Here is a 56,048-nt window from a genome sequence, read left to right as displayed (position 1 = left end):
CGCCGGGATGCCGAAATCGGCGGCCCGCTCAACAATCTTCTTGGCCACTTCGAAGCGCACATCGGGATCTTCGGAAATACCGGTGTCATCGTTCGAGATCGCAACAACCGGCACGTTGTATTTTTTGACCAGCGGCAGAACCAGTTCCAGACGATCTTCTTCGCCGGTGACCGAGTTCAGCAACGGGCGGCCCTCGGCAGCTTCAAGACCAGCTTCCAGTGCGCCGGGAACGGACGAGTCGACACATAGCGGAACGTCAACCAGACCCTGCACCAGCTCGACGATCTTACGCATCAGTGGCGGTTCGGTCTCGTTCGGGTTGGGGTTCGAGTTGTAGACAACGCCCGCATTGATATCCAGAACGGTCGCACCGGCCGCAACCTGCGCAATGGCGTCCTTTTCAACGGTTGAGAAATCGCCGGCTTCCAGCTCGGCCGCCAGTTTCTTACGGCCCGTCGGATTGATCCGCTCACCGATCACGCAGAACGGTTCGTCAAAGCCCAGAACGGCAGTTTTTGTTTTTGATTCTACGACTGTACGCGTCATGTCCGTTCCTTAGGAGTTTACAGGCTTTGCCGAAGCGCCGCCGTTATTGATGGCCCAGTTGGCGTTGGTCTTGATGCCGCCAAGCGGGAAGAAGTGTACATTGGTGATGTTGAAATCCGGGTTGGCCGCTTTGTGGTTGGCCAGTTCGGTGATCACATCGGTCGGCTCATAAGGCAGCAGCAGCTTCGACACATCCATCGCACGCTTTTGCAGGACCTTCAGCGACGGGCCAACACCGCAGGCGATGGCGAATTTGATTAGGGTCTGCAGCTTGGCCGGACCCGCGATACCAATATGGATCGGAATATCAATACCAGCTTCTTTCAGACTGTCGGCCCATTCGATGATCGGTTTGGCTTCAAACGCAAACTGCGTTGCCAGCGCCATTTCGGCATTCGTGGTTTCGCTGAATTTCTGCTTCCAGCGCAGGGCGTCGTCGACATTCTTCGTCGAGCCGTCGGGGTCGATGTCCTTGTTGCCCTCGGGGTGACCTGCGACGTGCAGGCGCTTGAAACCCGCCTTGTCGAACAAACCGCTTTCCAGCAACTGCATCGAGCTGTCGAAATCGCCGTGCGGGTTGGTAACACCACCGGCCAGCAGCAATGCCTGATCAACGCCCGCCTCGCCCTGATACATGGAAATCCAGTTTTCCAGCGTGGCGGCGTCCTTGATGATCCGCGCAGGGAAGTGCGGCATCACCGGATAACCTTCGTCAGCGATCCGCTTGGCGGTCTTGACCATATCCTCGATCGGAGTGCCTTCGATATGGGCGATGTAAACGCGCGTGCCTTCGGGCAGCAACGCGCGGAAATCTTCGACCTTTTCGACGGTGCGCGGCATCACCTCGATCGAATAGCCTTGCAAAAAGGCTTCGACGGTCGGGTTTACAGGGCCGTTTTCGACCGCATCACGTTTCTTGAAGTTCAGCAAAGCCATTGCGGCCTCCCATAGATGTCTCGGGCTCAAGCCCAACCGTCATTGGAGATCAGGGCTTTGATGCGGTCCTGATCGTATTCCGTTTCCAAACGCGTGGCTTCGGCCTCGGCAATCTCGGACGGGTCGCCGTCGACTGCAAAGGGGGCCGCCTTGCGCCATTCGGCCAGATAGGCATCGCTGTCCTTGGCGTTCACCTTCATGGCCGCGCGGTCGATGGCTTGTTCGAACCGTTCCTCTAATTGCCGCTTAGCGCCACGACGGCCTTTGCCGACGATGACTTGGGCGGGAATATCGCGCCAGTAAACAATGGTGACGTCAGGCATTGCGTTTGATTCCTCCTAACCAGATGGACCGGTTCTAAACGTCTATGTGGGGGCAAGTCGGTCGATTTTCGACACAAGGCGCATTTTCAGCGACGTTTTTGCCCGCGATGGGATACCAGGGTTGTAACGAAGACTGAACCAAACGCGCATATCAAAATTCTCATCACTTTAATGAGCGTCTTGCACGACGCACACGCCCGACCTATGGTCGGGGTAACTCGAAAATCGGAGGGCGTTTAATATGGCGCCCAAGCGTCCCAAAGGTGCGGGCGCGTTCCCGAAGGCGGTCGAAAGCCCCGCGCCGGCAAGACCCGATCCAGATGCGTTATATGCGGCGCTGGATTTGGGGACAAATAGTTGCCGCATGTTGATAGCCCAGCCCAAGGGCAGTGGGTTTCATGTGGTAGACAGTTTTTCCAAATCCGTGCAGTTGGGCGCGGGTTTGGAACGGACCGGACGTTTGTCTCGGTCTTCGATGGCGCGCACCATTCAGGCGCTGCGCATCTGTCAGCAAAAGCTGAAACGCAACAAGGTCAGGCGCATGCGTCTGGTCGCGACCGAGGCGTGCAGGCGTGCCAAAAACTCACGCGAATTTATCCGACAGGTCAAACGCGAAACCGGACTGACGCTTGAGATCATCCAGCCCGAGGAAGAGGCACGCTTGGCCGTGATCTCTTGTGCACCTCTGGTATCCACCAAGACCGAGCAGTTGCTGGTCGTGGATATTGGTGGCGGATCAACCGAACTGGTGTGGATCGACATCTCATCCGTACCGCGCCGGGACCGCCCCGCCGCGATCATGCGGCTGCACCATGGGTTTCACACGACTGACAGCCCCTTCCCTGCGGCAAAAGTCGTCGACTGGATCAGCGTACCCCTGGGTGTTGCAACCCTGCGCGATCAGTTCAACGACGTCGAAGATGACTCCGCTCGCTTTGCCCTGATGAGCTGGTTTTTCGAAGAAAACCTTGCCGATTTCGCACCTTACAAGGACGAGCAAGCCCGCCTCGGGTTCCAGATCGTCGGTACCAGTGGCACGGTTACAACCGTTGCGGCTTCTCACCTTGGACTCAAGCGCTATGACCGGACCAAGGTCGATGGTTTGCGCATGACCAGCGATCAGATTGACAAAGTCATACGAGGGTATCTAGAACTCGGCCCTCAGGGTCGCCGACGTGATCCCCGGATTGGGGATGACCGGCAGGCGCTGATCATGTCCGGCTCGGCCATTTTGCAGGCGCTGTTAAGATGCTGGCCCACCGATCGCCTTTCAGTGGCAGACCGGGGGCTGCGCGAAGGCCTGCTTTATGCGCAGATGAGTGCGGACGGCGTACTGGAAGACGGACCGTTCTGATGGCGAAGACACCAAGTGGCAAAAACAACTCGGGGCGCGGGCAGCGTGACCTGAAGGTCAAGGTAAAGACTGCACGCGGGCGTAAGCTCAGCTCGACCCGTTGGCTCGAGCGGCAGCTGAACGACCCCTATGTGAAACGTGCGCAGGTCGAAGGGTACCGTGGGCGCGCAGCGTTTAAGATATTGGAGCTGGACGAAAAGTACCGGTTCCTCGTGCCGGGTGCACGTGTCGTCGACCTTGGCTGTGCGCCGGGTGGATGGTTGCAAGTCGCGGTCAAACGAGTGAATGCGCTGGGCGAACGTTCCGGCAAACGGATAGGCACAGTTCTGGGTGTCGACCTGCAAGAGGTCGAACCGGTCGCAGGTGCCGAGGCACATGTGCTGGACTTCATGGAAGACGATGCCGACGACAAGGTCAAAGAGTGGCTGGGCGGCAAGGCTGACGTGGTGATGTCGGACATGGCCGCGTCGTCATCTGGGCACAAGCAAACCGACCACATGCGCATCATGGCTCTGTGCGAAACGGCGGCCTATTTCGCCTTTGACGTACTGGAAGAAGGCGGCACGTTTGTTGCCAAGGTTCTGGCCGGTGGCGCCGAAGGCGATCTGCAAAAGCTGCTGAAGCAGAAATTCGACAAGGTTGCGAATGTGAAACCACCCGCGTCGCGTTCGGACAGTTCCGAGAAGTTCGTTGTCGCAACCGGGTTCCGGGGCTAGATCAGTCGTCCAGCGAAATCCGATCCTCTGTCAGCACCTGTTCGCGCAGTGAAGCGGCGGCAATACCTTGTATCAACAACGCTTCGCCGTGATTGATGTATTCCGGTGGTCGGGCCCGCAATTCCTCGATCCGTTGCGACAAAGCCAGTGGCTTTTTCAGCTTGGACGTGTGGACCGGTTTGAGAAACATGTGTCACCTATAAGCTGGGGCAATTCTTGCCTCAGCTTGATCGGTAACTATGAAATTTGCCGGGAAAATGACGGAAACCGGGCCAAGCCGTGCCGTTTCAGCGGCCCAGTTGTTGTTTCAACTGCAAAAGGTTCGGGTCCTCTGGGATGATCCCTAACCCCTGCTCCAGAACATCGCGTGCGGCCTGAGGCCCACGATTGATCTGCGCCAGTTGCACCAGCATTGGCCAGGCTTCGGCGCGTTGCGGGTCCAGCGCAACGACCTCTTGAAACGCCCGCTCGGCAGCTGGAGCATTGCGGAACGTCAGGGCCATACCGCCAAGCACGAGATGCGTTTCAGGAAAATCCAGACGGTTGGAAATCGCCGACTGCCACTCGGACATGCCCTGCCCCGACAATTGCTGTTGTTCCGCAGTCAGGGCCTGCGGCGGAATGTTCAGAAACTCTTTTGCCGCCGAAATGCGGACGTTTCGCAACGGGTCGGACAGCAGCGGCTCAAGCCGTTGGATTTGATCGGGCAAGCTGGCCTGACGCTGCAACGGCGCTGCGTTTGCGCGAACCAGAGCGTCCTCGTCCTCCAAAAGCCCAGCCGTTCTGGCCGCTATATCAACGGACCCAAAAGGTTGAAGCAGATAGGTGGCCGTGGCGCGCACGATACCGGGTTGATCACGGTCGGTCGCAATGTCCAGAAGTTCCTCCGGCCCATCCGCGCGACCCAACGCTGCCGCCTGAAAGGCCGTCCCGAAATGCGGCTTTCGATGCGCGCTGTCGGGGAACCAGCCTTCGATCTGCTGGGCGGCCCATGTCTGATCCTGATCCGAATGGCAATCGGTGCAGGCGTCCTGCCCAAGCCCCAAATCGGGACGAGGAACACGGAAACTGTGATCGCGCCTACCGTCGACACCCATATAGACACGCTCGATCATATGGCAGGACTTGCACTGCGCACCCTCGCTATTCGCTGGGTGATTGTGATGTTCCGGCACATCGTACTCTTTGGCAGCCAGAGTTGGAAACTTGGGATTCGCGGCAGGCGAGTGACACTGCGTACACACCCCGTTTCCATCTGCCCTCAGACTTGCGCTATGCGGCTCGTGACAATCCATGCAACCTACGCCGCGGTCATACATCTTGGATTGCAGGAACGAGCCATAAACATAGACTTCATCCAAAATCTGACCGTCCGGGTGGTACAGCCCGGGACGCAGGACTGCCAGATTATACGCGTCATGATAAGGCGTTCCGGGCAGCGGATTGCCGTCTCCATGCGCCTCACGGCGGGAATGACAGCCGGCACATTGCTGGATCTCAGCCTCGGTCTGCCCTTTACCCCAATCCATCAGGAACCCGGTATCGCCCAGACCCTGCGGCAGACTTTGTCCCCCGACCCAATCGATATGCGCAGAACCCGGGCCATGGCAGCTTTCGCACCCTACCCCGATCTCGGCCTGAACCGAGTCGTATGTTCTGGTTTCAGCGTTGTACTTTTTCTCAAAACCGGTCGCGTGACATTCCGCACACCGCGCATTCCAGTTCTTGTAAGGTCCGGTCCAGTGCAACCCGTCATCAGGGGGTAAATCCTGATCGGGATAGAGGTGAAACCACTGCTTGTTCTCGGTATCCCAAACAACATCGAAACTCTGCAACCGGCCGGGTTCTGTTTCGAACAAGTATTGCTGCAACGGTTCAATGCCGACGACGGAATGTACGCCGTATTCGGTGGTCACCCCGTCCTTTTCCGTGACTTTCGCACTCAACGCGCCTTCGGTGTCGTTGAATTCAACCGACATCCCGTCATGGTCGAATTGCGTTCCGTCAAAATCGGCAACTACAGCCCCGTCTTCAACCTCTGTCCAGGACAGTGCGTGGTGGGATTTGGACCATGCCGCCGCCTCGTCCTTGTGGCATTCGGCACATTGATCCGACCCGACATAGGCCGGAGACTGGCCAAAGGCGGCCACAGGCACAAACAGCCCGACGCACAACGTCAGAAATTTCACTGAGAACCCCGATCCTGATTGTCTTCCAGATCCATCAAAGCGCCGTTGTATTCGGCACCAAGGATCAGAATTGCCGCGCACAGGTACAAAAAGATCAGCGCCGCCATGACGCCCGCCAAACCCGCATACGTGGCGCTGTAGCTGGCGAATTGCGCGATATAGATCGAGAACCCCCACCCGCCGGCCGCCCACAAGGCCAACGTCAGAACAACACCCGGCAGTATTTGCATCAGCCTGTGCCGCCGCGTTGGCAGGATCAGATGCGCCAACAGGACAGTGCCCGCCGGAACCGCGACCGTGAAGGTCCAGCGCAACCTGTCCACCGACAACCAGTCCGAGACATTCACATCAGTCTTCTCGCTCACCAATTGGGTGTATGCAGGCAAAACGACTTCGACCGCTGCAATGCCTAGAATGGCAACACCACCAACAATCACCAGCCCCAGGCACAGCAACCGGGTTTTCCAGAACGGCCAAACGTCGCTGTCGTGATAAGCCTGGTTCATCGCCGCCCGCACCGCCATCACGCCGTTCGAGGCGAAGAAGATCGCCAAAAGACCACCCAGCGTTATAACGCCCGAGCCGGATTCCTGCAGAACGGCCCGCAATTCAGCCACGATCGGCCCCGCGACGTCTTTGGGCCACGCCCCAAACACAAGCTCGATCAGTTCGTCGGTGACATAACCCTGAGACAACGACCCCGCCAAAGCCACAGTGAACAACACAAATGGAAACAAGGCCATCATCAGAGACATGGCGACGTGGCTGCTCATCACGAACCCGTTTTTGTTGTTGAACCGCCCTACGGCCAGCCACAGGGCTTGAAACGGTTTACCAACGAAAGGAATCACACGTGCATTCATGCGCTCAGCCTAACCCGCCTCGGCTTTGCTCTGAAATGGCAAATCCCTTCAGAACGTAAATTATCTGGCCCAAATGTTTGGGCACATTGCAGAATCTCGACCAGCGGTGCAGGATCATCTTCCAGAGCGACCACCAATCGTTGTAACGTGCCACGCGGCATCACAGGCGGGCTAAGCGATGACTTTGGAACCTGATCAGAACACGGGCGGCCCGCGGCTAAGGCTGTCGGTTGTCCGCGATACGACAATTGTTGCCACGCTGATTGTGCTGGGACTTTACGCCGGCTCGGCTTTTTTGATCCCGCTGACCATGGCTTTGTTGATCAACGTTTTGATTATCGCTCTGAGCGACCGGGTTATCTCGATGGCGCGGGTGCCCGTCTGGCTGGCCAACATCGCCGCGGTCACAGTTGTTTTGGCTGGTTTGTTCGTGATCATGTACATCCTCGGCAGCCAGGCGACGCAGTTCGCCCGATCCATCAGCACGTATGAAACCCAATTCGACGGCGCCGTGAACCGGGTCACGGGGCTGGTTGGCAATGACGTCACCACGTTTATCCGTGACAATCTGGTCAGTATCGATATGTCCTATGTCGCGCGTGTGTTGCTCAGCAGTGCAACATCGTTGCTGAACCAGTTTTTCCTGATCAGCCTGTACGTGGCCTTCCTGATGGCCGAGCGTCTGGCCTTTCGCAAAAAGATACAACTGGCTGCGGGCAATCCCGAAACCGGGGCCGAATTCACCACAATTCTGGATGCGATCACATTCAGCCTGCAGCGCTATGTCGGGGTAAAAACCTTCATCAGTCTGGTCACCGCGGGCATCAGTTACTCGGTCTTCAAGGCGCTTGGACTTGAATACGCCGAGACATGGGCCGTGCTGACATTTGCGCTGAACTTCATCCCGTCCATCGGTTCGATCATCGCGGTGATTTTTCCTGCCATGATTGCGCTGGTTCAATATGAAACGATCGGGCCTTTCCTGATCATCGTGCTTGGCTGCGGCACCATCCAGTTTCTGATCGGCAATTTTGTGGACCCCGCCTTGCTGGGCCGGTCGCTGAACATGTCTACGTTTCTGGTGATCCTCGCGCTGACGTTCTGGACAACCGTTTGGGGGCTTATCGGTGCGTTCCTGAGTGTTCCGTTGACTGTCTGCATTCTGATCATCTTCAGCCATATTCCTGCGCTTAGACCGGTGGCTATTCTGATGTCTCTTGATGGCCGCCTTGGTGATGACAACGTGCCTGCACGGACTCAATAACCTGTGCATAGCCCGATTTTCATAGGGTCCGAAATCTATCGCCATTCGACCTATGGATCTAAACACCCGCTGGCCATCCCGCGCGTTTCCACGGTCATGGACCTGTGCCGCGCGCTGGGCTGGATCAATTCGAAAAATTACAGGGTCAGCCCACGCGCAAAACCCGACGCGTTGTACCGCTTTCACACGCCGGACTACATTGATGCGCTGCAGGCTGCGGAAAGAACTCAATGCGTCTCGGATGACGTGCGCACGACCTATGCGCTGGGCACATTGTCCAACCCGATATTCCCCGAGATGTATCGACGACCGGCTACAGCGGCCGGAGGATCGATGCTGGGCGCCGAACTGATCCGCGACGGCGGCATCGTATTTAATCCTGCCGGCGGAACACACCACGGCTTGCCCGACCGTGCCAATGGCTTTTGCTATCTGAACGACCCGGTGCTGGCGATCCTGACACTGTTGCGAATGGGCCTGGACCGGATTGTCTACGTCGATATCGACGCCCATCACTGCGACGGGGTCGAGGCCGCCTTTCAGGGTTCAGACACGGTTCGGATGATCTCCATTCATGAAGCCCGCCGTTGGCCGTTCACCGGCAGGCTTGATGATGACGCGGATGGCGCGGCGTTCAACCTTCCGGTGTCCAGAAACCTCAACGATGATGAATTTGACGCCATTCTCGACCAGCTTATCCTACCTGCCACCGCGGCCTTCAAACCGCAGGCCCTTGTCATTCAATGTGGTGCCGATGCGGTTGCCGAGGATCCGTTGTCTCGACTGGCGCTGTCAAACAACTCTCACTGGAAGGCCGTTGCCGCGCTGAAGGGCATTGCGCCCCGGGTTCTGGTTCTGGGCGGCGGCGGGTATAACCCATGGTCGGTTGGCCGCTTGTGGACCGGTGTTTGGGCCACATTGAATGACTTTGATATCCCCAATGCGCTGGGCGTGGACGCACAGGCCATCCTTAAAGCCCTGAACTGGAGCCGGGCAGCCGGTCGAAACCCTCCGATCCATTGGCTTCAAACCCTGCGTGACACACCAAACAACGGTCCTATCCGGCCAGAACTAAATGAGGACTTGCACCGGCTGACGGCGCGGATTTCACAGTAGATCGGCGACACAAAGGCTGCTAACATTCCGCTGTTACAGGACATTTTCTAATTACCGCACAAAGTAAAAATTCAGTTTCAATAACTGACGCCGATTGGACCCGCCAAATGAATGCACTTAATCAGATAAATGATCTTAAAGCCCGCATGGGACAATCGATCATCGGGCAGACTGACGTGATCGACCGATTGCTGATCGGGATGTTGGCCAACGGAAACTTGCTGATTGAGGGGCTTCCCGGTCTGGCCAAGACCCGCGCGGTCAAGGCAATGGCACGTAACCTAGACGCACGTTTCAGCCGGATTCAGTTCACTCCGGATCTGCTGCCATCCGACGTTACGGGGACCGAGGTGTTTCAGCAGACCGATGACGGTGGCACATTCCGTTTCGAGCCAGGCCCCATCTTCGCCAATATCGTTCTCGCGGACGAAATCAACCGCGCGCCCGCCAAGGTTCAGGCTGCGTTGCTTGAAGCGATGGAGGAACGGCAGGTAACCGTCTCGGGAACCACGCATAAAATGGAACCGCTGTTTATTGTGATGGCGACCCAGAACCCGATTGAACAGGAAGGCACCTATCCCTTGCCCGAAGCGCAGATGGACCGGTTCCTGATGCACGTTCAGATCACTTACCCTCCGGTCGAGGATGAGGTTGAGGTGATCCGCTTGGTTCGCGGGGAAGAGATTTCTGCGGGCAAGGGCGCATCCAAAGATACACCACCAGCAATCCCTCGGGACGCTGTTTTTGCTGCACGGGCCGAAATCGGCCAGATCCACGTATCCGACGCAATGGACCGCTACATGGCCGATCTGGTGCAGGCCACGCGAACGCCCGGCGCGCTCAGTGACGAGCTGGCCAGCTGGATCGACATAGGAGCAAGCCCACGCGCCTCGCTGGCATTGGACAAATGCGGTCGCGCGCATGCCTGGATGAACCAACGCGACTATGTCGACCCCGCCGATATTCGCGCCATCGCACATGATGTATTCCGCCACCGCATCACCCTGAGCTTCGAGGCACAAGGAAGCGCCAAATCGGCGGATGATGTGATTTCGGAAATCCTGCAGCTTGTTGCGCTGCCCTGAAACCAAAGGAACGCCGCGTGTCCCAGACCGCCGCATATCCCGACGACCCACGCATATACGTTGATGCGGACCACCTGTTAAAGCTGGGTCCAAAGTCCCGCGCGATCAGCCTGTTGCCTCGCCAACCTGCCCGTTCGATCCTAAACGGCCGGCATGCCTCACGCTTGCGGGGGCGCGGCCTGAACTTTGAAGAACTGCGAAACTACTTGCCCGGGGATGACATCCGTACCATCGACTGGAAAGTGACCGCGCGCACCGGAGAGCCCCATGTTAGGGTCTATACCGAGGAACGCGACCGCCCCGCCCTTTTGCTTGTGGACCAGCGCGTTTCGATGTTTTTCGGCACGCAAGTCAACATGAAATCGGTCATCGCAGCCGAAGCCGCAGCGATCGCTGCACACCGGGTGCTGGGGCAAGGCGACCGGGTCGGTGGGATCGTCTTTGGCGATACTGATGTGGCCGAGCACCGACCCCAACGCCGACCCGCTGCACTGACGCGGTTCCTGTCATCGGTGGGCGCACTGAATTCAAACCTACGTGCAACGCTGCGGGATGAACCAACCGTGGCGTTGAATGATGTACTGAAACAGGCCGCGCGGATCGCGCATACCAATACTTTGGTGTGTGTCTTTTCCGATTTCGATGGGCTGAACGAGGTGTCAGAGAAACTACTTAGCAGACTTTCTGCCTCGAATGACCTAATATTGTTCAATATTTCTGACCCCAGTTCGCGTGAACTTGCCCCGAACCTTCAGCTTACGGTGTCCGATGGCGACCGTCAGATTGAACTCGACAGCTCGGACCCCGACTTGTCGAACCGAATAAGAACAGCGCTGGAAGATCGACTTGCTCAACTGCAGACGTGGTCGCGCCGCTATGGGTTTCCGGTCGTGCCTCTGACCACGGCGGAGCCGACGCTCGACCAGTTGCTCAAGCTATTTGGTCATCCCGGAGGCCGAAGATGAGCGTCGATGTCGAAGGCAAATCACTGGTTGACCTGCTGGACATGCTGGAACCTGCCCCGGTGCCCGAGCCTATTTCCATGGTGCCCCAAACCTGGGGGTGGAGTGTTTTGGCCTTAATCCTTGCTGGGCTTATCATCCTTAGCGTTTATGCCTTTCTTCGCCACCGACAGTTTAATGCATACCGACGTGAAGCGTTGATCGAATTGGCCGCGTCAGACAATGACGCCGCAAAGATAGCCGAGATACTCCGCCGCACGGCTCTGGCTGCATATCCACGTCGGAAAGTCGCTGCATTGCATGGAGAAGAATGGACAAACTTCCTAAACCAAACCTCTGATAATGTTACCTTTACTGATGGCGCTGGCCGCCAACTTTTGGAAGCACCATACAGAGATGTAAAAGCCGATCCTGATCTGGAAATCCTCGCGCGAAATTGGATCAAGTCCCATAAGCGGGAAAGGACAGCGTGATGTTCTCCTTTGCCGCGCCTTGGGTTTTTCTCCTGCTCCCGTTGCCATTTTTAGTGTATCGGCTTGCCCCACCGTATCGCGAAAAAAGCAGCTCGATCCGCATCCCATTCTTTCGCCATGTCGTACAGGCCGCTGGAGTTGAACCCAAGTCAGGATCCGTCATTCCCCGCCGAGCACGGTTTCAGTCCGCCACAATCGCATTAATCTGGCTTCTCTTGGTAGCAGCCATGGCCCGCCCCGAAAAACTTGGTGAACCATTGGTTATCGAAAAGTCGGCGCGCGACGTGGTGCTTGCCTTGGACATTTCAGGATCAATGGACCAGCGGGACTTCACAACAACGGATGGCGCTCCAAAACAACGGCTGGCCGCGGTTAAGGATGTTCTGCGTCAATTTATTGCCGAACGCCAAGGTGACCGGATGGCTTTGATCATCTTTGGTACTCGGGCCTTTGTTCAAGCCCCTTTCACCGAAGATCTGAACAGTTTAAATGGGTTCCTGGATCAAACTCAAGTTGGTATGGCCGGTCCCAATACTGCGTTGGGGGATGCAATTGGTCTGGGCATACGCACCTTTGACTCCGGCGAGGTCGACCAGCGCCTGATGATCGTTTTAAGCGACGGGGCGGATACGTCCAGCCGCATGACGCCGGTAAACGCCGCAGCAATCGCGGCCGAGAAAGGCGTCGTCATCTACACGATCGGCGTTGGTGATCCAGACGCCTCAGGCGAGGACCGGGTGGATCTGGATACCTTGAAGGACATCGCGGACCGGACGGGCGGCGAGTACTTCTTTGCAGATGACGAAAAGGCATTGGCTGACACATACGCACGCATTGACGAACTCAATCCCCGCGTTGTGGAAACACAAAGCTATAGACCACGTGAAAGCCTTGCACATTACCCGCTTGCGTTGGCATTGCTGACAATGCTCATCACTATGACCGGCCAACATGTCATCCAGCGGCGCCGAGGTGCAGCATGAGCGGCGCGTTGGAAGATTTCCATTTTTTGCGAGCCTCTTGGCTGCTGTTCCTCATCCCTATTGCGATACTCTGGTGGGTGATGCGGCCCAAACCCAATTCGCACTCCCAATCCATAACCGGCATCGCGCCGCACCTTGCCGCCGCCCTGACCCTGGGGGCAGAAAACAAGAAGCGTGTGTATCCGATAGACGTCGCGATGATCGCTGCAATCCTTGTCACCTTAGCCGCGGCCGGACCGACATGGTCACGGGCCCCGAACCCTTTGGTCGCGGACACGGCACCGCTGGTAATAGCACTGAAGGTCACGGCCAGCATGGAGGAACCGGACTTGCCGCCATCCCGTCTGGAACGGGCGAGGTTCAAGGTGACTGACCTGATCAACGCGCGCGTCGGCGCGCAGACCGCATTAATCGCGTATGCTGGAACCCCGCACCGCGTCGCGCCCCTGACCGAAGACGCCAACATCCTGCGCCCTCTTTTGGAGGGTCTCGCGCCTGAGGTCATGCCAAAACCGGGGGACGCCGCGGCTGATGCACTGGCCCTTGCCGAAACGATCCTGAACGACAGTGATACACCCGGCGCAGTCTTGTTCGTTCTGGACGACCTTGACCCGTCTCAACTTGCTGCCTTTGAAAACACGACCGTGCCCGTGTTTTTTTTGACCATGCTGCCGAACGGTCAAAACATCGCTCAATTAAACGATCTGAGGACTGCGACGGTTGTTCCGTTCTCTAACGACGAACGTGATATCAACCGCTTAGAGCGTCAAATTCAATCTGCCTATACCGCAGCGCTGGACGACGATGACCGATTGGACTGGCAGGACAGAGGGTGGATGTTAGCCTGGCCCGCCGCGCTATTGTCGTTGCTTTGGTTCCGGCGTGGTTGGGTGATCCGTTTGTTGTTGCTGACTGTGATTTTTGCAGCTCCATCAGGACCCGCAAAAGCCGATGGTTGGCGAGATTGGTTCCTGACCCCGGATCAACAGGGGCAAATTGCCATGAATCAGAAACGCTATGACGCAGCGTCAGAGCTGTTTGGAGACCCGTACCATAAGGGCTATGCACACCTGAAAGCAGGTCAGTACCCCGAAGCAGCAGCAGTCTTTGCCGAACTGGACACGCCCGAGGCTGCGTTTTCCGAGGGAATGGCGCGCATTCGAAACCGCGAGTATAGGCCAGCCATAGCAGCATTTGAAACGGCCTTGGAGCGTCGGCCAAATTGGCCCGAAGCGCAACACAACTTGGACGTCTCCAAAGCGATCCTCGACTTCGTTGAAACATCCCGAGAGCAGTCGGACACAGGCGAAGAAGCGGGCATCGGCGCTGACGACACAGTCTTTGACAATGAGGCCGGGCGCGGCGAGGACACAACCATTCAGGCCCCCGCCGAGGGCGCGCAGGCGATGTCTGCCGATCAATGGATCAGCACGATTGACACGGACATGCAGGACTTTCTGCGTAATCGCTTCCTGTTGGAAAATCAGGAACAACAGCAATGAGATACCTCATATTCCTCATTCTTTTCCTTCCAACGCAGCTTTTGGCGCAAACTGGCATTCAGCCGCAAGTCACAGTCGAGGCACCCACGGATCCCGTCACTGTCGGACAACCAGCAATCGTACGGATCAAAGTCCTAGTCCCGACGTTCATGCCGTCTCCTCCGGTGTTTCCGTCGCTCGAACAAGAAAACCTGCTTGTGCGCCTGCCTGAGCGTGCTTCTGGCCCAATTAGTGAAACTGTGGATGGCGAGACCTGGTCCGGTGTCCAACGCAGTTATCGTCTGTATCCGCTTCAGGTTGGGACAGTCGAATTCGGCACGCAAGACGTAGTTGTGACCTTTGCAGATCCCGATACGAATGCGCCGACGAAGGCCACCATCGCCCTGCCCGACGTCGCGTTAAATGCCGTGGTACCAGAGGGCGCACGCGATCTGGACCCGCTGATCCTGGCCACGGGATTCACGGTCGACCAGCAGATCGACGGATCAACCGATATGGAAAACGGGGGTGCCATCACCCGACGCCTGACCGCAAAAATTGCCGGCACCACGCCCCTTCTGGTGCCAGAATTGATCCCCGACATGAAGGACCCGCTGCTGAGCGCCTATCCGAAAGAGCCGCGTATTACCGAAAGCGAAGACCGGGGCGTTCTGTCCGGGCAGCGCGTTGATGAGATCGTCTACCTTGCGCAGCAAGGTGGCCAGACCCAACTGCCGTCTGTCACGATCCGGTGGTACAATCTGGATACCAATCAGGTTGAGAACATTGATATCGGTGCAGTTGAACTAACGCTTGCGCCACCGGAGTGGCAGCCACCGGATGCGGATACGATTTTCAGGTTGCTTGCCTTGGCGGCCGGTTTGACACTGGTTCTTTGGGCTTTGGCACGGTTCCTTGGTCCGCGTGTCACAAGTTGGAAACAGGCGCGGCGCGACAGATATCAAATATCTTCGGACTTTGCGCTAGATGCATTGAGGAAAGCCTTGCAAGCGCATGATATCTTAATGTCTTATTCTGCCTTGGAGTTGTGGAAACTGCGCAGCGATACCCCCGACATGGCAATTGGCCTGGAAGAGCAACTGGCTAGGATCGGGGCCGCAAGTTACTCATCCCGCACCGGCTCAAAACCCGAGGCTTGGGCAGCGGCATTGTCCGAACTCAAGGTTATGAAACAGACGGAACACCGCGCTCGGAACCTGCTACCGCCGCTTAATCCGTAGGGTCAGCACTGGCAGGCAGCGATCAACTTGCGCCTATCCTTAAGCCGTACGCGGCCATACCCAAGCTCGATCAATCCCAGCTCTACCAAGTTGTGCAATTTACGGTGTAACGTAGGCAACGACACTGCCACCATTTCGGCCAGTTCATCCTGTGACACGACGATCCACCCATCGAATTTTGAGGCCCCTTCATCTAGGTGCAAAAGGCGCAGAACCAACCGTTTTTCCGCCCCGGTCACTGCCAAATTTGCCATGATGCGCAGCGCAGTTTGCATGTTCTCATGCGATAAAGCATAGAAATCACGAACATATTCGGGGTTGTCACGAACAAGTCGGTCCAGCCGCCGAGACGGAAAAAACAATGCCCGCGTTTTCTGTGTCGCAACAACACTTACCAGTCGGTTGGATTCGGCGAACAACGCAAGATCACCGATCCAGAACCCGCCACCCTGTCTGTGGACAACGAAGTCCTGTCCATCATCCGCAGGTGCAGTGATTTGAACGGAACCCTCTAGAACCGCAAAGACCCCGTTGGCGGGATCTCCATAGTTATACAGCGCCTCACCCTCATCGAAAGATTTTGCGACCCCGCATGCAAGTAAATCCGATTGAAACCTTGCGCCTCGCGCCCCGAACCACCCTGAGGCAAGCAGCATCTGTCGGTCACGTGGGTTTTCAAACATTAGTATTCATCAATCTCATCATATGATAGGTTTCCGAGCATTGTCATAGCCTAAGGTAAGGCTATTCGATTCTCGACGTAATGTGAATTTTTCCTACCGGGAATCAATACGTTGTTGGCGGAAAAGATAATCGCCGCCATCAATTACTTTTAGATCAACGGATCATTAAGATCCGGCCAATTCAGGAGTAGACCATGTCACCACCCCTATTGATTGCAGATAGTTGGCGCGGCACATTGCGCAAATTCGCCGTAGCTTCCGTCGCGGTTGCGCTGGCCCTGCCCGCCTGGGCACAGGATCAAAAGCCCAATATTCTTGTGATCTGGGGCGACGACATCGGACAATCCAATATCTCGGCCTATACGATGGGCCTGATGGGATACCAGACGCCGAACATCGACCGTGTCGCGAAAGAAGGCATGATCTTTACCGACTATTATGGTGAACAATCCTGCACCGCCGGTCGTTCATCTTACATTATGGGCCAGTCTGTTTTCCGTACGGGCCTGTCGAAAGTTGGCCTGCCGGGTGCTGATCTGGGAATGCAGGTCGAAGACCCGACCATTCCGGGATTGCTGAAGGACCACGGCTATGTGACCGGTCAGTTTGGTAAGAACCACCTTGGCGACAAAGATGAGCATTTACCGACAAACCACGGTTTTGATGAGTTTTTCGGAAATCTCTACCACCTGAACGCCGAAGAAGAACCAGAGAATGAAGACTATCCGGGCGATGCGGTTCTGGCCGATGGTCGCACCTTCCGTGAAGCCTATGGCCCGCGGGGCGTGATCAAATCCAAAGCGGACGGAACCATCGAAGACACCGGCCCGCTGACCAAGAAGCGCATGGAGACCGTTGACGATGAAACCGTCGCAGCCGCGATTGACTTCATCAAGCGGGCACACGAGCAAGGTCAGCCTTTCTATGTCTGGTGGAACGGCACGCGTATGCACTTCCGTACCCACGTCAAAGATGAAATGCGCCAACAGGCCAACGAGATCTTTGGTGGCGTTGCTGACGAATACACCGCTGGCATGATCGAACATGACATGCATGTCGGGCAATTGCTGGACCTGCTGGACGAGCTTGGCATCGCGGACAACACCATCGTGCACTATTCGACCGACAATGGTCCGCACATGAACACATGGCCGGATGCTGCTGCGACGCCGTTCTGGGGTGAAAAGAACACCAACTGGGAAGGCGGTTGGCGCGTTCCGTCAATGGTTCGCTGGCCTGGTCAGATCGAAGCGGGCTCGATCACCAATGAGATCGTGCACCACATGGACTGGCTGCCGACATACCTGGCGGTTGCTGGCGACCCGGACATCAAGGAAAAGCTGAAAACTGGCTATAGCTCGTCCGGCATGGGCCGTGACTACAAGGTGCATCTGGATGGATATAACATCCTGCCCATGCTGACCGGCGAAACAACCGAAAGCCCACGCGCCGAGATTTTCTATTTCTCGGATGATGGTGACCTGACGGCTCTGCGCTATGACGACTGGAAGCTGATCTTCCTTGAGCAGAAAGCATGGGCGACCCTGCGTGCATGGATCGAGCCCTGGACCGAGCTGCGTATTCCTCTGATCGTGAACCTGCGTCGTGACCCTTATGAGCGCGCCTATCGCACCTCCAACACATATTATGACTGGTTGTTGGATCGGGCATATTTCCTGGTTCCGGCACAGGAATACGTGGGCAACTTCCTGGCAACCTTCCAGGAATTCCCGCCGCGCCAGAAAGCGGCAAGCTTCAACCTGGATCAGGTCATGGACAAGCTGACGACACCGACAAACAACTAAGTCGTATCTAAAATCCAATCGGGCCGCCCCTTAAAAGGCGGCCCTTTTCATCTTGAAATTGAACGAGAAATTCATGCGACATTTTGTTCTAAGCGCCCTGCTGTCCTGTGTCCCTCTGTCCCTGCTTGCGGACCCTCTGCCCAGTTGGACCGAGACCGAAAGCAAAGACAGGATCATCGAGTTTGTCGCCGCCGTGACCGACCCACAGCGCCCGGAATACGTGACGCCGGCTGAAAGGATCGCCGTTTTCGACAATGACGGCACGCTTTGGGCCGAACAGCCTGTGTATTTTCAACTAATCTTTGCGATGGACCGGCTAGCTCAGATGGCTGAGGATGACCCCTCGATCCTGACTACGCCCGTTTTGCAGGCCGCAGCGACAGGCGATCTGAAGACGGTCGCGGAAGGTGGTCATGATGCTTTGATCGAGGTGTTGAATGCCTCGCACTCAGGTGTCTCAGTGAATGATTTCCAAGCTTCCGTAGCCGACTGGCTGGAAACCGCCCGCCACCCGGAAACCGACCTGCCCTTTGACCAGATGACCTATCAGCCGATGGTCGAGTTGCTGCGGTATCTGCGAGACAAAGGGTTCAAGACCTACATCGTCTCCGGCGGTGGAGTACACTTTATGCGCGTCTTCGCCGAAGACGCTTATGGCATTCCGCCCGAACAGATTCTGGGTACATACATGGACACCACTTATGACAGCGCGGAAGGCGAACCGGTTATCACCAAAGCCGATGGCATCGCTTTTGTGGACGACAAAGAAGGCAAACCGATCAACATCGAGAGGACGATCGGCAGACGCCCGATTCTGGCCGGGGGAAATTCGGATGGCGATTTTGCCATGTTGGAATGGACCACGGCTGGCGATGGGCCACGGTTGGGTGTTTTGATTCACCATACCGATGCAGAACGAGAGTGGGCCTATGACCGGGAAAGCTCAATCGGCAAACTGGTCGATGGATTGGACAAAGGGCCAGACATGGGTTGGGTGATTGTAGATATGGCGCAAGACTGGTCGCGCATCTACACTGGGGCGAACTGAACCACCACGGAGCCCGATAACCCTATGTGGACACTGCTTGTTTCCGCCTTCGTCTTTGCGCTTTATACAACAGCAGTTTTCTTTTCTGTCCGCGCGGCCCAAACCGCGCGGACACCTCAGGGCGCGGTCGGTTGGGTGGTCTTCCTGATCTCGGCCCCGATGTTTGGCGTGCCGCTTTACCTGTTTTTGGGACATCATAGATTTCGGGGTTACCGTATCGCGCGCAAGGAAAGTCAGCGCGTGGTTCAGGGGATCAAGACTTTCGCCGACTACTCAAAACCCGATGCCGACAAATTGCTTATCAACCCCAAACCGTTCGAGGCGCTGGCGCATATGCCCGTGTCGCGCGGCAACGGGGCAGAGCTGTTGGTCGATGGCCAGGCCACCTTCGATGCGATTTTTGAGGCGATTGATGCGGCCAAGACTTACGTCCTGATCCAGTTCTATATCGTTCGGGCCGATGCGCTGGGTCAGAAGCTGAAAGACAAGTTGATCGAAGCAGCCAAACGCGGAGTCAGCGTCCGGTTCATGATGGATGCCGTAGGCAGTTACGCCCTTTCCAATGACTACATCGAAGAGATGCGCGAGGCCGGTATCGCGGTTTCGGATCCAAAAGAACAACGCGGACCAAAATTCCGTTTCCAATTGAACTACCGCAACCACCGCAAAACCGTGGTTATCGACGGCGAAACGGGATTTATCGGCGGTCACAACATCGGGGTCGAGTATCTGGGCGAAGACCCGCATTTCGGACATTGGCGCGACACCCATGTCAGGTTGACCGGCCACATAGTCCGGCAATTGCAGTTGATCTTCATCGAAGACTGGCATTGGGCGCATGAAGAAGATCTGATCGACCAGTTGGATTGGGCCGGGTCCGAGGCGGATCAGGATATCAACGCATTGCTGGTCGCAACAGGCCCGGGCGATGAAACCGAAACCGGGTCGATGATGTTCTTCGCCGCCATCACTGAGGCACGGAACCGGATCTGGATCGCATCGCCGTATTTCGTACCCGACATCGATATCATGACCGCCCTGAAACACGCAGCTTTGCGTGGTGTCGATGTTCGTATTCTTGTGCCCGACGCCATTGATCACCGCCTGCCGTGGCTGGCGGCTTTTGCCTATTTTGATGAAGTTCGCGCCTGTGGTGCACAAGTCCTGCGTTACACGCACGGGTTCATGCATCAAAAAGTCTTCGTTGTGGATGACTCACTGGCCGCAGTGGGCACGACCAATCTGGACAATCGATCATTTCGGTTAAATTTCGAGGCAATGGCCCTGTTCTTTGATCCCCAGACAACCGCCGCAGTCGATGCGATGCTGCAAGACGATTTTGCCAAAAGCTATGAGCTGACGCGCTATCTGGAACAGCAACCCGTGCATATACGTCTCGGCGCTCCGCTGGCGCGACTATTCTCGCCCATCCTTTAGGCCATGAACCTTTCCTGGAACACCCGGGTCATAAGGGCGACCATATAGGCCGTGGACAACCCAAAGGCCAACAGGCCTGTAACTGCAGCAAATGTACCGAAAATCCGCAGGTCTTCGCCCAAGACGATGTCGCCGTAGCCAAGCGTTGTGAACGACACCAGCGAGAAATACAGCGCCGTGTTCCAGTCGGGCAGTACATCGCCGAACACCCAGACGATGGCCCAAATCCAGACCTGAATGGTGTGGGTCGCGACGATAAAGGCCAGCGCGGTTGCAATTGGTCCGGCCGTTGCCAAAATTGCACCTCTGGCTTCCCAACGCTCGATCAGCCTGTTGATGGCTAGCGTGCACATTGTCAGAAGAAAGATTTCGACCAGAAAGCAAAGCCCGAGAAACGTGCTGCCCCAAAGGATCTGCTGTGACAAGGTCATGTTTTCGCATCCTGAATTGTACCGACGACGGATCGCCTCACAATGACCTGCACTTTCGGCTGAGACAACCCGATCACCCATGTTCATAGTGCGGCGAAAGGAACCTATGACGTGTCAGCGCTGGACAGTTGGCGAAACTGTTGCAAATCCTTGTGAAAATGAGGGCGAACATGCTTGTAGTATTCGACAAGGTTCAGAAATCCTATCCCGGTGGTCGGCCGGTCCTGCGCGACGTGTCGTTGTCGCTGGATCGCGGCCAAACGCTAGCCCTGACCGGCGAAAGCGGCAGCGGTAAAAGCACCTTGCTGAACCTTGCTGCTGCATTGGACACTGTGGACAGCGGGGAAATCACACTGGACGGGGTAGCCCTGTCGCAACTGGATGATCCGGGCCGTGCCGCCCTGCGCCGTACGTCCTTGTCGTTGGTGTTTCAGCAATTTAACTTGATCCCATCTTTGACAGCAGGTCAAAACCTGTCGTTTCATGCCCGGTTGGCCGGATGCCACGACCCCGATTGGTGCGCCCATCTGGCCCAGCGGCTGGGCCTTTCCGATCTGCTTGATCGATATCCCGAGAACCTGTCGGGCGGGCAACAACAGCGCGTTGCCATCGGTCGTGCCATGGCCGCACGGCCCAAATTGCTGCTGGCGGATGAACCTACGGGAAACCTGGACGAAACCGCCAGCGCCACCGTTCTTGAACTGATGTTGGCTCTTGTCGCAGATACCGGGGCCGCGCTGCTTTTGGTCACCCATTCGCACGAGATTGCGGCCCGTTTGGATCGGCGTGTGCATCTGTCTGGCGGGCTTATCGCATGACGCTGACCGTCATTCAGGCGCTGGCATCTCATTGGCGGGCACACCGGCTGCAACTGGCGACCCTGCTGATCGGCCTGGCCCTTGCAACCGGTCTTTGGTCTGCGGTGCAGGCCATCAATGCCGAGGCTCGTGCCAGCTATGACCGGGCCGCAGATCAACTGGCGCTAGGTCGGTTTGACGAATTGCACAACCCCTCCGGCCCGATCCCCCTGTCGCGTTACGTCGAGCTGAGGCGCGCGGGCTGGCAGGTTGCAGCGGTACTGGAAGGCCCATTTCGCGTTCAGGGTCAGACCTTACGGGTCCTTGGCGTTGATATGGTGGCCTATCCCGCCCTGCCCGCTGTCACACAGATGGAACAAAGCGGCACGCCACCCAACCCTGCCGATATGTTGACTGCGCCGGGGCGATTGCTGACGGCTCCGGTTTTGGAGCCGCTATTGGCCGGCCAGACCGGTTTGCCTCCGATCCTGATCAGCGATGCCTTACCGCCCGATCTGATCCTGACCGACATTGGTGTGGCCGAGTCGTTACTGAAGAAGCCGGGAGAGATTTCGCACCTGATCATTTTACCGGATCAGCCCGGTTCAATTCCACCGCTGTCGACTATTGCCCCCGAACTGGAGCGGGTCCCGGCACAGGAACAACTGGATACCGCACAACTGACCGACAGTTTTCACCTGAACCTGTCCGCCTTTGGCCTGCTGTCCTTTGCGGTGGGACTGTTCATCGTGCACGGAACCGTGGGCCTGGCCTTTGCCCAACGGCGCGGCATGATCCGGACCGTGCGCGCTTTGGGCGTTTCGATGCGGCGGCTGGTTTGGCTGATCATGGCTGAGCTTTCCGTGCTGGCGATTGTCGGCGGAGTACTCGGTTTGGTGCTTGGCTTTTTCCTCGCAGGCGCGCTGTTGCCGGATGTGGCTGCAAGTTTGCGTGGACTTTACGGCGCACCTGTCAGCGGCCAGATATCATTGCAACCACAATGGGCACTGTCCGGGTTGGCGATGGCCTTGGGTGGCACTTTTCTGGCCAGCGGACACGCCTTGTATCGCCTGTCGCGAATGCCGATTCTAAGCGGCGCAGGCTTACAGGCCTGGCGCAGCGCGGCTTCGGGCAGCTGGGTCGTCGCCCTTGCCGGTGTCGCCGCTATTGTCGGTGGCATTCTGACCCTGTTGTTGTTCGGAGGGTTGGTGGCCGGTTTCGTCATGGTCGCCGGGATGCTGGTCGGGTCCGCGTTGGTATTGCCCTATGCCTTGTCGCGCGTCCTGATCCTGTTTCAGCGTTCAGCGAAAGGGCCGATCGCCCAATGGGTCTGGTCGGACATGCGCGCTCAATTGCCGGGCCTATCTTTGGCGCTGATGGCCTTGTTGCTGGCGCTTGCCGCGAATATCGGTGTGGGCACAATGGTTTCCAGCTTTCGGCTGACCTTTACTGGCTGGCTGGATCAGCGCCTGACATCCGAGCTCTACGTCACGGCCACCACCGATCAGCACGGTCGGAACATCGCGGAATGGCTGAACCCGCAGGTAGATGCCATCCTGCCGATCCGAAGCGTTGAACTGGCGCATTCGTCGGGACCCTTGTTTCTCTATGGTATCATCGACGATCAGACTTATCGTGAGAAATGGCCGCTTATCAGCACCTCGGAACGTGTTTGGGACCGGGTCCACGACGGAACCGCTGTGCTGATCAACGAACAACTTGCCCGCCGGGAAAACCTTTGGCCTGGCGACTCTTTGGCCATCACACCCGCCGACACGATGACCATCGCAGGTGTCTATTCGGACTATGGCAACCCAACCGGTCAGGCCATCGTTTCTATGGCCCAACTTGATCAGATCGCGCCCGGCGCTGAGGCGCGCCGGTTTGGCATTCGTGTCGCGCCTGACAGGACCACAGAGCTGGCCCAGGCCTTGCGCGAGCAGTTTGACCTGCCCCGCCGAGCAGTCGTCCAGCAAGCCGCAATGAAGGCGCAATCCATGCAGGTGTTCGAAAAGACATTCGTTGTGACCTCTGCCTTGAACATCCTGACGCTGGGGGTTGCAGGGTTCGCCATTCTGACCAGTCTGCTGACATTGTGGACCCAGCGCCTGCCCCAGATTGCGCCCATCTGGGCACTTGGCCTGACCCGTGCAGAACTGGCCCGGCTTGAGCTTTTGCGCAGCGTGCTGCTGGCCGCCTTGACCGCCTTGCTGGCTCTGCCGCTGGGGTTGGCTTTGGCGTGGACCTTGCTGACGGTCATCAACGTCGAAGCGTTTGGCTGGAGGCTGCCGATGTACCTGTTCCCTGTCGACTGGGTCTATCTGTTGGGTCTGACCCTGCTTGCGGCAACCGTTGCCGCGGCCCTGCCTGCCGCCCGTTTGCTGCGCCTGCCGCCTGCGGATCTACTGAAGGTGTTTGCCAATGAACGTTAGGATCTGGCTGATCGTCTTGCTGCTGGCCGTGCCGGGCATTGCCCGCGCACAGGGATACGCAGGCCTGGGCGGCTCGGCTGAAGGGTTCACTGTGCCCCAGCCGGAGTATGCGTTTCAATTCCCGCAGGATCATGGCCCCCACCCGGACTACCGGATCGAGTGGTGGTATCTGACAGCAAACCTGAAAGGTGTAGACGGGCGTGATTATGGCATCCAGTGGACGCTGTTTCGGTCGGCCCTGAAACCGCATGAGGTCGAGGGGTGGCAAAGTCCGCAGATATGGATGGGCCATGCTGCGGTGACCACGCCCGACAAACACTATTTCGCGGAGCGACTGTCGCGCGGCGGTATCGGTCAGGCAGGGGTTACGGCAGCGCCATTCGAGGCGTGGATCGACGAATGGCACATGCGCGGGTCAGACCCAAACGTGGTCAGCCTTTCTGCGAACGGCGCGGATTTCGGCTATGACCTAAAGCTCGAAGCCAACGGGCCGTTCGTGTTTCACGGCGAGAACGGATATTCGGTGAAATCCGGCGACGGGCAAGCCAGCTATTACTATTCCCAGCCGTTTTACGAGGTACAAGGCGTTTTGCGGCTGCCAGATGGCGACGTGGCGGTCACCGGACAAGGGTGGCTGGACCGCGAATGGTCATCACAACCTTTGGCCGCAGATCAAAGCGGCTGGGACTGGTTCTCGCTCAGCTTTGACGATGGCGACAAGATGATGGCCTTTCGCCTGCGGGGCGAACGCAGCGATTTCACCGCGGCCACGTGGATCACCGCCGATGGTACGACAACCGCAATTCCCGACGGCTCTGTTGCGTTCGAGCCGCTGACGACCGCGCCCGTTGCTGGCCGCGACGTACCTGTCCGATGGCGTGTCACATTGCCTGACCGGGATCTGGACGTCGAGGTATCAGCGCTGACACCCGACGCGTGGATGGCCACCCGGTTTGAATACTGGGAAGGTCCCGTCCAGATCAGCGGCAGCCATTCCGGACGGGGGTATCTTGAGATGACAGGGTACTGATCCGCCCAGGTTTCTTAGCGCACCACGTAGACGGAGACGTCTGAATGCCGCACGACCCGTGCAGCATTCGGGCCTAACAGATAGTCTTTCAAGTCTGGTTTGTGCGCGCCGATCACGATCAGATCGCTACCAGCACTGTCCGCAGTTTTCAGGATTTCCTGATAGGCAGTACCCGTCGCGACCACGTGGCGGATCTTTTCATTCCGATCCTCCCCCAGTGTGGACACACACATCTCGGCCAGTTTAGTATGTGCCTCTTCCAGCGCCTTGTCGTGAAAATCACTTTCGAAAAAGCCAGACACCCAACTTTCTCCGAAATCCGGCAGGACCGTCACCACATCCAGTTGAGCACCTTCCTGATCGGCCAGCTTCGCAGCTTTCTTTAGGACATGCGTATCAAGATCGCCGTTGCTGATATCGACGGCACAGAGAACAGCGTTTGTCATGCGGTCACCTCTTGTCTTGCGGCACGGCCGCGCTGAAGGAAAGCGATCAGTCCCAGCAAGAGCATTGCCGGAATGTAGATCAACTGCTTCGGTGGCTGGCTGGCTGGCAAGCTGACCGAGGTCAGACGGACGGCCTCATCTCCGTAGTAATCGAAGATATCCAGATCATCCGCGACCGGAGTTCCGAACAGCGGCTCTTCCAGTTTGACCAGCCCGTCTTCTTCAAGCAGCAGCAGACCCATCGCGTCTACGCGCGCTTGGCCTCCTTCTTCGCTGCCAACGGGAACAACCACGGTCGTGTCCGTCATCTCAAGCGTGTCAAAGTCCGGCCCGCTGATGACCATACGCACCTCGGTACCCGGAGGGGTTTCGCCGATGGTTTCCACAAAAGCAGCAGGCTCGACCGAGGTAAACGGTGGCGCGATGCGGTTCATGAAGAAGTCGGGCCTGAACAGCGCGAACGCCACCAGGATCAGCGCGATGCTTTCATAGATGCGGCTGCGGGTCAGGAAGTAACCCATTGTGCCGGCTGTGAAGACGAGAATGGCGATTGTCGCAAATATCGCCACCGTTATCCCCTCGACCCACGTCACATCGATCAATAGCAGGTCGGTGTTGAAGATGAACACGAACGGCAAGGCCACGGTGCGCAGGCTGTAAAAGAACGCGATAAACCCTGTCTTGATTGCGTCACCACCGGATACTGCGGCGGCCGCAAAGCTTGCCAATCCAACCGGCGGGGTCACGTCTGCCATGATCCCAAAGTAAAAGACGAACAGGTGCACCGCGATCAAGGGAACGATAAGACCGCTTTGCGCACCCAGCTCAACAACCACACCCGCCATCAGCGAACTGACCACGATGTAGTTTGCGGTGGTCGGCAGGCCCATGCCCAGGATCAGGCTCAGCAGGCCGACCATAATCAGCATCAGGATCAGGTTGCCGCCAGACAGGAACTCAACCAGGTCGGCCATCACTTGTCCGACACCCGTCAGGGTCACGGTGCCCACTATGACGCCGGCTGTTGCCGTTGCCAGCGCGATACCAATCATGTTCCGCGCGCCGTCGATCATGCCCTGCCAAAGGTCAGCGACGCCATCAATGAACGTGTTGTAGACGTTGCTTTGCCCGCGGAATATCGCCTTGAGCGGCTTCTGCGTCAGCAGGATCACGAACAGCAGCGTCGTGGCCCAGAAAGCCGACAGACCTGGTGACTTCTGCTCGATCATCAAGAAGTAGACCAGCACGATGATCGGCAACAGGTAGTGCAGCCCAGCCTTGTAGATATCGGCAATGACCGGCAGGGTCACTTCTTTGGCGTTTGGATCGTCCGGCTCAAGATCCGGCACCTGAGCGGCCAGATACAGCAGTGCCACGTAGATAGCACAGACAATCAGGCTGAGGACCAGCCCAGCGGATGACGGCACCCAGTTTGTCACCGCTTCGACCGGGAACTGAGAACCGTAGCACAGCCCGGCAAAGACCAGGAAGAAGGACAACATACCGACAACCGTGCGCGCCAGCTTTACGTCGCGGTCGCCCAGCGTAGGCATATTCCGCTTCACGGCCTCAAGGTGCACGATGTAGACCAGCGCGATGTAGGAAATCGCGGCAGGCAGGAAGGCGTGGGTGATCACCTCGACATATGAGATGCCGACATATTCGACCATCAGGAAGGCCGCAGCCCCCATCACGGGCGGCATGATCTGTCCGTTCACGGAGGAGGCAACCTCGACCGATCCGGCCTGTTCACTGCTGAACCCGACGCGCTTCATCAGCGGGATGGTGAATGTACCGGTGGTCACAACGTTGGCGATGGACGAACCCGAGATCAGGCCGGTCGCGGCCGAACCGACAACAGCTGCTTTGGCCGGACCACCACGCAGGTGGCCAAGGGCGCCGAATGCCATCTTGATAAAGTAGTTCCCTGCCCCAGCCTTATCCAGCAAGGCCCCAAACAGCACGAACAGGAAGACGAATTTGGTGGAGACACCTAAGGCAATACCGAACACGCCCTCAGAGGTGATCCACATGTGGCTCATCGCCTTTTTCAGGCTTGCGCCTTTCCAGCGGATAACTTCGGGCACCCAGTCGGATGAACCGAAGAAGACATAAACCAGAAAAATCGTCGCAATGATCGCCATCGCGGGGCCAAGCGCGCGACGCGCGGCCTCGAACAACAACAGCAGACCAACAAGGGCGACCCATTTGTCGGTGTCATCCGCAAGACCGCCTGCATCGACGATCTTGTTGTAAAAGAAATAGCCATACAGCGCGACAAACGCGCCCAGCAGCCCCATGATCCAATCCTGAACCGGGATATAGTTGCGCGGGCTTGATTTCAGCGCCGGATAGGCTGCAAAGGCCAGAAACAACGCAAAGGCCAGGTGAAACTGCCGCGCGTTGTTCACAACGCTGCCGGGCAGCACATAGTTCGCAAGTGGCGAGGCCAGGACGACCTGAAAGATCGACCAGATCGCGGCCACAACGGCCAGGAATATCCCGACATTACCGACCGGATTACGTCCACCCGCATCGGATGAGGCCACAAGATCCTGTAGCTCTTCTTCGGATAGCGGACGATTGGATTGTGTGTCGGAACTCATGAAATGTCTCCCCGTCGCGGCCATTTTTGGCCTTCTGAACCACCCGATTTGTTCGGGTTTTGGTTGCAGGGCGCCCGTTGGGCACCCTACTTTAGGTCTGGCTTACTGAACCCAGCCTTTTTCTTTGTAGTATTTCTCGGCACCCGGATGCAGCGGAGCCGAAAGGCCATCTGCAATCATCTCTTCGGGCTTGAGGTTGGCAAATGCAGGGTGCAGCTTTTTGAAGTCGTCGAAGTTCTCGAAGACCGAGCTGACAACCGCATAAACCGCGTCATCCGACACGTCTGCCGAGGTCACGAACGTCGCGCCCACACCAAAGGTCGAGGTGTCGCCATCCGAACCACGGTACATGCCACCAGGGATTGTCGCAGTACGGTAGAACGAGTTGTCGTCTACCAGCTTGCTGACGGCGTCGCCGCTGACGTTCACCAGAACCGAGTCACAGGCTGTGGTGGCTTCCTGGATCGAACCCGACGGGTGACCAACGGTGTAAACCATCGCGTCGATCTGGTTGTCACACAGAGCCGCCGACTGTTCAGCCGCTTTCAGCTCGGTCGCAAGTTCGAAATCGTCGGTGGTCCAACCCATTTCGCCCAGCAGGACTTCCATCGTGCCACGCTGACCGGAACCGGGGTTGCCGATGTTGACGCGCTTGCCCTTCAGGTCTTCGAAGTTGGTGATGCCGGAATCGGCACGTGCGACAACGGTGAACGGTTCGGGGTGTACCGAGAAGACGGCGCGCAGGTTTTCGAAGGGGCCAGCCTCTTCGAATTTCGAGCTGCCGTTATAGGCGTGGTACTGCCAGTCGGACTGGGCAACACCAAACTCCAGTTCACCTTCGCGAATGGTGTTGATGTTGTAGACCGAACCACCGGTCGACTCGACCGAGCAACGCACGCCGTGCTCTTTGCGGCCTTTGTTCACCAGACGGCAGATCGCGCCACCAGTCGGATAGTACACGCCGGTCACACCGCCGGTACCAATGGTGATAAACTCTTCTGCATAAGCGGCCGGAGCCATAAGAGCTGCGGTAACGACCGCGCCCAGGCTAAGCTTGCTGCTATTTTTCATTTTTGAGAACTCCCAACTCTTATTGTGGATGAGAGACAGTTCAGCGGCCCCCATCCAGGGACCTTGCCGGTACGGCAAGCGAACCCGTCTTGCAACGGGTCAAGCATCTGAAATTTAAAAGTCTCCCAACGCCTTTGACGTTTCATTCAGACACTCCGCTTGTCAACCCCTGCGCGGGGTATGAAGGCCCCGATCCGCAGATGTGAGGAGATTTCCGAAAGTTTCCCCCTTTAACGGGGCGGTTTCGCACAGATCGGCATCACTGGGCCGGATCATGAGAAACTGCGCCAGCTAAATATCCAAAAACACTTTGAAAGTTTGGATTCCGCAACCTAGGCTTGGCCAAACGACCCGATGTTTCATGAATTTACGCGAAAGGGTTCTGGACAGTGGACGGCAAATCACCCAGTCCGATGCTTGTGATCGCCCTAGCCCTTAGTGCGGCCATCGCAATCTGGGGCATTGCTGACCCGCAAGGCCTGGGTCGCATTGCTGCATCGGCGGTTGAGACGCAATTCAACAGCCGCGGCTGGTTCATCATGCTTGAGGTCAGCGGGCTTTTGTTTGTGGTCCTCTTTCTGGCCCTGTCACGATTTGGAGATATCCGCCTTGGCGCTGACACAGCCGAACCAGAGTTTTCAACGACCGCATGGATCGCGATGTTATTCGCCGCAGGAATGGGTGTCGGTCTACTGTTCTATGGCGCAGCCGAGCCGCTGACCCACTACGAAGTGCTGCGTCAATATAATAGCGACGCAGAAGCGGCCAGTTATGCGATGTTCGTGACCTACTTGAACTGGGGGTTCCACGCCTGGGCGATTTACGGAATCGTCGGATTGGTCATCGCCTATTTTGCCTATCGCCGAAATCGCACTTTGTTGCTGAGTGCCCCAGTCACCGACGCACTTGGCGAAGCAGGATGGACAAAAGCGCTGGGGTGGGTTTTCGATCTGCTCTCGATCGTCGCAATTGCCGTCGGTTTGGCGGGCTCTATGGCAATGGGGGTATTTCAGATCCAGACCGGACTGGCAGGCCTGTTGGGTATAGAAACCCCAGGCGTGCTGACGCTGCCCGTTTTTGCCGCGCTTTGTATTGCATTCATCATACCGTTGCGTCGCGATCTGGGAGACGGAATGGCCCTGCTGTCCAACGCAGCAATGCTGATCGCCGTCGGGATGATGGTCTATCTTCTAGTGCTGGGTCCCACATCTTATCTGATGGATGGCATCGTTTCGGGATTCGGACGCTATCTGTTCGGTGTCCTGCCAGCAGGGTTCTCTACGGCTGAGTTCTTCGACGACCTGTTGGTCGACTGGTTCCACGGCTGGACGCTGAACTATATGATCTGGTGGCTGGCTTGGTCACCCTTCGTGGGCATTTTCATCGCCCGGATTTCCCGCGGACGCACGATCCGAGAGTTTCTGATCGGAGTCGTCGTCACCCCTACACTGTTCTCTATCCTGTGGTTCGGCGTTTTTGGCGGCTTGGGTTTTTTCGATGCTTTGCGTCAGGACGGAGCCTTATCAGCCGTCAACGCAGAGAACCTCGACGCAACAACATTTGCGTTGCTTGAGCGCTTCCCGCTGGACGGCATCACAAGAATAGCAACAATCCTGGCCGCGTTCCTGTTCGTGGTCACCAGCGTCGTCAGCGCCGGGTTCACCCTTGCGATGATAGGGACCGGAGGCGACGACAACCCCTCTCCCCGAATTCGTACGATTTGGGGCATTATCCTTGGCGCGTTAGGGATGGCGATGATTTTGGTGGGCGATATCTCTCTGGTTCGGTCCATCATAGCGCTGTCAGCCATCGCTTTCGTGTTTATCGTGCCCGTTCTTGTTGTCTGCCTGTTCAAACGTCTGGCGCAGGAGGACCGATCATGAGTGGCCAACTGATCGACACCGCACTGAACCTAAGCGTTTTCGCCTATATCGGGTTCCTGGCGTGGCTGATCCTGCGACGCAGTAAGTGAGCGCAGAAACTGGGAACAGATTCGCCCTGAACATCCCAAGTCTGTTCGCTTTTTCCTGAGTTTGCTGGGAAACTTGCCCGATGAAACTGCACGCGCAATCCGGAACTCAGATTGTCGCCAAGCTTTCCAACGACCGTCTAAACCCCGACATTTTCGATACCCCGGTCAAAAGTGGCAACATGAATATTCGAAACGTCAGAAAAGAAAAAACAGAGAGCAGGTTTCCCTAACCCTCTGTTTTTACCTTGGTACCCAAGGCCGGACTCGAACCGGCACGTCCGTTAGGACGGGGGATTTTGAATCCCCTGCGTCTACCATTCCGCCACTTGGGCCACGAACACTGGATTAGCGCTCATATTCGGGAAGGTCCAGAGGCAAAAAACAACCGATATTCAGTTTGTTTTCTTCAGGCACGGTTGACGGCCCATCAGGCGCATGGTTTGGCTGACGCAACAAAGGAACGGGATTTTAACATCTGATGTTGCGATCGCTCTATGACTGGACCATTCGTCTGGCCGAACACCCGCACGCGCTTTGGGCTCTAGCCATTGTTGCATTTGTCGAAAGCTCGTTCTTTCCGATTCCCCCGGACGTTCTGATGATTCCCATGATCCTGGCCCGCCCGTCGCGTGCATGGTTGATTGCAACGGTCGCTCTGGTGGCGTCGGTGCTGGGCGGTATGTTGGGATATGCGATCGGCGCGTTCTTCTATGAAAGCATCGGCCAACCCATCCTCGAATCCATGGGTAAGGCGCATGCCATGGAAGAGTTCAACACCAAGTTCAATGACTTCGGATTCTGGGCCGTGTTGGGCGCAGGTATTACCCCTTTCCCGTACAAGGTCATCACCATCATGTCCGGCTGGACGGGCATGCCGCTGGGCACATTCATCGCCACGTCGATTTTGGCCCGCGCGCTCAGGTTCTTTGTTGTTGCCGGGCTGCTTTGGGGTTTTGGTGAACCCATTCGCAACTTCATCGAAAAGCGTCTGGGGCTTATGTTCACTCTGTTTGTCATCCTGCTGTTCGGTGGGTTCTTAGCGGTGAAGTTCTTATGACACGCAAAAAACTGTTGATTCTGATTGCGGCAGGCGGTTCCGCCGCACTGTTGTTAGGCGCATGGGCGTTTCAACACCTGGGCGGTATGGCCCCGTGCAAAATGTGCATCTGGCAACGCTATCCCCACGCCGCGGCTGTTCTAATTGGCGTGTTGGCCTTTGCCTTTCCAGGCATTCGCCCCCTGCCGCTTTTGGGTGCGGTTGCCGCGATGGTGACAGCCGGGATTGGCATGTACCACGCAGGTGTCGAGCAGAAATGGTGGGAAGGTCCAACCAGCTGCACGTCAGGCGATATTGGCGGGTTGTCCGCTGAAGAATTGATGGATCAGATCATGTCCGCGCCACTTGTGCGCTGCGATGATATCCCGTGGGAGATGTTCGGCCTGTCGATGGCCGGGTGGAACGCCCTGCTCTCAGCTGGTCTGGTTTTGGTCTGGCTGGCTGCGTTCCGCGCAAAATAAGCCTTACTACGCGTCCAGTTCGGCATCCCAATACAGAAAGTCGATCCAGCTGTCATGCAGGTGGTTCGGGGGGAACTTGCGCCCGATGTTTCGCAGCGCCTCGGCATCTGGCTGACGCGGCGGTTTGCGCAGCGACATGCCCGCCTGCCGCAGCGACTTCGACCCCTTCCTCAGGTTACAGGGACTGCACGCCGCCACAACGTTCTGCCAACTGGTCACACCCCCGGCAGCCCGCGGTACAACGTGGTCAAAGGTCAGGTTGTCCCGGCTTCCACAATACTGGCAGCGGAATTCGTCCCTTAAAAATAAATTAAAGCGCGTGAAGGCCACGCGCTTTCTGGGTTTTACATAGTCTTTGAGGACAACGACCGACGGTATTCGGATCTCGGTACTTGGGCTTCGGACGACCTCGTCGTACTCGGCCACGATATCCACCCTGTCCAGCCAGGCCGCCTTGATCGCTTCTTGCCAGGGCCACAGGGACAGTGGGTAATAGGATAATGGGCGATAATCGGCGTTCAAAACCAATGCCGGATGGTGCTTTAGGGCACCCGGTTCCCTGACAAATTCGGTCCTGAATTCTCCGTCCATATCGGAATCGCTCCTCACTCTGCTCTGCCCGTTATTGACACCAGAGCGGGGAACACCCGCCCCGGCCTTAACTTAACTATATATCGTGTTAAAACTCTGACAAGCCCTGAGTTTCCACAACATCTCGGGTATTGAGTATGCCGAATCCGTAACAGAGGCGTGACACTTATCCACAGGTTGCGTTCTCTGCCTCTGGCAGGCTATGGCGGGATCATGAGCTGGTTCATACGATTCAACAAACCCTTCGATGTGTTGCCGCAGTTTACTGACCGCGCAAATGCAGAGACGCCGCGCAGCACTTTGTCGGATTTCATCGACCTGCCAGGTGTGTATCCGGCTGGGCGGCTGGATCGCGACAGCGAGGGCCTGATGCTGCTGACTGACAACGGCCGGTTGCAGGCGCAAATATCGGACCCCAAGCACAAGATGCCCAAAACCTATTGGGTTCAGGTGGAAGGTTCACCCGATGCTGCCGCCCTGAAGGCTCTGCGCGACGGGGTCGATCTGAAGGATGGAAAAACGCGCCCGGCCAAAGCCCGGTTGATGGATGAGCCCGAAGGCCTGTGGCCACGAAACCCACCTATCCGCGTCCGCCAAACTATACCGGATAGCTGGATCGAGCTGACCTTGCGCGAAGGCCGCAACCGGCAGGTTCGACGTATGACGGCAGCGGTCGGTCATCCCACCCTGCGCCTGATCCGCGCCCGGATCGGGGACTGGACGCTGGAGGGGTTGGCGCCCGGCCAATGGGACAGCTTGACGGCCCCTACATTGGATTCCGCACCGAAGCGCAAACGGGACCGCCGACCGCGCAGGTGACAAAAACGTCCTTTTGTAATAGACTTAAGGCATGAAAGTCACCCGAAGCACACCATCTCCAGAGGGTATCCTTGAGGCCGCGCTTTATGTTGGCGATCTGGACGCGGCCGAACGATTCTATGGTGAAATACTGGCGTTAGAATGTATTCAACGCGTCGCGAACCGACATGTATTTTTCCGCGTCGGCGGATCGGTGTTGTTGCTGTTCAACGCAGATGAGACGGCAAAGCCGCCGGAGAATCCGAAGCTTCCCGTCCCGCCACATGGCGCACGCGGTCCCGGTCACGTCTGCATGACTTTATCGCGGACAGAGATAGACGAAATGCGCAAGCATCTGCTGGAGTGGAACATCCCCATAGACGCCGAGTTTGATTGGCCAAGCGGGGCACGATCGCTGTATATTCGGGATCCCGCCGGAAACTCGGTGGAATTCGCTGAAGGTCACCTGTGGGATTGAGACCCTAGCGCAGCGGTTGTTTTTCTCCCCCGACAATCCGGTAGATGTCGCTCGAAACAACGCCCACTTCGCCCAGAACAGCTTGAAACTCGGCCATATGCGGGGCAGCGAAATGCGCCTCGAGCGCGGCCTGATCCTGCCATTCTTCATAAACACGGAACTTGTTGGATTGCCCGAGTATCTGGCTGAATTCATAGATCAGGCAGCCGGCCTCTTTCACAGTCTCGGCGACCATTTTCTGTGCGGCCTCAAGGGCTTTGTCGACGCCATCTGTCGACACTTCAACCGTTCCGGTGACTATCAGCATGTCGTTCCCTTCTTCAATTCAAACCGTTTCGAAATCCTGTCGACTGGCGTTCCGTCTTGCAGAGAAACAGCATAAGTGACCGAGTAGTCGCGGAAACCCATCTTGTCGTAATAGCTAAGCCCCTGCCGGTTGTCGGCCCGGATCGTCGCGTTGAGCGCGCTGAACCCAAGGGCCGCGGCATAGGTCGCGGTTTCAGAGAACAACGCCCGCCCTGCCCCTTTCAACACCGGCTCTCGCCGGGTGAAAGTCGCTATATCCGCGCAATCTTCCGGCAAGTCCTCATTGGTACCTAACCATTGAAACCCGGCCACCTCACCCTGTTCATCAAGGGCAACGTGGCAACAGATTTTGTCTGCGCCATTCAGGTAGACTTGAGCAAACAGCGCCTCGGAAAACGGTGTTTCAAACGCGGTCGTCCCGCCGATAGCAATGATTTCGTTGAGAATTCGGCAGGCAACTGCCACGTCCTCAGGCATCATGGGACGAACCGCGATCATGGCTACAGGCTCAGCTTGTCGCGCATGAAGGCAAGCGCGACACTAAGACCGTCGGGGGCAATCCCGTGGCCGGTGCCCTTCATGACATGCGCGTAAACTTCTTTGAAATCTGCGGCCTGCAACGCTTCGGCAGCTTCGGGCAACGACTGTGGCGGAACGACGTCGTCGGCATCGCCATGCACCAGAAGGATGGGCATCCGGCTGACGGTTTCGTCGGGCAGCAGATCCGGTTCCAACAACCGGCCCGAGAAGGCAACGACCCCAGCCACCGGGTCTTCGCGGCGCGGGGCGACGTACAGGCTCATCATCGTACCTTGCGAGAACCCAAACAGAACCACCTGTTCGGGCAGCACATCTTCATCCACCATCAGGGCATCAAGGAAGGCGTTGAAATCCTCAACGGCCATTTCCATGCCACGGCGTGCTTCTTCTTCGGATGAGCCATCAATCCACGGGATCGGAAACCACTGATATCCGTTAGGCATTCCGGGGATCTGTTCCGGCGCATCGGGTGACACGAACAACGTGTCAGGCAGATGCTCACCCAACGGATCGGCCAACCCCAACAAATCGGCCCCATTGGCGCCATAGCCGTGCACGAACACCACGACCGAGCGTGTATCGCCCGAAACCGGCTCTTTTCGGAGCGCATTCAAAACCCGTGTCATCTGATCCCTTCTCGTTCTTTTGCCACCCGGTAATAGGCCCACAAAACCCGCGCCGCAACCGACCGCCAGGGCGACCATGCCTCGGCCATCTGGCGCAGCTGTTTGTCGGTAGGCCGGTCGGGCAAATCATATAAGATGCGCGCGGCCTCTTGCAGCGCCAGATCGCCCGGCGCGATCACGTCGGCACGACCCAAAGAGAACATCGCATAAATCTCGGCCGTCCAGACGCCAATACCCGACACCTCGGTCAGGATCGCCACCACGTCTTCGTTTGAAACGTCCCGCAAGGCTTTGTAGTCAATGCGCGCCTCAGCCAAAGCGCGGGCATACCGGATTTTTTGGCGGCTCAACCCAACTGCACGCAGATCATCGTCGGTGGCCCACATGATTTTACGCGGGCCGGTCAGTTTCGCATCCTTCAACCGGTTCCAGATCGCATTGGCCGAGGCCACACTCACCTGCTGGCTGACTATGGCGCTAAGCAGTTGCGCAAACCCGTCCGGGCGACGGCGCAAGGGCAACGGACCGGTCTGTTCCATCGCATAGGCCATGCGCGGGCAGCTTTCGGCCAGCCATGTCGCGCCTTCTTCCACACAGTCGGGTGTTTCTATGATCCGTCCAACGGACATGTGCTCTCCGGCCTCGATGATCGACTGCACGTTAGGCCGCTTTGCCGCAGATGCAACCCGCTTGTGCACAATCGTTTTCGCCATTACGCATGTGCTCATGACGATGACTGCCACCCCCTCCGACAATAGTCAGGCCAAACGGAATGTCGCCGTTCTGGTGGCCGCGCAGGCCTTGCTTGGCGCACAGATGCCGATGATCTTTATCGTCGGTGGGCTGGCCGGACAGTCATTGGCAACCAATCCCTGCCTGGCGACTCTGCCCATATCTTTGATCGTGCTTGGATCAATGCTGGCGGCGACACCGATCTCGGCCATCATGCAACGCTGGGGGCGGCGCGCTGGATTTCTGGTGGGGGCAACGGCGGGCGCTTGCGGTGGGCTTGTCGGCGCCTATGGCTTGTTTCTGGGGTCATTCCCGGTGTTTCTTGCTGGCAGCCTGCTGACCGGCATTTACATGAGCGCGCACGGTTTCTACCGCTTTGCCGCCGCTGACACCGCATCGGACGATTTCCGTCCCAAAGCGATTTCCTATGTCATGGCGGGCGGTCTGGCAGCGGCAATCATCGGGCCTCAGATCGTCAAACTGACCTCGACCGCGTATGTCATCCCTTTTCTCGGTACGTATATCGCTGTCATCGCAGTGAACGTCATTGGCTCGGCTCTGTTCTTTTTCCTCGACATCCCGACCCCGCCCAAACCTGCCGCTGATGCCCCCAAAGGTCGGTCCCGGATCGAGCTTCTGAAGACGCCGCGCATCGCGGTTGCGATCATCTGCGCCATGGTGTCCTACGCGCTGATGAACCTTGTGATGACGTCGACACCGCTGGCCGTCGTGGGCTGCGGGTTCAGCGCCAATGACGCGGCGGATGTCGTCACCAGCCACGTGTTGGCGATGTATATTCCCAGCTTTTTCACCGGACAGTTGATCGCACGTTTTGGGGTCGAACGGATCGTGGCACTGGGCCTACTCATTCTTGCCGCGGCCGGAGTGGTCGCTTTACAGGGCGTTGAGCTGGGTAATTTCTTTGTCGCGCTGATCCTGCTGGGCATCGGCTGGAACTTTGGTTTTATCGGCGCAACCACCATGTTGGCTGAATCGCACGACGTCAGCGAGCGCGGACGCATGCAGGGGTTGAACGACCTGCTGGTGTTTGGTGGCGTCACGTTTGCCTCGCTGGCTTCAGGCGGGCTGATGAACTGTTCTGGCGGCTCTCCGATCGAAGGTTGGACCGCGGTGAACGTCGCGATGATCCCCCTTCTGACTTTGGCGGGCGGCGCGCTTTTGTGGCTGACGATGCGGCCCCGAACAGCCTAATCGTTAAGGTTCAGTATCGGTGCAAAAGCACCTAATTTCTGTGCCTCGGCGATCCCCTCATCAATGTGCATGCGGTAGATATCCCACATCTGCCGTCTCAGGGTACGGCCTTTGTCGGTAATGCGCAGGATTTTTCCCCGTCCGTCCCCCGCTGCAGCATGGCGCGTCAACAATCCGTCCTCCGCCATCCGTGCGACCTGACGGGAAAAGCTGGACTGATCAAACAGCAATTGCTGCTCCAGCTGTTTAGGTCGCAGGCCGTCTGGTGCTCGTTCCAACTCCCACAACACGTCATACCAGTGCAGCCGTGGATATCCCGCTGCCACCAGCGCGCGCTCAGCCCGGGAAAAGATCCGGGTGCGTGTCTGGTTCAGAGCGATCCAGGCCGCCTCTCGTTCTTCAAATCCGCTCATCACGCCTCCGCGAGGATTGTGGTTTTCCTTTGCTCATCATTTTAGATGCATTTACATGTTAATTATCAACCCTGCAAATCAGAGAAATGTCATGAAGCTGTTTACCGCATCTGCCCTCGTTTTGGCACTGGCCACGCCAGCCCTTGCTGAAACCTATCACTTTGATCAAAGTCACACGGAAATCCGGTTCTATTACAACCACGCGGGACTGACCGAACAATCCGGCGAATGGACCGCCGTATCCGGCACCGTCGAGTTTGATCCCGAAAATGTCACCGCAACCAGCGCGGATATCACAATCGACGCCTCAAGTGTCGAAACCGGTTGGGGGCCGCTCAACGATCACCTCAAAAGCGGTGACTTCTTCGATGTCGAAGCTTACCCAAACATCAAATTCGTCTCGACCTCGGCGGTGCAAACCGGTGCAAGCACCCTGCAAATGATCGGTGATTTGACAATCAAGGATCAGACCAAGCCCGCAACGCTTGAGATCGACCTGACCTTCATGGGCGAACATCCCCTGGCCGGATTTTTCGATTACTACAAAGGTGACTGGGTTGGCGTCGAAGCCGCTGGCCAGCTTTTGCGCAGCGAGTATGGCGTCGGGATGTTTGCCCCGGGAACGTCAGACTTGGTGCAACTGAAAATCTCGGCCGAAATGCGCGCCGGCGGCTGGGAGTAATTACCAGCGCCCCGTTGCCGCCTGGACCATCAGCGACAGGCGGCGGCGGATTTCACCCGGCCCAAGGGTTCCAGAGGCGACCCTGTCCGGGCGCGCAATAACCTGTTTTAGAACCAATTCAGTTTGCCAACCGGCATGCAACGCGGCAGCAGCTTTTGCCGAAACCGAGTGTCGTTGAGTACGTGCCCGTTTCAAACGCCCGTACGCTTTTTCAGCCAGACGCTGAACACCCGCAGGCGTGCCATCCAGCAGCGGAATTCGCCCACGCGCTTCCAGATCCGGAATGGCGCGCAACCAGTTGGCGACCCCAACGGCATAGCCAAAGTCCCGCACGACATCCTCATCCGCCGACCCCAGCGCTTGTGCCGCTACCACCGTGAGCGTGCCCGCGCTGTGGTTTATGTACGCGTCGAAATGATCTTCGTCCTCGAACGGGTCGCGATAGATATCCCAACGCCTTACGGCCACATATTCATCCATCATCGACGCAAGATGAGGGGACAAGACACGCGACAGCGGCGTAACGATCTCATGCCGACGCACGGTTGGACCTTCGGCAATCTCTTGCAAAGCATCGCGCCACCATTGCAGGCGCATCTCGGCAATCATCGGTTCTTGCGTCACCCAAGGTGCCCGGGCGACCTCGATATTTAACGCATAGATCGGAAACAACACCGCCCTGGCGGACACTGGTGCCGCCATGGCCGCCATGAACCGGTCGGGATCGGCCCGATGCAACAGCGCGGCACAGGCCTTGACGTCATCGTCAAAAGGCGCACTCACTCGGCGACTGCCGACTGTGGGCCGCAATCGCGCACGAGTTTCCATTGGATCGCATCCAGCAACGCCTCGAACGAGGCGTCGACTATGTTCGCGCTGACGCCGACGGTGGACCACCGGCGCCCCTGCCCGTCTTCACTATCGATGATGACGCGGGTCACGGCCTCGGTGCCGCCCTGCGTGATACGTACCTTGAAGTCGACCAAGTGCATATCATCCAATATCCGCGAATACTGCCCCAGATCCTTGGCCAGCGCCTTGGCCAGCGCGTTCACCGGACCCCGGTCACCGCCGGACCCATCCAGAGACTCGCTGACCGACAGTTTCTTTTCACCATCGACCTTCACCACAACAACGGCCTCAGACAAACTGACCATCTTGTTGTACTTGTTCTTGCGCCGTTCAACGGTGACCTTGTACCGCTTTACCTCAAAGAATTGAGGCAGTTGACCCAGTTCGTCCCGCGCCAGCAGCTCAAAGCTGGCCTGCGCGGTGTCGTAGGAATAACCTTCCGCCTCACGCAACTTGATCCGTTCGAGGATACGGCCCAGGGACGGGTCACCGGGTTCGACCGACAAACCGGCCTCGATCAAGCGCTGGCGCAGGTTCGACTGCCCCGCCTGGTTCGACATCGGAATGATCCGTGTGTTCCCAACCGACGCCGGATCCACATGTTCATAGGTCGTCGGGTCCTTGAGGATCGCGCTGGCATGCAGCCCTGCCTTGTGCGCAAATGCGGACGCCCCGACATAGGCCGATTGCTTGCTGGGCACCCGATTCAGGATCTCGTCCAGCATGCGGCTGACGCGGGTCAGACCCGCCAGCGCTTCGACACTGACGCCGATGTCAAAGTTCGATGCATAAGGTTCCTTCAGCAGCAGCGTCGGGATCAATGAGGTCAGGTTCGCATTTCCGCAACGCTCTCCCAATCCGTTCAAGGTTCCCTGAACCTGCCGCGCGCCCGCATCGACAGCCGCCAAAGAACAGGCCACCGCGTTTTCCGTATCGTTGTGGGTATGGATACCCAGCCGGTCCCCCGGCAGGCCCGCCGCGACCATCTCGGACACGATCTGCGACACTTCTGCGGGCAAAGCGCCCCCATTGGTGTCACACAAAACAACCCAGCGCGCACCGGCATCCATCGCGGCCCGACAGACCTCAAGCGCATAGGCCGGATTGTCCTTGTAGCCGTCAAAGAAATGCTCGGCATCAAACAGCGCCTCGCGCCCCTGCGCTACGATATGTGCAATCGAGGCGCGTACGTTCTCGACATTCACATCCAATGAGATGCCAAGCGCATGGGTCACGTGGTAATCGTGCGACTTACCAACCAGACACACAGCCCGCGTACCCGCGTTCATCACCGCCGCCAGAACATCGTCATTCTCTGCCGACCGGCCCGACCGTTTGGTCATCCCAAAGGCGGTCAAACAGGCCGACGTTTTGGGAGCTGCATCGAAAAACGCACTATCCGTCGGGTTCGCCCCCGGCCAGCCGCCCTCGATATAGTCTACGCCTAACTCGTCCAGAGCCTGCGCGATCTGCACCTTCTCAGCGGTCGAGAACTGCACACCCTGTGTCTGCTGCCCGTCGCGCAGAGTAGTGTCGTAGAGGTAGAGGCGTTCTTTAGTCATCATACGCCCTCCAGCTTGGCCGCATCGAACCCGGTGCCCGGAACCAGTTCGACCCCGTCCTTACTCATGCGTACTTCCAGCCCTGCTGCAACATAGGCCGCTTTCAGACGGTCAACCTCCGAGAAGTCCTTGTTCTGCATTGCACTCGCGCGGGCATCGGCCAACCGATCTGCGTGAGACGACAGGTCCACCGACGCTGTGTCAGCCCATGCTCCCATTTCTGACAACAATAGGCCCAGCACCTGTGCGCTCGCCAACAATCCCGCCGCATCACCATCTGCAGCCAAACGGTGCAACTCTGTGAGCGCGCCCGCAGTGTTCAGGTCATCGCTGAGTGCAGCGACCACAGCAGGCGCAGCGCTGGCGGCGGGCTCCATGCCCGCTGTCAGCGCCCGCCATTTGCGCAGCGTCGCCTCAGCCTCACGCGCCTTTTTCTCGGTCCAATCCATCGGCTTGCGATAATGCGTCTGCAGGAAGACAAACCGGATCACCTCGCCCGGTACGCCCTGCTCCAACAAGTCGTGCACGGTGAAGAAGTTGCCCAGCGATTTGGACATCTTCTTGCCTTCGACCTGCAACATCTCATTGTGCAGCCAGTATCGCGCGAACTCACCGTGCGGATGGGCGCATTTGCTCTGCGCGATCTCATTTTCATGATGCGGGAACATCAGGTCGTTTCCGCCACCGTGAATATCAAAGCTCTCACCCAAAAGCTCATAGCTCATGGCCGAGCATTCGATGTGCCAGCCCGGACGACCACGGCCCCAAGGGCTGTCCCACCCCGGCAACTCATCGGTCGAGGGCTTCCACAGCACGAAATCCATCGGGTTCCGCTTGTATGGCGCAACCTCAACCCGGGCACCGGCGATCATGTCATCCACCGACCGACCAGACAAAGCGCCGTAGTGTTCCTTCCAGCTGTCAACCGCGAACAGAACGTGCCCTTCGGCTGCGTAGGCGTGCCCCTTCGCGATCAAATCCTCAATCATCGCAACCATTTGCGCGATGTACTGAGTCGCACGCGGCATCTCGTCGGGCTCAAGCGCGCCCAACGCGCCCATGTCATGTAGATACCAGCCGATGGTTTCATCCGACCGCTCCTGCACCAACTGCTCCAGCGTGCCCTCAGCACCCGCCTTCTGGCGTGCCAGCGCGGTTGCGTTAATCTTATCATCCACGTCGGTGAAATTGCGCACATAGGTCACGTGATCCGCGCCGTAGACATGGCGCAGCAATCGATAGAGCACGTCAAAAACCACCACGGGCCGCGCGTTGCCCAGATGGGCGCGATCATAGACCGTAGGTCCGCAGACATACATCCGCACGTTATCGGCACTGATCGGAACGAAATCTTCTTTCGCCCGTGTCCGTGTGTTGTGCAGTTTGATTGTCGTCATCGGTCGGCTCCTAAAGACAGCAAATGCTTGCGCTTGGCGCGGGCTTAGCAACTTGTCTCAGGGATGAAAACGAAAGAAACCGGCCCGCTTGATAAATCAGCAGGTAATGCAGCAGATAATGATGCAGGTCATACGGTTCATGTCCTCCCCCTAGCATGGACAACGCGTTCAGCCAAGACTTGAGTTCAATCTCAAGGTGGCGCACCCTTTCGGCCATGAGCCGAGAATTTGTCAATTCCATCTGCCGCACGTTTCCAGGCGCTGACCTTTCCGACCCTTGGGGCGGAGGCCATGATGCCTGGAAGGTTGGCGGCAAGATGTTTGCCTGCATCGGCACCGCCAACGATGGCGTGTCCGTCAAAACGCCTGATATCGAGACAGCTCAGATGCTGATCGAAGCAGGCGTCGGTACCAAAGCCCCCTATTTTCATCACAGCTGGATCCGCCTGCCGTTTGGCTGTGACGAGGATGAGATGCGTCATCGGCTGGCCACATCCTACGATCTGGTGCGGTCTTCCCTGACGAAAAAAGTGCAGTCCACTTTACCCCCACGAAGCTGATTGACATTTTCCAATGCCTCTGGCCCATTCTGCGCTGAAGACAAGATCGGAGCGTGCCATGAAACTGTCGCAGCGTATCACTCATCTGACCGGAGGTGGCAGTGATGGGTGGGATGTATTTTACCGCGCGCGCCGGATGATCAGCGAAGGGCACGTCATTACTGAACTCACCATTGGTGAGCATGACATTCGCACGCACCCGACCATTCTGGATGCCATGGATCTATCGGCACGTCAGGGAAACACCGGCTACGCTGTGGTGCCCGGGTCTGATTTGCTGCGCGATACTGTTGCCGCGCGCATTCAGGGCCGCACTGGTCAGAAGACAAGCCGAAACAACGTGTTGATCACCCCGGGCGGCCAATCTGCCCTTTTTGCTGCCCACGTGGCGGTGTGCGATCCCGGTGATGTCGGTCTGTATCTCGATCCCTATTACGCGACATACCCCGGCACGATCCGGGGCGCCGGTGCGACAGCCCGGGCCATCCAGACCACCGCCGAGGATGCATTCCAGCCGCGCGCGCAGCAGATCGATGCGGCGGCAGATGGTGCGGTTTCGCTATTGATCAACAGCCCGAACAACCCCACTGGCGTCGTATATTCGCGCGAGACACTGAACGGTATCGCAGGTGTCTGCCGTGACCGCGACCTGTGGCTGATCTCAGATGAAGTTTACGACACGCAGGTCTGGGAAGGTGAGCATATCTCACCACGTACCCTGCCCGGAATGGCCGAGCGTACCTTGGTCGTTGGTTCGATGTCCAAGTCACACGCGATGACCGGGTCCCGATGCGGTTGGGTGGTCGGCCCTGAAGAGGTGATCACCCATCTCATCAATCTGGCAACGCACACAACTTACGGCGTGCCCGGGTTCATTCAGGACGCCGCCAGTTTTGCTTTGAGCGCGGGTCATGATCTTGAAGAGGAAATCGCTGCCCCGTTCCGGCGTCGTCGCGCATTGGCGGTCGACATTATGGCTCAACAAAACATCGTCGGCCTGGTGCCCGCGCAGGGTGCGATGTACCTGATGCTGGACATTCGGGCCACCGGGATGAGCGGCGAGGACTTTGCCAACGCGCTGCTGGACACTCACGCAATTGCTGTCATGCCGGGTGAAAGTTTTGGCGAGGCGGCGGCAGGTCACGTGCGCGTTGCTATGACAATTGACGACGACCGCTTTGCCGCAGCACTCAGAACGATCTGCGAATTCGCAACCGGCTTGGCGGAAAGTCACGCGGCGGAATAGACGGCCTTAAAACCGGAAGGTTGTACGCAGGTTGAACACGTTGGCGTCAATATCGCCCTGGCTTCGTGTGACGTCGTTAAAATTCTGTCGCAAGGCCTCACCACTGATGACGAAATTGTCGCCGATGGGATAGGCAATTCCGATGCCGTACACTGCAGCGGTGTCATTTTCCGGTGACGCATCCAATCGGGCCGCGCCCACGACGACATAGCCCAAGGCCGGTCCGAAATCATAACCACCGCGCAACTTAAGGCGGGTCAGACTGTCCACGCTGCCTTCACCCTGCCCCAGATCAAGCGAGAGCCGGTTGTACTCCAACTCACCGCCAAGAACGAAATTACCGAAGTCATGATCATAACCGACAAGCGGGCCAAAAGTCGTGTCGTTTCCGCCAGAGCTATTTGGGCCATCAACATCCGCATAGCCAAAGCTGAAGCCCGCATACGCCCCTGTCCAATCCTCTGCATATACCGGTGCAATGCCGATTGTCAGGCAAGTGGTCATGAGGGCCATCAGGGCTTTCATCAACCTCTCCAAAATTCCTTGTAGCGCGCCCACCAAACGATAGGCTTCATCACATAAAACTTGGTCTGCAATCGTTAAAAATCCATTGAGATCACGGACCACTCTTAAATAAGTGATAGAAGCTTAACAGAATTTCCCACATTCGGGAAAAAACTTTACCCCACGGCAAGAACGTGATGCCGACAGGGCACAACACTTCGTTTTTGGCCCCTCAGGTCGCAAACAGGACAGATTGTGCACCCTCGTATTGAGAGAGTTCACATCACCAAATGAGGACCCGCATGCAAAGTGACGTTTGGAAGATTCGCCTGATCAGCCGTACCATTGGTGCGGATCGTGGGCGTGCCGCGCGTGGGCGGCCGGTTGTGGTCTGAGTACACTCACCCTGAACGTACTTTCTCGACCGGACCTAAAATTATGAACGAACAATCCCGAAATACATCGCGCAGCGGCGGTCGTGCCGCGCGCCGTGCAGCCCGTGCCACAGCGCTACCCGAACATCTGCGCCCGATCCGCCCCGGCATGGAGGGCGGCACGCTGAAGGTGCTGACCCCGGCGCAGATCGAGCGTATTCACCAGGCCGCGCTGACCGCGCTGGAAACAATTGGTCTGGCGGACGCTCCACAAAGCGGGATCGACTATCTTGTCGGCGCTGGCTGTATCTTGGGTGACGACGGGCGTATCCGCTTCCCCCGCGCTTTGGTGGAAGACACAATCGCCAAGGCCAATCGCTCGGTCACCTTGCATTCAAGGGATGGCAATTCCGATCTGGAACTGTCGGGCAACCGCGTCCACTTTGGCACTGCCGGCGCAGCTGTCAGCATGGTTGACGTGCACGGCCAGGAATACCGGGATTCGACCCTTCAAGACCTGCACGACGCGTCCCGAATCTGTGAACAACTTGAAAACATTCACTTTGTTCAGCGCCCAATGGTGTGCCGCGACATCGCCGACAACCTCGAGATGGATTTGAACACCGTCTACGCCACCACGTCCGGAACGTTCAAACATATCGGCACGTCCTTCACCGAACCCAGCCATGTGGCCCCTGCGATTGAGATGCTGCACATGATCGCTGGTGGCGAGGATAAGTGGCGAGAACGGCCCTTTATGTCGAACTCGAACTGCTTTGTTGTTCCGCCGATGAAGTTCGCGACCGAAAGCTGCGAGGTGATGGAAGAATGCATCAAGGCGGGCATGCCCGTTTTGCTGCTGTCGGCAGGAATGGCCGGAGCCACAGCGCCTTCGACAATCGCCGGTGCAATCGCGCAAGCCACCGCCGAATGCCTGGCTGGGTTGGTTTATGTAAACGCCGTAAGTCCCGGCGCTCCCGCGATTTTTGGCACTTGGCCCTTTGGCCTTGATCTGCGCACAGGTGCGATGTCCATCGGGTCTGGCGAACAAGCACTCCTGACAGCGGGCTGCGCCCAAATGCACCACTTCTACGACTTGCCGGGCGGCGCGGCCGCCGGTGCATCGGATGCGAAACTGCCCGACATGCAAGCCGGGTGGGAGCAGATGTGCTCGAACGTCATGGCCGGGCTTTCAGGTTTGAACATGGTGTATGAGTCCGCAGGCATGCATGCCTCGCTGCTGGGATTCTGCCATGAAAGCCTGATCCTCAGCGATGATTTAATCGGGCAAGCGCAACGCTGTGTTCGCGGCATCGAAGTGACGGACGAAACGCTGGCACTGGATCAGATGGCCGAAGTCTGTATCGGCGGACCCGGTCATTATCTGGGAACCGATGCAACGCTGAGCCGCATGCAGGCGGACTATGTCTACCCGACTTTTGGCGACCGGTCGTCTCCGAAGGAATGGGTTGAAATTGGCAAACCCGATTTGATCGAAAAGGCGGTGAAGCGGAAGGAAGAGATCCTCTCGACGCCGTCTCCGGCCAGATTCGATCCGCTTTTGGATGCCGAACTGCGCGGTAGATTCAACATTTACTTGCCCGCGTAACCCATTGAAATATGGCGGCCCGTGGGGGTACGGGCCGCCGATGCCTTCGCGGGATTAACCGTTGCTGGGCGGTAGCAACCCTGCTTCCTGCGCGATGGCAATTTCATCTGCGTCCAGCGACCCGTCGCCGTTGGCGTCCATCGCCGAGAAACCATCGGCGTCAACCTCGGGCAGAACGGCCTGAACTTCTTCTATGGTCAGAACTCCATCGCCGTTGGTGTCCGCCGAGGACTGCGCAGCAGCCATCGCCGGCAGGCCCAATACGAATGCGGAAATGATTGCCAGGTTTTGCGGTTTCATTGTGATGCCTCCTAAGTGGATTTTGTGTGTGTTTTCGTCCGGACAGGCACCACAGACACCAAACCGATGAACGTCGTCACCCCAACCCGGCAACACGCGCTGTTTCGCGCCATTCTCCGCGTGTTTGTCCGAGTCGCGTCTGCAATCAACCGCTGGGCGAAACGTACAATCCTCGTTTCGGCGGTTCTTGCCCGATGCGCCTGTGCCGTTCCGGCAAGGCCCTGCCTAAATCACCGACTCGGGGGGCAAAAAGAAAGGGGGCCGAAGCCCCCTGTCAGTTTCGCCATCCAGGCTCCATTCGTTGACCGCCCGGTGTTTTGTTTGCCTGCGGCCTGGACGTCGCATGGAACGAGCGCACCCGTCCCGTGAGAGAGTGGGAAAGAGCAAATATTCCGCCCCACCCTGTTCCCGGTCGACACGGGCATGTCGACCGAGTGGACCAAGGCGTATTTGGTAAGTCTCAACGCCTTGTTCCGTGTTCGTCGGGATCGGACATCCGAGGGGAAACCCTGATCCCTACACCCCGCCTGACGGGGCGTTTTCCTTAGCTACACCCGCTGGTCGCTCCGCAGGTGTTGCACTTCATGCAGGTGCCATTGCGCACCAGCGTGTAATTTCCGCATTCGCCGCAAGGATCGCCCTCGTACCCCTGCATCTTGGCCTTGGTCCGTGCGTCCATGCCCGTGGCAACGGCAGTTTCCGCAACCGGAGCTTCGAATTGCGCAGCCGGTTCTGCCATGCCGTTCACTTCCGGTTGGCCGCCGTTGAACACCACCAGATCCTGCGGCAAACGTTTGCGCAGATATCCGGTCGAGCTGATTTGTTTCAACACTTCCAAGGATTTGGACGCAGCGCTGTCACTGATTTCTGATACGTTGGACAGTCCGTCTTCTTCGCCGCGGCCCAGATCGTCGAAGGTTGCGCCTTCGGGTTTCACATGGGCCAGATCGGTGCGATCCAGATAAGACACGGCCAGTTCGCGGAAGATGTAATCCAGGATCGAGGTCGCGTTCTTGATCGAGTCGTTGCCCTGCACCATTCCCGCCGGTTCAAACTTGGTGAAGGTAAAGGCGTCGACGAATTCTTCCAGCGGCACACCGTATTGCAGGCCAACCGACACTGCGATGGCAAAGTTGTTCATCATCGCCCGGAAGCCAGCGCCTTCCTTATGCATGTCGATGAAGATCTCGCCCAGCTTACCGTCTTCGAACTCACCTGTTCGCAGATAGACCTTGTGGCCACCGACGATCGCTTTCTGGGTGTAACCCTTGCGGCGATGCGGCAGTTTCTCACGATGGCTGCGGATGATTTCCTTGACGACGACCTTCTCGATGACCTTTTCGGCGAGAACGACGGCTTTTTCATGGGCCGTGCCGCTTTCCAGCACCTCTGCTGCCTCGTCATCGTCCTCGACCAATGCGGCCGCCAGCGGCTGCGACAGTTTCGAGCCATCACGATACAGCGCGTTGGCCTTCACACCCAGCGACCAGCTGAGTTCATAGGCTTTCTGGCAATCCTCGATGGTCGCGTCATTCGGCATGTTGATCGTTTTGCTGATCGCACCCGAGATGAAGCTTTGGGCCGCGGCCATCATGGTGATGTGGCTATCAACCCCAAGGAAACGCTTACCTTTCTTGCCGCACGGGTTGGCGCAGTCGAAGATCGAATAGTGCTCTTCCTTCAGGTGCGGCGCGCCTTCCAGCGTCATGGTTCCGCAGACATGGTCATTGGCTGCGTCGATATCCGCCTTGGTAAAGCCCAGATGGCGCAGCAGATCGAACGTCGGATCATTTAGCTTGGTCGCCGGGATGCCCAGAACGCCGGTGCAGAAATCCTCGCCCAGTGTCCACTGGTTGAAGACGAACCGGATATCAAAGGCGCTTTCCAGCGCGGCATCCACCTTGGCCAGCTCATTTGGGCCAAACCCGTGACCGGTCAGCGAGGTGTGGTTGATCCCCGGCGCGTTGCCGATGGTGCCGTGACCAACCGCGTAACCCACGATCTCTTCAATCTGAGACGAGGAATAGCCCTGCTTTTCCAGCGCCGACGGCACCGAGCGGTTGATGATCTTGAAGTAGCCGCCACCCGCGAGCTTTTTGAACTTCACTAGGGCAAAGTCGGGCTCGATCCCGGTCGTGTCACAATCCATCACCAGACCAATGGTGCCGGTGGGCGCGATCACCGTGGCTTGCGCGTTACGATAGCCGTTCTTTTCGCCAAGGCTCAGCGCCTCGTCCCAAGCCGACATCGCTAAATCGACCAGACGCTTGTCCGGGCAGTTGCCATGGTCCAGAGGCACCGGCTTCACGGCCAGTTTCTCATACCCATCGGTCACACCTTGCGAGGCACGGCGGTGGTTACGGATGACGCGCAGCATGTTGTCTGCGTTGCGCTCATAGCCCTTGAAGGGTCCAAGCTCTCCGGCAATCTCGGCCGAGGTGGCATAGGCCACGCCGGTCATGATCGCGGTCAGCGCGCCACAGATCGCCCGACCCTCATCCGAGTCGTAGCTGTAGCCCATGTTCATCAGCAGACCGCCGATGTTGGCATAGCCCAGACCCAAGGTGCGGAAATCATAGGACAGTTGCGCGATTTCCTTGGATGGGAACTGCGCCATCGTGACCGAGATTTCCAGCGTCAGGGTCCATAGGCGCGAGGCGTGCATGTAGTCTTCCGCCTGGAACTCACCATCCTTGAGGAAGGTCAGCAGGTTCATCGACGCCAGGTTACAAGCTGTGTCATCAAGGAACATGTATTCCGAGCACGGGTTCGAACCGCGAATCTCACCATCTTTGGGGCATGTGTGCCATTCATTGACGGTGTCGTGGAACTGAATGCCGGGATCGGCACAAGCCCATGCGGCGTGGCCGACTTTTTCCCAAAGGTCGCGTGCCTTGACGGTCTTGGCAACTTTGCCATCGGTGCGGTTGATCAGTTCCCAATCGGCATCTTTCTCAACTGCGGTCAGGAAAGCGTTAGTCACGCGGATCGAGTTGTTCGAGTTCTGACCCGAGACCGAGCTATAAGCTTCCGAATCCCAGTCCGTATCGTAAGTCGGGAACTCAATGCTGTCGTGACCCTGCTTGGCATAGTCCAGAACGCGCTTGATGTAAGTTTCTGGGATCGCAACCTTTTTGGCTTCGCGAACCGCGTCCTTCAGGGCATCATTCTTCTTGGGATCATACGCGTCGTCTTGCGCGCCGTCCCATGTGCGGATGGCCTCGAAAATGCCGTTCAGCATCTTCTCGTGCATCTTCGATCCGGCAACGATCGAGGCCACCTTCTGCTCTTCGATCACCTTCCATTCGATGAATTTCTCGATGTCCGGGTGATCGGCATCGACGATTACCATCTTTGCTGCTCGACGGGTTGTCCCGCCTGATTTGATCGCGCCAGCGGCGCGGTCGCCGATCTTGAGAAAGCCCATGAGGCCCGAGGACTTGCCGCCACCTGACAGTGCTTCGCCTTCTGCGCGCAAGTGGCTGAAATTGGTCCCGGTACCCGAGCCGTATTTAAACAGGCGCGCCTCGCGCACCCATAGATCCATGATGCCGCCTTCGTTCACTAGATCATCATCAACGGACTGGATGAAGCATGCGTGCGGCTGCGGATGTTCGTAAGCGGATTTCGACTTGGTCAGCTTGCCGGTTTTGTAGTCGACATAGTGGTGACCCTGCGCAGGACCGTCGATTCCGTAAGCCCAGTGCAGACCGGTGTTGAACCACTGCGGGCTGTTCGGCGCGGCGCGCTGTGTCGCCAGCATATAACGCATCTCGTCAAAGTAAGCGCGCGCATCTTCCTCGGTCGAGAAATAGCCACCTTTCCAGCCCCAATAAGCCCAGGCTCCTGCAAGGCGGTCAAAAACCTGCTTCGAAGACGTCTCGCCATCAAATTCTGCGCCATCGGCGGGGACCGAACGCCACAGGAATTCGGGGACGTCTTTTTCCTTAACTTTCTTCAGCTTGGACGGGACGCCTGCTTTGCGGAAATACTTTTGCGCAATGACGTCGCTGGCAACCTGGCTCCAGCGCGTGGGCACTTCGATGTTGTCCAGGCGAAAAACGATGGTGCCATCCGGGTTTCGGATCTCAGACGTTGCTGAGACAAAGTCCAGTTCCGCATAAGCGTCCTGCCCCGGTTTCGTAAATTTCCTGTCAATCTTCATGTCCGCACGCCCTAGATTCAATCAACTTGTCTTTCAGCGTCAGGTCCTCAGACGCGGACCGATCGCCATGCCGTATAAAATTGGGCGCAATTGACCAGCCGCTGCATTCCGCAGCGCAAAACCGATCAAACGGTTGCACGTTACTATGATGTGCTTTCCGACCCTCGCCCTGTGCCTTATACTGGTTTTGGTACCAGATTTTGTGGCATCCCTTCCGGCCCATACAACTTGACGTATCGACCCATAGATCGTCAACGCCATTTTTAAGTCATTTTTGATATCTTTTGTGTTGACCCATTTCTGACAACTTGCTTCGGGACACCCTGTTCTGATTCCTCCACAGGTTCATCCACCACGTGCGCACGTCGATTCCCAAAACCTGCGGGTAAATTAACTGTGTTTCCCGGCACAGTTATCGGAATTTGATAATCTAACGCTAAGGTGTCTACGTTGAATGAGAATCACGAAGCGGTCATTTTGAACCGCGGCGCTGGGTAAACCGCCGGGCGCGATCACTCAAAGGGGAGCGGACAGATGTCGTTGTTACGTTTAATTCCGATTCTGGCCCTGATCGTGGCCTGTACACCACAAGATGTGCCCCCACCGGCGCGCAGCGCTCAATTCGACAGCTACCCCAAAAAACTGTTCGACACGTTCGAGATCAGTTGCGACGGCCCGGGCGAGCGCTTTGAAAAAACCGGGAATCGGGTATTTGAATGCACCGAGTTTCTGCCCCCGGACACAACCGCGTTTCTGATTCTCAACTATGACGGATACCCTCAGGACCTGCCCAAAAGCGTGATGCGGCTGACAACGACCAAGAACAACTCGGGCTACCGTGTCGATGCCGAGCTGTATTTCAACGTCCCACGCAAAAGCGGCCCGTCGGTCAAAGTACCAGTGGAAAGCGAAACGCTGGATAAGGCGCTTGGCGCGCTTTACCAAGCGTTGGGTGGATCGCCAACATAAGTGGAAGAAGTGGTCGGGGCGGCAGGATTCGAACCTACGACCCCCTGTACCCAAAACAGGTGCGCTACCAGACTGCGCCACGCCCCGAACCGTGCGCCTTCCTAACCATGCCAATCTGATTTGAAAAGCCCTAACAGGACCAAATTGCAGGACCTTGCGAAAAAATTTCGTGCCGCATGACGGTTCCGGGCTTAATTGAGTAGCGCGCGGCGAGTCCCGCGTTGATTTCGAGAACCGCAAAGACGGAATCGCCACCTTCGATTGGTGTCAGATCACCGGGAATCGCACCTTGATGAACATGCGTCACGGTCCCAGCCCTATCGATGAAAATGATGTCCAAGGGAATCAGTGTGTTCTTCATCCAGAACACCACCGGTTGCGGCGGGTCAAAAACGAACAGCATGCCCGAACGGTTTGGCAGCGACTCGCGGAACATCAGTCCACGCGACCGATCCTGCGGGCTAATCGCCAATTCGATATTGAATCGGATCTGCGCCGAGTCGTTCTTGATGTCGATCTGATCAGGCTTGCACGCAGCCCAGGTCATTCCGGACCAAAGCAACAAAATCGCTAATAGACCCGGAAGAAACTTTGGCATGAATCACTCAGTCGTCCAAAGCAGCTTCCCAGGCCAATACCTGAGCCGCCATACGTCCACGCTTGCCACTAATGACACGCATCGCGAGGGCCTCGCCCGGCTGCAGATCCGACAGGCCGGAGCGGCGCAGCACTTCGATATGCAGGAACACGTCTTCACCGCGGCCAAAAACATTGGCAAACCCAAAGCCTTTGCCTTTGTCGAACCATTTGACTCGCGCGGCCTCTAGCGGGGCAGCGGCGATCTCAACAGGATCAAGCTCGGCAAAATCAGCCAGCATCATCGTGTCCGTCCGGGCGGGCGGATCGACACTGATGACCTCAACCGCCTGAACACCACGGTCCGTGCGATGGGTCATGATTTCTATGCCCGCACCATCCGCGACCGAACTTTGGCCGAAATTGCGCAACACATTGACGTGCAACAAAATATCCGGACCGCCCTCATCAGACACAACAAATCCGAATCCCTTTGCAGGGTCGAACCATTTCACGTGTCCACGGACGCGGTACATGTTGTTCAGATCTTCTGGCACGGCGTTCCCATCGCGAAAATTGTCATTTCGTTAAGGGTCCGATGTGTATGGGAATGGCGCGCAAATTCAAGCTGAAAAAACCTTTTGTTTTCGGCCTCTTGCATTTCACGATACGCGAACGTCATGGATTCAACCTCTGTATCTGCCAGTCGGAACCCACTTGATCCCGCTGCCATCGGAACCTGTCGTGCAACCGAAAGGCCCCATCGGCCCAGAATTCGATTTCGGTTGGCACCAGCCGATAGCCGCCCCAGAACGGCGGGCGTGGCGGGTTCGGGCCCAACTTGGCTGTTACCTTGGCCACCTCGGCCATCAGAACCGAGCGACTGCTGAGAGGCTGAGACTGCTTGGACGCCCAGGCCCCCAATCGGCTTTTTAGCGAGCGGGACGCATAATACTCATCTGCCTGCGGCCCGCTTTCTCTGGTTATTGTACCACGAACTCGGATTTGCCGCCGCAGAGATTTCCAATGCATCACAAAAGCAGCTTTTCCGGCGCTGTCTAACTCGGCCGCCTTGGCACTTTCGTAGTTGGTGTAGAACACAAAAGCTGCCGGTTCGATCTCTTTCAGAAGAACCATGCGAACATTCGGCATGCCGTCCGAATCGACGGTCGCCAAAGCGATCGCATCCGGATCGTTCGGTTCATTCTCTTTGGCCTCAGCCAGCCACCGCCCCGCTATTTCAAACGGATCGGTGCCGGCAAATATGCCGCTACGTTCGCTCATTCCCATCCCCTGGAAACTAATAAAGTCCACCCTAGGGCGAGAACCCGCCACGGGCAAGAGCGCGCGGCCTTGATGCAGCGCACCCAATGGCATAAACCATCCCAACATAACGCGAAGACAGGCGGAGAACCAAACATGTCAAATCAGTTGATGGCCGGCAAACGCGGCCTCATCATGGGACTGGCCAATGATAAATCAATCGCATGGGGAATAGCCCGTGCTTTGTCCGAATCCGGAGCGGAGCTGGCTTTTTCATATCAAGGCGACGCACTTAAGAAACGCGTTGATCCACTGGCGGCACAGCTTGGCAGCGAAATTGTTCTGCCCTGCGACGTCAGTGACGAAGAATCGATTGATGCGCTCTTCACATCTTTGGAAGCGAAATGGGGCAAGCTGGACTTTGTTGTTCACGCCATCGGTTTTTCGGACAAGAACGAACTGCGGGGCCGCTACGTCGACACGTCGCGTGCGAACTTCAAACTGACCATGGACGTGTCGGTCTATTCCTTCACCGCCGTGATGCAACGGGCCGAGAAGATGATGTCCGAGGGCGGCAGCGCAATTACTCTGACCTATTATGGTGCTGAGCAGGTGATGCCGCACTATAACGTGATGGGTGTCGCCAAAGCCGCGCTTGAGGCTTCGGTCAAATACCTGGCCGAGGATCTGGGCAAGGACGGTATCCGCGTGAATTCGATCTCGGCCGGTCCGATCAAGACGCTGGCCGCCAGCGGTATCGGCGACTTCCGCTATATTATGAAATGGAACGAGTATAACTCGCCCCTGCGTCGCAACGTGACCATCGACGATGTCGGCAAATCAGCTCTGTATCTTCTGTCTGACCTCAGCAGCGGCGTGACCGGTGAAAACCTGCATGTGGATTCGGGTTATCACATTGTCGGCATGAAAGCCGTCGACGCACCTGACGTCGAAAAGGGATAAAGACATGAGCGCCAAGGATCGCCTGCCCCACGAAAAAGGGTTTCACATCAGCTGGGATCAGATTCACCGTGATTCCCGCGCCTTGGCCTGGCGTTTGGACGGGCAAGGCCCGGATGACGGCGCATGGCGCGCAGTTGTGGCCATCACCCGTGGTGGTATGGCACCTGCGATGATCGTCAGCCGCGAGCTGGACATTCGCACCGTCGACACAGTCAGCGTGCGCTCGTACCACCATCAGGACCAAGGCGAAGCCGAGGTGTTGAAAGCCCCCGATGCCCAGCTGATGGGCGACGGCGAAGGTATTCTGATCATCGACGATCTGGTCGACAGCGGCAAAACGCTGGAACTGGTGCGCGCAATGTACCCCAAGGCGCATTTCGCGACGGTTTACGCCAAACCCAAGGGGCGACCGATGGTCGACACGTTCATCACCGAGGTCAGCCAGGACACCTGGATCTTTTTCCCGTGGGATATGGCCCTGCAATATGTCGAGCCCTACCGCGGGACCGACTAAAAGGACCC

Annotated in this window: 55 protein-coding genes and 2 tRNA genes (1 of these 57 only partly in view); 29 read left to right on the top strand and 28 right to left on the bottom strand. The window is 57.4% G+C overall.

The features are described from left to right. The 3 genes in view from AC2FI9_RS01115 to AC2FI9_RS01105 are tightly spaced (at most 26 nt apart) and all read right to left on the bottom strand, a layout consistent with a single transcriptional unit that may run on beyond the window. Positions 1-546, bottom strand: partial view of a methyltetrahydrofolate cobalamin methyltransferase gene (locus tag AC2FI9_RS01115; protein ID WP_058271694.1) — the 5' portion only. The gene continues 516 nt to the left of window position 1, outside the view; only the first 546 of its 1,062 coding nucleotides appear in the window; the start codon lies at positions 544-546; the stop codon falls past the left edge of the window. A gap of 9 nt (positions 547-555) precedes the next feature. Next, positions 556-1,482, bottom strand: a complete 927-nt coding sequence (locus tag AC2FI9_RS01110; protein ID WP_496764802.1) for a methylenetetrahydrofolate reductase — start codon at positions 1,480-1,482, stop codon at positions 556-558. Positions 1,483-1,508: 26 nt separating this feature from the next. Continuing rightward, on the bottom strand, positions 1,509-1,805 hold the full coding sequence (locus AC2FI9_RS01105; protein WP_496764798.1) for a virulence factor: 297 nt from the start codon (positions 1,803-1,805) through the stop codon (positions 1,509-1,511). Between the two features lie 241 nt (positions 1,806-2,046). Between AC2FI9_RS01105 and AC2FI9_RS01100 the strand changes: the two genes are divergently transcribed. Further along, on the top strand, positions 2,047-3,159 hold the full coding sequence (locus AC2FI9_RS01100) for a Ppx/GppA phosphatase family protein (protein WP_108858582.1): 1,113 nt from the start codon (positions 2,047-2,049) through the stop codon (positions 3,157-3,159). Beyond that, complete coding sequence (locus AC2FI9_RS01095) at positions 3,159-3,875, top strand: RlmE family RNA methyltransferase (protein ID WP_058271698.1); 717 nt, start codon at positions 3,159-3,161, stop codon at positions 3,873-3,875. The genes AC2FI9_RS01100 and AC2FI9_RS01095 overlap by 1 nt, the downstream gene beginning before the upstream one ends. Before the next feature lies 1 nt (position 3,876). Here the strand turns inward: AC2FI9_RS01095 and AC2FI9_RS01090 are convergent, their stop codons facing one another. From AC2FI9_RS01090 to AC2FI9_RS01080, 3 genes are all read right to left on the bottom strand, one after another. Then, entirely contained in the window at positions 3,877-4,065 is a 189-nt protein-coding gene (locus AC2FI9_RS01090) for a hypothetical protein (RefSeq protein ID WP_058277992.1), read from the bottom strand. Positions 4,066-4,162: 97 nt separating this feature from the next. Then, positions 4,163-6,064, bottom strand: a complete 1,902-nt coding sequence (locus tag AC2FI9_RS01085; protein ID WP_496764793.1) for a multiheme c-type cytochrome — start codon at positions 6,062-6,064, stop codon at positions 4,163-4,165. After that, a complete protein-coding gene (locus AC2FI9_RS01080; RefSeq protein ID WP_496764791.1) occupies positions 6,061-6,927 on the bottom strand; it encodes a YihY/virulence factor BrkB family protein in 867 nt (288 codons plus the stop codon). The genes AC2FI9_RS01085 and AC2FI9_RS01080 overlap by 4 nt, the downstream gene beginning before the upstream one ends. A gap of 178 nt (positions 6,928-7,105) precedes the next feature. Between AC2FI9_RS01080 and AC2FI9_RS01075 the strand changes: the two genes are divergently transcribed. From AC2FI9_RS01075 to AC2FI9_RS01040, 8 genes are all read left to right on the top strand, one after another. Next, positions 7,106-8,191, top strand: coding sequence for an AI-2E family transporter (locus AC2FI9_RS01075; RefSeq protein WP_496727108.1), 1,086 nt, complete (start codon positions 7,106-7,108; stop codon positions 8,189-8,191). 3 nt (positions 8,192-8,194) lie between these two features. After that, a complete protein-coding gene (locus AC2FI9_RS01070) occupies positions 8,195-9,307 on the top strand; it encodes an acetoin utilization protein AcuC (RefSeq protein ID WP_496764789.1) in 1,113 nt (370 codons plus the stop codon). Between the two features lie 107 nt (positions 9,308-9,414). Further along, a complete protein-coding gene (locus AC2FI9_RS01065) occupies positions 9,415-10,392 on the top strand; it encodes an AAA family ATPase (RefSeq protein WP_496727110.1) in 978 nt (325 codons plus the stop codon). 17 nt (positions 10,393-10,409) lie between these two features. Beyond that, positions 10,410-11,357, top strand: a complete 948-nt coding sequence (locus AC2FI9_RS01060; RefSeq protein ID WP_496764785.1) for a DUF58 domain-containing protein — start codon at positions 10,410-10,412, stop codon at positions 11,355-11,357. After that, entirely contained in the window at positions 11,354-11,827 is a 474-nt protein-coding gene (locus AC2FI9_RS01055; protein ID WP_496764781.1) for a DUF4381 domain-containing protein, read from the top strand. Before AC2FI9_RS01060 ends, AC2FI9_RS01055 begins: the two co-directional genes overlap by 4 nt. Positions 11,828-12,054: 227 nt before the next feature. Beyond that, positions 12,055-12,810 (top strand): VWA domain-containing protein, encoded by a 756-nt coding sequence (locus AC2FI9_RS01050; protein WP_496764778.1) that lies wholly within the window; start codon positions 12,055-12,057, stop codon positions 12,808-12,810. Continuing rightward, positions 12,807-14,312 carry a VWA domain-containing protein gene (locus AC2FI9_RS01045; RefSeq protein WP_496764775.1) on the top strand — a complete coding sequence of 502 codons (1,506 nt, stop codon included), beginning with the start codon at positions 12,807-12,809 and terminating at the stop codon, positions 14,310-14,312. The genes AC2FI9_RS01050 and AC2FI9_RS01045 overlap by 4 nt, the downstream gene beginning before the upstream one ends. After that, a complete protein-coding gene (locus tag AC2FI9_RS01040) occupies positions 14,309-15,532 on the top strand; it encodes a hypothetical protein (RefSeq protein WP_496764773.1) in 1,224 nt (407 codons plus the stop codon). The genes AC2FI9_RS01045 and AC2FI9_RS01040 overlap by 4 nt, the downstream gene beginning before the upstream one ends. Positions 15,533-15,534: 2 nt before the next feature. Here the strand turns inward: AC2FI9_RS01040 and AC2FI9_RS01035 are convergent, their stop codons facing one another. Next, the gene (locus AC2FI9_RS01035) at positions 15,535-16,188 is read right to left on the bottom strand and encodes a Crp/Fnr family transcriptional regulator (protein WP_496764769.1); all 654 of its coding nucleotides are present in this window, start codon (positions 16,186-16,188) and stop codon (positions 15,535-15,537) included. Positions 16,189-16,409: 221 nt separating this feature from the next. Here AC2FI9_RS01035 and AC2FI9_RS01030 point away from each other — a divergent pair, with 221 nt between their 5' ends. The 3 genes from AC2FI9_RS01030 to cls all read left to right on the top strand — a co-directional run bounded on the left by AC2FI9_RS01030 (position 16,410) and on the right by cls (position 20,505). Continuing rightward, on the top strand, positions 16,410-18,020 hold the full coding sequence (locus tag AC2FI9_RS01030) for an arylsulfatase (RefSeq protein WP_496764767.1): 1,611 nt from the start codon (positions 16,410-16,412) through the stop codon (positions 18,018-18,020). Positions 18,021-18,093: 73 nt separating this feature from the next. Next, on the top strand, positions 18,094-19,068 hold the full coding sequence (locus AC2FI9_RS01025; protein ID WP_496764765.1) for an HAD family hydrolase: 975 nt from the start codon (positions 18,094-18,096) through the stop codon (positions 19,066-19,068). A gap of 24 nt (positions 19,069-19,092) precedes the next feature. Next, positions 19,093-20,505, top strand: a complete 1,413-nt coding sequence (gene cls, locus AC2FI9_RS01020; protein ID WP_496764763.1) for a cardiolipin synthase — start codon at positions 19,093-19,095, stop codon at positions 20,503-20,505. Here the strand turns inward: cls and AC2FI9_RS01015 are convergent. Further along, the gene (locus AC2FI9_RS01015; RefSeq protein ID WP_109311846.1) at positions 20,502-20,936 is read right to left on the bottom strand and encodes an ion channel; all 435 of its coding nucleotides are present in this window, start codon (positions 20,934-20,936) and stop codon (positions 20,502-20,504) included. The two genes, cls and AC2FI9_RS01015, sit on opposite strands and share 4 nt — an antisense overlap. 170 nt (positions 20,937-21,106) lie before the next feature. On the opposite strand from AC2FI9_RS01015, the gene AC2FI9_RS01010 reads away from it, so the two are divergent. The 3 genes from AC2FI9_RS01010 to AC2FI9_RS01000 are packed head-to-tail and all read left to right on the top strand — an operon-like array spanning position 21,107 to position 25,195. Further along, positions 21,107-21,754 carry an ABC transporter ATP-binding protein gene (locus AC2FI9_RS01010; RefSeq protein WP_496764761.1) on the top strand — a complete coding sequence of 216 codons (648 nt, stop codon included), beginning with the start codon at positions 21,107-21,109 and terminating at the stop codon, positions 21,752-21,754. Then, positions 21,751-24,165, top strand: coding sequence for an FtsX-like permease family protein (locus AC2FI9_RS01005; RefSeq protein ID WP_496764759.1), 2,415 nt, complete (start codon positions 21,751-21,753; stop codon positions 24,163-24,165). Before AC2FI9_RS01010 ends, AC2FI9_RS01005 begins: the two co-directional genes overlap by 4 nt. Then, complete coding sequence (locus AC2FI9_RS01000; protein WP_496764755.1) at positions 24,155-25,195, top strand: lipocalin-like domain-containing protein; 1,041 nt, start codon at positions 24,155-24,157, stop codon at positions 25,193-25,195. Before AC2FI9_RS01005 ends, AC2FI9_RS01000 begins: the two co-directional genes overlap by 11 nt. A 14-nt stretch (positions 25,196-25,209) precedes the next feature. Here the strand turns inward: AC2FI9_RS01000 and AC2FI9_RS00995 are convergent, their stop codons facing one another. From AC2FI9_RS00995 to AC2FI9_RS00985, 3 genes are all read right to left on the bottom strand, one after another. Continuing rightward, positions 25,210-25,641, bottom strand: coding sequence for a universal stress protein (locus AC2FI9_RS00995; protein ID WP_496764753.1), 432 nt, complete (start codon positions 25,639-25,641; stop codon positions 25,210-25,212). Further along, positions 25,638-28,247, bottom strand: coding sequence for a TRAP transporter permease (locus tag AC2FI9_RS00990; protein ID WP_496764750.1), 2,610 nt, complete (start codon positions 28,245-28,247; stop codon positions 25,638-25,640). Before AC2FI9_RS00990 ends, AC2FI9_RS00995 begins: the two co-directional genes overlap by 4 nt. A gap of 102 nt (positions 28,248-28,349) precedes the next feature. Further along, on the bottom strand, positions 28,350-29,318 hold the full coding sequence (locus AC2FI9_RS00985) for a TAXI family TRAP transporter solute-binding subunit (RefSeq protein WP_058271718.1): 969 nt from the start codon (positions 29,316-29,318) through the stop codon (positions 28,350-28,352). A gap of 413 nt (positions 29,319-29,731) precedes the next feature. On the opposite strand from AC2FI9_RS00985, the gene AC2FI9_RS00980 reads away from it, so the two are divergent. After that, positions 29,732-31,201: a BCCT family transporter gene (locus AC2FI9_RS00980; protein WP_496764748.1), complete on the top strand. Its 1,470-nt coding sequence runs from the start codon at positions 29,732-29,734 to the stop codon at positions 31,199-31,201. A gap of 335 nt (positions 31,202-31,536) precedes the next feature. Here AC2FI9_RS00980 and AC2FI9_RS00975 read toward each other — a convergent pair. Next, positions 31,537-31,622 (bottom strand) — tRNA-Leu (locus tag AC2FI9_RS00975). A 146-nt stretch (positions 31,623-31,768) separates the two neighbouring features. On the opposite strand from AC2FI9_RS00975, the gene AC2FI9_RS00970 reads away from it, so the two are divergent. After that, complete coding sequence (locus AC2FI9_RS00970; RefSeq protein ID WP_058278010.1) at positions 31,769-32,347, top strand: YqaA family protein; 579 nt, start codon at positions 31,769-31,771, stop codon at positions 32,345-32,347. Further along, the gene (locus AC2FI9_RS00965) at positions 32,344-32,808 is read left to right on the top strand and encodes a disulfide bond formation protein B (protein WP_496764745.1); all 465 of its coding nucleotides are present in this window, start codon (positions 32,344-32,346) and stop codon (positions 32,806-32,808) included. Before AC2FI9_RS00970 ends, AC2FI9_RS00965 begins: the two co-directional genes overlap by 4 nt. Positions 32,809-32,814: 6 nt before the next feature. On the opposite strand, the gene AC2FI9_RS00960 is transcribed toward AC2FI9_RS00965, so the two are convergent. After that, positions 32,815-33,399 (bottom strand): HNH endonuclease, encoded by a 585-nt coding sequence (locus tag AC2FI9_RS00960; RefSeq protein WP_058278012.1) that lies wholly within the window; start codon positions 33,397-33,399, stop codon positions 32,815-32,817. Between the two features lie 213 nt (positions 33,400-33,612). Between AC2FI9_RS00960 and AC2FI9_RS00955 the strand changes: the two genes are divergently transcribed. Both AC2FI9_RS00955 and AC2FI9_RS00950 read left to right on the top strand, forming a co-directional pair. Beyond that, positions 33,613-34,218 (top strand): rRNA large subunit pseudouridine synthase E, encoded by a 606-nt coding sequence (locus tag AC2FI9_RS00955; RefSeq protein WP_496764742.1) that lies wholly within the window; start codon positions 33,613-33,615, stop codon positions 34,216-34,218. 31 nt (positions 34,219-34,249) lie between these two features. Continuing rightward, positions 34,250-34,675, top strand: a complete 426-nt coding sequence (locus AC2FI9_RS00950) for a VOC family protein (RefSeq protein WP_496764737.1) — start codon at positions 34,250-34,252, stop codon at positions 34,673-34,675. Between the two features lie 4 nt (positions 34,676-34,679). On the opposite strand, the gene AC2FI9_RS00945 is transcribed toward AC2FI9_RS00950, so the two are convergent. The 4 genes from AC2FI9_RS00945 to AC2FI9_RS00930 are packed head-to-tail and all read right to left on the bottom strand — an operon-like array spanning position 34,680 to position 36,776. Continuing rightward, positions 34,680-34,982 (bottom strand): putative quinol monooxygenase, encoded by a 303-nt coding sequence (locus AC2FI9_RS00945; RefSeq protein WP_496764734.1) that lies wholly within the window; start codon positions 34,980-34,982, stop codon positions 34,680-34,682. Continuing rightward, positions 34,976-35,479, bottom strand: a complete 504-nt coding sequence (locus AC2FI9_RS00940) for a GNAT family N-acetyltransferase (RefSeq protein ID WP_496764720.1) — start codon at positions 35,477-35,479, stop codon at positions 34,976-34,978. Before AC2FI9_RS00940 ends, AC2FI9_RS00945 begins: the two co-directional genes overlap by 7 nt. A 2-nt stretch (positions 35,480-35,481) precedes the next feature. Next, complete coding sequence (locus AC2FI9_RS00935) at positions 35,482-36,147, bottom strand: alpha/beta hydrolase (RefSeq protein ID WP_496727142.1); 666 nt, start codon at positions 36,145-36,147, stop codon at positions 35,482-35,484. Beyond that, a complete protein-coding gene (locus AC2FI9_RS00930; RefSeq protein ID WP_496727143.1) occupies positions 36,144-36,776 on the bottom strand; it encodes a DNA-3-methyladenine glycosylase family protein in 633 nt (210 codons plus the stop codon). The genes AC2FI9_RS00935 and AC2FI9_RS00930 overlap by 4 nt, the downstream gene beginning before the upstream one ends. Positions 36,777-36,873: 97 nt before the next feature. Here AC2FI9_RS00930 and AC2FI9_RS00925 point away from each other — a divergent pair, with 97 nt between their 5' ends. Continuing rightward, a complete protein-coding gene (locus tag AC2FI9_RS00925; protein ID WP_058278017.1) occupies positions 36,874-38,091 on the top strand; it encodes an MFS transporter in 1,218 nt (405 codons plus the stop codon). On the opposite strand, the gene AC2FI9_RS00920 is transcribed toward AC2FI9_RS00925, so the two are convergent. After that, on the bottom strand, positions 38,088-38,504 hold the full coding sequence (locus AC2FI9_RS00920) for a MarR family winged helix-turn-helix transcriptional regulator (RefSeq protein ID WP_496764717.1): 417 nt from the start codon (positions 38,502-38,504) through the stop codon (positions 38,088-38,090). The genes AC2FI9_RS00925 and AC2FI9_RS00920 overlap by 4 nt on opposite strands. A gap of 91 nt (positions 38,505-38,595) precedes the next feature. Between AC2FI9_RS00920 and AC2FI9_RS00915 the strand changes: the two genes are divergently transcribed. Then, the gene (locus AC2FI9_RS00915; protein WP_496764715.1) at positions 38,596-39,186 is read left to right on the top strand and encodes a YceI family protein; all 591 of its coding nucleotides are present in this window, start codon (positions 38,596-38,598) and stop codon (positions 39,184-39,186) included. On the opposite strand, the gene AC2FI9_RS00910 is transcribed toward AC2FI9_RS00915, so the two are convergent. From AC2FI9_RS00910 to cysS, 3 genes are read right to left on the bottom strand one after another with little or no spacing between them, the layout of a single operon-like run. Next, positions 39,187-39,969 carry a squalene/phytoene synthase family protein gene (locus tag AC2FI9_RS00910; protein ID WP_496764713.1) on the bottom strand — a complete coding sequence of 261 codons (783 nt, stop codon included), beginning with the start codon at positions 39,967-39,969 and terminating at the stop codon, positions 39,187-39,189. Further along, on the bottom strand, positions 39,966-41,600 hold the full coding sequence (cimA, locus tag AC2FI9_RS00905; protein WP_496764711.1) for a citramalate synthase: 1,635 nt from the start codon (positions 41,598-41,600) through the stop codon (positions 39,966-39,968). The genes AC2FI9_RS00910 and cimA overlap by 4 nt, the downstream gene beginning before the upstream one ends. Continuing rightward, positions 41,600-42,997, bottom strand: a complete 1,398-nt coding sequence (cysS, locus tag AC2FI9_RS00900; protein ID WP_496764709.1) for a cysteine--tRNA ligase — start codon at positions 42,995-42,997, stop codon at positions 41,600-41,602. The genes cimA and cysS overlap by 1 nt, the downstream gene beginning before the upstream one ends. Positions 42,998-43,212: 215 nt before the next feature. Here cysS and AC2FI9_RS00895 point away from each other — a divergent pair, with 215 nt between their 5' ends. Together AC2FI9_RS00895 and AC2FI9_RS00890 are read left to right on the top strand one after the other, a co-directional pair. Beyond that, complete coding sequence (locus AC2FI9_RS00895; protein WP_496727150.1) at positions 43,213-43,557, top strand: MmcQ/YjbR family DNA-binding protein; 345 nt, start codon at positions 43,213-43,215, stop codon at positions 43,555-43,557. 58 nt (positions 43,558-43,615) lie between these two features. Continuing rightward, positions 43,616-44,803: a pyridoxal phosphate-dependent aminotransferase gene (locus AC2FI9_RS00890; RefSeq protein ID WP_496764707.1), complete on the top strand. Its 1,188-nt coding sequence runs from the start codon at positions 43,616-43,618 to the stop codon at positions 44,801-44,803. A gap of 6 nt (positions 44,804-44,809) precedes the next feature. Here AC2FI9_RS00890 and AC2FI9_RS00885 read toward each other — a convergent pair whose 3' ends face one another. Beyond that, on the bottom strand, positions 44,810-45,328 hold the full coding sequence (locus AC2FI9_RS00885) for an outer membrane protein (RefSeq protein WP_496727152.1): 519 nt from the start codon (positions 45,326-45,328) through the stop codon (positions 44,810-44,812). 417 nt (positions 45,329-45,745) lie between these two features. Here AC2FI9_RS00885 and AC2FI9_RS00880 point away from each other — a divergent pair, with 417 nt between their 5' ends. Next, positions 45,746-47,290 (top strand): trimethylamine methyltransferase family protein, encoded by a 1,545-nt coding sequence (locus AC2FI9_RS00880; protein WP_496764705.1) that lies wholly within the window; start codon positions 45,746-45,748, stop codon positions 47,288-47,290. A 54-nt stretch (positions 47,291-47,344) separates the two neighbouring features. Here AC2FI9_RS00880 and AC2FI9_RS00875 read toward each other — a convergent pair whose 3' ends face one another. Both AC2FI9_RS00875 and AC2FI9_RS00870 read right to left on the bottom strand, forming a co-directional pair. Next, the gene (locus AC2FI9_RS00875) at positions 47,345-47,590 is read right to left on the bottom strand and encodes an EF-hand domain-containing protein (protein WP_108859061.1); all 246 of its coding nucleotides are present in this window, start codon (positions 47,588-47,590) and stop codon (positions 47,345-47,347) included. 544 nt (positions 47,591-48,134) lie between these two features. Beyond that, complete coding sequence (locus AC2FI9_RS00870; RefSeq protein ID WP_496764702.1) at positions 48,135-51,755, bottom strand: vitamin B12-dependent ribonucleotide reductase; 3,621 nt, start codon at positions 51,753-51,755, stop codon at positions 48,135-48,137. A 534-nt stretch (positions 51,756-52,289) separates the two neighbouring features. Between AC2FI9_RS00870 and AC2FI9_RS00865 the strand changes: the two genes are divergently transcribed. After that, positions 52,290-52,724 (top strand): hypothetical protein, encoded by a 435-nt coding sequence (locus AC2FI9_RS00865; protein WP_496727156.1) that lies wholly within the window; start codon positions 52,290-52,292, stop codon positions 52,722-52,724. A gap of 10 nt (positions 52,725-52,734) precedes the next feature. Here AC2FI9_RS00865 and AC2FI9_RS00860 read toward each other — a convergent pair. From AC2FI9_RS00860 to pdxH, 4 genes are all read right to left on the bottom strand, one after another. Then, positions 52,735-52,811, bottom strand: a tRNA-Pro gene (locus tag AC2FI9_RS00860). A 43-nt stretch (positions 52,812-52,854) separates the two neighbouring features. After that, entirely contained in the window at positions 52,855-53,322 is a 468-nt protein-coding gene (locus AC2FI9_RS00855) for a DUF192 domain-containing protein (RefSeq protein WP_496727157.1), read from the bottom strand. A gap of 7 nt (positions 53,323-53,329) precedes the next feature. Then, on the bottom strand, positions 53,330-53,836 hold the full coding sequence (locus AC2FI9_RS00850) for a cold-shock protein (protein ID WP_369934646.1): 507 nt from the start codon (positions 53,834-53,836) through the stop codon (positions 53,330-53,332). A 142-nt stretch (positions 53,837-53,978) separates the two neighbouring features. Next, positions 53,979-54,584 (bottom strand): pyridoxamine 5'-phosphate oxidase, encoded by a 606-nt coding sequence (gene pdxH / locus AC2FI9_RS00845; RefSeq protein WP_113790196.1) that lies wholly within the window; start codon positions 54,582-54,584, stop codon positions 53,979-53,981. Positions 54,585-54,719: 135 nt separating this feature from the next. Here pdxH and fabI point away from each other — a divergent pair, with 135 nt between their 5' ends. Beyond that, positions 54,720-55,526, top strand: a complete 807-nt coding sequence (fabI, locus tag AC2FI9_RS00840) for an enoyl-ACP reductase FabI (RefSeq protein WP_496764700.1) — start codon at positions 54,720-54,722, stop codon at positions 55,524-55,526. Between the two features lie 4 nt (positions 55,527-55,530). Next, positions 55,531-56,040 carry a xanthine phosphoribosyltransferase gene (gpt, locus tag AC2FI9_RS00835; protein ID WP_113790194.1) on the top strand — a complete coding sequence of 170 codons (510 nt, stop codon included), beginning with the start codon at positions 55,531-55,533 and terminating at the stop codon, positions 56,038-56,040. The last annotated feature ends 8 nt before the right edge of the window (positions 56,041-56,048 follow it).

This window comes from Ruegeria sp. CDSA246 (genome assembly GCF_059611225.1).
Note: the sequence above shows the minus strand (reverse complement) of the source record. Positions and strands in the feature narration are given on the sequence as shown.

Bases quoted from the DNA above. Each gene is read 5' to 3' on its own strand.
- AC2FI9_RS01110 (WP_496764802.1), bottom strand. From the start codon at position 1,482: ATGGCTTTGCTGAACTTCAAGAAACGTGATGCGGTCGAAAACGGCCCT.
- AC2FI9_RS01105 (WP_496764798.1), bottom strand. From the start codon at position 1,805: ATGCCTGACGTCACCATTGTTTACTGGCGCGATATTCCCGCCCAAGTC.
- AC2FI9_RS01100 (WP_108858582.1), top strand. From the start codon at position 2,047: ATGGCGCCCAAGCGTCCCAAAGGTGCGGGCGCGTTCCCGAAGGCGGTC.
- AC2FI9_RS01095 (WP_058271698.1), top strand. From the start codon at position 3,159: ATGGCGAAGACACCAAGTGGCAAAAACAACTCGGGGCGCGGGCAGCGT.
- AC2FI9_RS01090 (WP_058277992.1), bottom strand. From the start codon at position 4,065: ATGTTTCTCAAACCGGTCCACACGTCCAAGCTGAAAAAGCCACTGGCT.
- AC2FI9_RS01080 (WP_496764791.1), bottom strand. From the start codon at position 6,927: ATGAATGCACGTGTGATTCCTTTCGTTGGTAAACCGTTTCAAGCCCTG.
- AC2FI9_RS01075 (WP_496727108.1), top strand. From the start codon at position 7,106: ATGACTTTGGAACCTGATCAGAACACGGGCGGCCCGCGGCTAAGGCTG.
- AC2FI9_RS01065 (WP_496727110.1), top strand. From the start codon at position 9,415: ATGAATGCACTTAATCAGATAAATGATCTTAAAGCCCGCATGGGACAA.
- AC2FI9_RS01055 (WP_496764781.1), top strand. From the start codon at position 11,354: ATGAGCGTCGATGTCGAAGGCAAATCACTGGTTGACCTGCTGGACATG.
- AC2FI9_RS01050 (WP_496764778.1), top strand. From the start codon at position 12,055: ATGGCCCGCCCCGAAAAACTTGGTGAACCATTGGTTATCGAAAAGTCG.
- AC2FI9_RS01045 (WP_496764775.1), top strand. From the start codon at position 12,807: ATGAGCGGCGCGTTGGAAGATTTCCATTTTTTGCGAGCCTCTTGGCTG.
- AC2FI9_RS01040 (WP_496764773.1), top strand. From the start codon at position 14,309: ATGAGATACCTCATATTCCTCATTCTTTTCCTTCCAACGCAGCTTTTG.
- AC2FI9_RS01035 (WP_496764769.1), bottom strand. From the start codon at position 16,188: ATGCTGCTTGCCTCAGGGTGGTTCGGGGCGCGAGGCGCAAGGTTTCAA.
- AC2FI9_RS01030 (WP_496764767.1), top strand. From the start codon at position 16,410: ATGTCACCACCCCTATTGATTGCAGATAGTTGGCGCGGCACATTGCGC.
- AC2FI9_RS01025 (WP_496764765.1), top strand. From the start codon at position 18,094: ATGCGACATTTTGTTCTAAGCGCCCTGCTGTCCTGTGTCCCTCTGTCC.
- cls (WP_496764763.1), top strand. From the start codon at position 19,093: ATGTGGACACTGCTTGTTTCCGCCTTCGTCTTTGCGCTTTATACAACA.
- AC2FI9_RS01015 (WP_109311846.1), bottom strand. From the start codon at position 20,936: ATGACCTTGTCACAGCAGATCCTTTGGGGCAGCACGTTTCTCGGGCTT.
- AC2FI9_RS01010 (WP_496764761.1), top strand. From the start codon at position 21,107: ATGCTTGTAGTATTCGACAAGGTTCAGAAATCCTATCCCGGTGGTCGG.
- AC2FI9_RS01005 (WP_496764759.1), top strand. From the start codon at position 21,751: ATGACGCTGACCGTCATTCAGGCGCTGGCATCTCATTGGCGGGCACAC.
- AC2FI9_RS01000 (WP_496764755.1), top strand. From the start codon at position 24,155: ATGAACGTTAGGATCTGGCTGATCGTCTTGCTGCTGGCCGTGCCGGGC.
- AC2FI9_RS00995 (WP_496764753.1), bottom strand. From the start codon at position 25,641: ATGACAAACGCTGTTCTCTGTGCCGTCGATATCAGCAACGGCGATCTT.
- AC2FI9_RS00990 (WP_496764750.1), bottom strand. From the start codon at position 28,247: ATGAGTTCCGACACACAATCCAATCGTCCGCTATCCGAAGAAGAGCTA.
- AC2FI9_RS00985 (WP_058271718.1), bottom strand. From the start codon at position 29,318: ATGAAAAATAGCAGCAAGCTTAGCCTGGGCGCGGTCGTTACCGCAGCT.
- AC2FI9_RS00980 (WP_496764748.1), top strand. From the start codon at position 29,732: ATGCTTGTGATCGCCCTAGCCCTTAGTGCGGCCATCGCAATCTGGGGC.
- AC2FI9_RS00970 (WP_058278010.1), top strand. From the start codon at position 31,769: ATGTTGCGATCGCTCTATGACTGGACCATTCGTCTGGCCGAACACCCG.
- AC2FI9_RS00965 (WP_496764745.1), top strand. From the start codon at position 32,344: ATGACACGCAAAAAACTGTTGATTCTGATTGCGGCAGGCGGTTCCGCC.
- AC2FI9_RS00960 (WP_058278012.1), bottom strand. From the start codon at position 33,399: ATGGACGGAGAATTCAGGACCGAATTTGTCAGGGAACCGGGTGCCCTA.
- AC2FI9_RS00955 (WP_496764742.1), top strand. From the start codon at position 33,613: ATGAGCTGGTTCATACGATTCAACAAACCCTTCGATGTGTTGCCGCAG.
- AC2FI9_RS00950 (WP_496764737.1), top strand. From the start codon at position 34,250: ATGAAAGTCACCCGAAGCACACCATCTCCAGAGGGTATCCTTGAGGCC.
- AC2FI9_RS00945 (WP_496764734.1), bottom strand. From the start codon at position 34,982: ATGCTGATAGTCACCGGAACGGTTGAAGTGTCGACAGATGGCGTCGAC.
- AC2FI9_RS00940 (WP_496764720.1), bottom strand. From the start codon at position 35,479: ATGATCGCGGTTCGTCCCATGATGCCTGAGGACGTGGCAGTTGCCTGC.
- AC2FI9_RS00935 (WP_496727142.1), bottom strand. From the start codon at position 36,147: ATGACACGGGTTTTGAATGCGCTCCGAAAAGAGCCGGTTTCGGGCGAT.
- AC2FI9_RS00930 (WP_496727143.1), bottom strand. From the start codon at position 36,776: ATGTCCGTTGGACGGATCATAGAAACACCCGACTGTGTGGAAGAAGGC.
- AC2FI9_RS00925 (WP_058278017.1), top strand. From the start codon at position 36,874: ATGACGATGACTGCCACCCCCTCCGACAATAGTCAGGCCAAACGGAAT.
- AC2FI9_RS00920 (WP_496764717.1), bottom strand. From the start codon at position 38,504: ATGAGCGGATTTGAAGAACGAGAGGCGGCCTGGATCGCTCTGAACCAG.
- AC2FI9_RS00915 (WP_496764715.1), top strand. From the start codon at position 38,596: ATGAAGCTGTTTACCGCATCTGCCCTCGTTTTGGCACTGGCCACGCCA.
- cimA (WP_496764711.1), bottom strand. From the start codon at position 41,600: ATGACTAAAGAACGCCTCTACCTCTACGACACTACTCTGCGCGACGGG.
- cysS (WP_496764709.1), bottom strand. From the start codon at position 42,997: ATGACGACAATCAAACTGCACAACACACGGACACGGGCGAAAGAAGAT.
- AC2FI9_RS00895 (WP_496727150.1), top strand. From the start codon at position 43,213: ATGAGCCGAGAATTTGTCAATTCCATCTGCCGCACGTTTCCAGGCGCT.
- AC2FI9_RS00890 (WP_496764707.1), top strand. From the start codon at position 43,616: ATGAAACTGTCGCAGCGTATCACTCATCTGACCGGAGGTGGCAGTGAT.
- AC2FI9_RS00885 (WP_496727152.1), bottom strand. From the start codon at position 45,328: ATGAAAGCCCTGATGGCCCTCATGACCACTTGCCTGACAATCGGCATT.
- AC2FI9_RS00880 (WP_496764705.1), top strand. From the start codon at position 45,746: ATGAACGAACAATCCCGAAATACATCGCGCAGCGGCGGTCGTGCCGCG.
- AC2FI9_RS00875 (WP_108859061.1), bottom strand. From the start codon at position 47,590: ATGAAACCGCAAAACCTGGCAATCATTTCCGCATTCGTATTGGGCCTG.
- AC2FI9_RS00870 (WP_496764702.1), bottom strand. From the start codon at position 51,755: ATGAAGATTGACAGGAAATTTACGAAACCGGGGCAGGACGCTTATGCG.
- AC2FI9_RS00865 (WP_496727156.1), top strand. From the start codon at position 52,290: ATGTCGTTGTTACGTTTAATTCCGATTCTGGCCCTGATCGTGGCCTGT.
- AC2FI9_RS00855 (WP_496727157.1), bottom strand. From the start codon at position 53,322: ATGCCAAAGTTTCTTCCGGGTCTATTAGCGATTTTGTTGCTTTGGTCC.
- AC2FI9_RS00850 (WP_369934646.1), bottom strand. From the start codon at position 53,836: ATGTACCGCGTCCGTGGACACGTGAAATGGTTCGACCCTGCAAAGGGA.
- pdxH (WP_113790196.1), bottom strand. From the start codon at position 54,584: ATGAGCGAACGTAGCGGCATATTTGCCGGCACCGATCCGTTTGAAATA.
- fabI (WP_496764700.1), top strand. From the start codon at position 54,720: ATGTCAAATCAGTTGATGGCCGGCAAACGCGGCCTCATCATGGGACTG.
- gpt (WP_113790194.1), top strand. From the start codon at position 55,531: ATGAGCGCCAAGGATCGCCTGCCCCACGAAAAAGGGTTTCACATCAGC.